This window comes from Mesorhizobium sp. C120A (assembly GCF_030323105.1).
Lineage (GTDB): Bacteria > Pseudomonadota > Alphaproteobacteria > Rhizobiales > Rhizobiaceae > Mesorhizobium.
Window position 1 is genome coordinate 3,579,218 of record NZ_CP100476.1, and the last position, 54,817, is coordinate 3,634,034.

The 54,817-nt window shown below is 61.9% G+C and carries 58 protein-coding genes and 2 pseudogenes (2 of these 60 cut by a window edge); 45 read left to right on the forward strand and 15 right to left on the reverse strand.

Annotated features, from left to right (window positions below; all coding sequences use genetic code 11):
- From rplE to rplQ, 14 genes are all read left to right on the forward strand, one after another.
- A protein-coding gene (rplE, locus tag NL532_RS17240) for a 50S ribosomal protein L5 (protein ID WP_023672755.1) crosses the window boundary here: on the forward strand, nt 1-22 show its final stretch. 578 nt of this gene lie to the left of the window's left edge; 22 of the gene's 600 nt are visible here — the last part of the coding sequence; its start codon lies beyond the left edge, outside the window; the stop codon is at nt 20-22.
- A 27-nt stretch (nt 23-49) separates the two neighbouring features.
- Nucleotides 50-355, forward strand: a complete 306-nt coding sequence (rpsN, locus tag NL532_RS17245) for a 30S ribosomal protein S14 (protein WP_010909282.1) — start codon at nt 50-52, stop codon at nt 353-355.
- A 12-nt stretch (nt 356-367) separates the two neighbouring features.
- Nucleotides 368-766, forward strand: a complete 399-nt coding sequence (rpsH, locus tag NL532_RS17250) for a 30S ribosomal protein S8 (RefSeq protein ID WP_006205453.1) — start codon at nt 368-370, stop codon at nt 764-766.
- Nucleotides 767-807: 41 nt separating this feature from the next.
- On the forward strand, nt 808-1,341 hold the full coding sequence (gene rplF / locus NL532_RS17255) for a 50S ribosomal protein L6 (RefSeq protein ID WP_023682603.1): 534 nt from the start codon (nt 808-810) through the stop codon (nt 1,339-1,341).
- 140 nt (nt 1,342-1,481) lie between these two features.
- Nucleotides 1,482-1,841: a 50S ribosomal protein L18 gene (rplR, locus tag NL532_RS17260; RefSeq protein WP_023829994.1), complete on the forward strand. Its 360-nt coding sequence runs from the start codon at nt 1,482-1,484 to the stop codon at nt 1,839-1,841.
- Nucleotides 1,842-1,995: 154 nt separating this feature from the next.
- On the forward strand, nt 1,996-2,559 hold the full coding sequence (rpsE, locus tag NL532_RS17265) for a 30S ribosomal protein S5 (RefSeq protein WP_006333394.1): 564 nt from the start codon (nt 1,996-1,998) through the stop codon (nt 2,557-2,559).
- 24 nt (nt 2,560-2,583) lie between these two features.
- On the forward strand, nt 2,584-2,781 hold the full coding sequence (gene rpmD, locus NL532_RS17270) for a 50S ribosomal protein L30 (RefSeq protein WP_006205449.1): 198 nt from the start codon (nt 2,584-2,586) through the stop codon (nt 2,779-2,781).
- Between the two features lie 22 nt (nt 2,782-2,803).
- Nucleotides 2,804-3,274 (forward strand): 50S ribosomal protein L15, encoded by a 471-nt coding sequence (rplO, locus tag NL532_RS17275; RefSeq protein ID WP_023672760.1) that lies wholly within the window; start codon nt 2,804-2,806, stop codon nt 3,272-3,274.
- A 257-nt stretch (nt 3,275-3,531) separates the two neighbouring features.
- Entirely contained in the window at nt 3,532-4,872 is a 1,341-nt protein-coding gene (secY, locus tag NL532_RS17280) for a preprotein translocase subunit SecY (RefSeq protein WP_023672761.1), read from the forward strand.
- Nucleotides 4,869-5,477 (forward strand): adenylate kinase, encoded by a 609-nt coding sequence (locus tag NL532_RS17285; protein WP_023701778.1) that lies wholly within the window; start codon nt 4,869-4,871, stop codon nt 5,475-5,477. The genes secY and NL532_RS17285 overlap by 4 nt, the downstream gene beginning before the upstream one ends.
- A 211-nt stretch (nt 5,478-5,688) precedes the next feature.
- The gene (gene rpsM / locus NL532_RS17290) at nt 5,689-6,057 is read left to right on the forward strand and encodes a 30S ribosomal protein S13 (protein WP_006205445.1); all 369 of its coding nucleotides are present in this window, start codon (nt 5,689-5,691) and stop codon (nt 6,055-6,057) included.
- A 119-nt stretch (nt 6,058-6,176) separates the two neighbouring features.
- Complete coding sequence (gene rpsK / locus NL532_RS17295; protein ID WP_006205444.1) at nt 6,177-6,566, forward strand: 30S ribosomal protein S11; 390 nt, start codon at nt 6,177-6,179, stop codon at nt 6,564-6,566.
- 102 nt (nt 6,567-6,668) lie between these two features.
- Entirely contained in the window at nt 6,669-7,679 is a 1,011-nt protein-coding gene (locus NL532_RS17300; protein WP_023682599.1) for a DNA-directed RNA polymerase subunit alpha, read from the forward strand.
- A 101-nt stretch (nt 7,680-7,780) separates the two neighbouring features.
- A complete protein-coding gene (rplQ, locus tag NL532_RS17305) occupies nt 7,781-8,212 on the forward strand; it encodes a 50S ribosomal protein L17 (RefSeq protein ID WP_023682598.1) in 432 nt (143 codons plus the stop codon).
- Nucleotides 8,213-8,294: 82 nt separating this feature from the next.
- Here the strand turns inward: rplQ and NL532_RS17310 are convergent, their stop codons facing one another.
- Entirely contained in the window at nt 8,295-8,921 is a 627-nt protein-coding gene (locus NL532_RS17310; RefSeq protein ID WP_023832214.1) for a hypothetical protein, read from the reverse strand.
- Nucleotides 8,922-9,055: 134 nt separating this feature from the next.
- Between NL532_RS17310 and NL532_RS17315 the strand changes: the two genes are divergently transcribed.
- The 8 genes and pseudogenes from NL532_RS17315 to NL532_RS17350 all read left to right on the forward strand — a co-directional run bounded on the left by NL532_RS17315 (nt 9,056) and on the right by NL532_RS17350 (nt 18,249).
- Nucleotides 9,056-10,549 carry a DegQ family serine endoprotease gene (locus NL532_RS17315; RefSeq protein WP_023736687.1) on the forward strand — a complete coding sequence of 498 codons (1,494 nt, stop codon included), beginning with the start codon at nt 9,056-9,058 and terminating at the stop codon, nt 10,547-10,549.
- Nucleotides 10,550-10,596: 47 nt separating this feature from the next.
- A complete protein-coding gene (locus NL532_RS17320; protein ID WP_023701776.1) occupies nt 10,597-11,907 on the forward strand; it encodes a replication-associated recombination protein A in 1,311 nt (436 codons plus the stop codon).
- Nucleotides 11,908-12,090: 183 nt separating this feature from the next.
- Nucleotides 12,091-12,921, forward strand: coding sequence for an aspartyl/asparaginyl beta-hydroxylase domain-containing protein (locus tag NL532_RS17325; RefSeq protein ID WP_023698807.1), 831 nt, complete (start codon nt 12,091-12,093; stop codon nt 12,919-12,921).
- A 53-nt stretch (nt 12,922-12,974) separates the two neighbouring features.
- Nucleotides 12,975-13,349 carry a fluoride efflux transporter CrcB gene (crcB, locus tag NL532_RS17330; protein WP_023745020.1) on the forward strand — a complete coding sequence of 125 codons (375 nt, stop codon included), beginning with the start codon at nt 12,975-12,977 and terminating at the stop codon, nt 13,347-13,349.
- Nucleotides 13,350-13,482: 133 nt separating this feature from the next.
- Nucleotides 13,483-14,462 (forward strand): annotated as a pseudogene (locus tag NL532_RS17335) (RluA family pseudouridine synthase).
- A gap of 62 nt (nt 14,463-14,524) precedes the next feature.
- Nucleotides 14,525-15,382 (forward strand): DMT family transporter, encoded by an 858-nt coding sequence (locus tag NL532_RS17340; protein WP_081727411.1) that lies wholly within the window; start codon nt 14,525-14,527, stop codon nt 15,380-15,382.
- A gap of 11 nt (nt 15,383-15,393) precedes the next feature.
- Nucleotides 15,394-16,185, forward strand: coding sequence for an ATP12 family chaperone protein (locus NL532_RS17345; protein WP_023829996.1), 792 nt, complete (start codon nt 15,394-15,396; stop codon nt 16,183-16,185).
- Between the two features lie 177 nt (nt 16,186-16,362).
- On the forward strand, nt 16,363-18,249 hold the full coding sequence (locus NL532_RS17350) for an MFS transporter (RefSeq protein ID WP_023682590.1): 1,887 nt from the start codon (nt 16,363-16,365) through the stop codon (nt 18,247-18,249).
- A 93-nt stretch (nt 18,250-18,342) separates the two neighbouring features.
- Here NL532_RS17350 and NL532_RS17355 read toward each other — a convergent pair whose 3' ends face one another.
- Nucleotides 18,343-18,540: a DUF2735 domain-containing protein gene (locus NL532_RS17355; RefSeq protein ID WP_023734053.1), complete on the reverse strand. Its 198-nt coding sequence runs from the start codon at nt 18,538-18,540 to the stop codon at nt 18,343-18,345.
- Nucleotides 18,541-18,857: 317 nt separating this feature from the next.
- Here NL532_RS17355 and NL532_RS17360 point away from each other — a divergent pair, with 317 nt between their 5' ends.
- The gene (locus tag NL532_RS17360; protein ID WP_023691256.1) at nt 18,858-19,898 is read left to right on the forward strand and encodes a glutamine synthetase beta-grasp domain-containing protein; all 1,041 of its coding nucleotides are present in this window, start codon (nt 18,858-18,860) and stop codon (nt 19,896-19,898) included.
- 136 nt (nt 19,899-20,034) lie between these two features.
- On the opposite strand, the gene glnA is transcribed toward NL532_RS17360, so the two are convergent.
- Both glnA and NL532_RS17370 read right to left on the reverse strand, forming a co-directional pair.
- Nucleotides 20,035-21,444 carry a type I glutamate--ammonia ligase gene (gene glnA, locus NL532_RS17365; RefSeq protein WP_023829997.1) on the reverse strand — a complete coding sequence of 470 codons (1,410 nt, stop codon included), beginning with the start codon at nt 21,442-21,444 and terminating at the stop codon, nt 20,035-20,037.
- A 58-nt stretch (nt 21,445-21,502) separates the two neighbouring features.
- Complete coding sequence (locus NL532_RS17370) at nt 21,503-21,841, reverse strand: P-II family nitrogen regulator (RefSeq protein ID WP_006205430.1); 339 nt, start codon at nt 21,839-21,841, stop codon at nt 21,503-21,505.
- A 385-nt stretch (nt 21,842-22,226) separates the two neighbouring features.
- On the opposite strand from NL532_RS17370, the gene NL532_RS17375 reads away from it, so the two are divergent.
- Nucleotides 22,227-23,780, forward strand: coding sequence for a bifunctional ADP-dependent NAD(P)H-hydrate dehydratase/NAD(P)H-hydrate epimerase (locus NL532_RS17375; protein WP_023829998.1), 1,554 nt, complete (start codon nt 22,227-22,229; stop codon nt 23,778-23,780).
- Nucleotides 23,777-25,777: a hypothetical protein gene (locus NL532_RS17380; protein WP_023829999.1), complete on the forward strand. Its 2,001-nt coding sequence runs from the start codon at nt 23,777-23,779 to the stop codon at nt 25,775-25,777. Before NL532_RS17375 ends, NL532_RS17380 begins: the two co-directional genes overlap by 4 nt.
- A gap of 25 nt (nt 25,778-25,802) precedes the next feature.
- On the opposite strand, the gene NL532_RS17385 is transcribed toward NL532_RS17380, so the two are convergent.
- Both NL532_RS17385 and NL532_RS17390 read right to left on the reverse strand, forming a co-directional pair.
- Nucleotides 25,803-26,780, reverse strand: a complete 978-nt coding sequence (locus NL532_RS17385) for a M48 family metallopeptidase (RefSeq protein ID WP_286487390.1) — start codon at nt 26,778-26,780, stop codon at nt 25,803-25,805.
- A 99-nt stretch (nt 26,781-26,879) separates the two neighbouring features.
- On the reverse strand, nt 26,880-28,412 hold the full coding sequence (locus NL532_RS17390) for an acyl-CoA carboxylase subunit beta (protein ID WP_013531455.1): 1,533 nt from the start codon (nt 28,410-28,412) through the stop codon (nt 26,880-26,882).
- 407 nt (nt 28,413-28,819) lie between these two features.
- On the opposite strand from NL532_RS17390, the gene NL532_RS17395 reads away from it, so the two are divergent.
- Nucleotides 28,820-30,256, forward strand: a complete 1,437-nt coding sequence (locus NL532_RS17395; RefSeq protein WP_023672782.1) for a DEAD/DEAH box helicase — start codon at nt 28,820-28,822, stop codon at nt 30,254-30,256.
- Nucleotides 30,257-30,349: 93 nt separating this feature from the next.
- On the opposite strand, the gene NL532_RS17400 is transcribed toward NL532_RS17395, so the two are convergent.
- Both NL532_RS17400 and NL532_RS17405 read right to left on the reverse strand, forming a co-directional pair.
- Entirely contained in the window at nt 30,350-31,330 is a 981-nt protein-coding gene (locus NL532_RS17400) for an alpha/beta hydrolase (protein ID WP_023830001.1), read from the reverse strand.
- Between the two features lie 70 nt (nt 31,331-31,400).
- The gene (locus NL532_RS17405; protein WP_023698793.1) at nt 31,401-32,222 is read right to left on the reverse strand and encodes an SDR family oxidoreductase; all 822 of its coding nucleotides are present in this window, start codon (nt 32,220-32,222) and stop codon (nt 31,401-31,403) included.
- 214 nt (nt 32,223-32,436) lie between these two features.
- Between NL532_RS17405 and NL532_RS17410 the strand changes: the two genes are divergently transcribed.
- From NL532_RS17410 to NL532_RS17435, 5 genes are all read left to right on the forward strand, one after another.
- The gene (locus NL532_RS17410; RefSeq protein WP_023830002.1) at nt 32,437-33,471 is read left to right on the forward strand and encodes a cysteine synthase A; all 1,035 of its coding nucleotides are present in this window, start codon (nt 32,437-32,439) and stop codon (nt 33,469-33,471) included.
- Nucleotides 33,471-34,214 (forward strand): alanyl-tRNA editing protein, encoded by a 744-nt coding sequence (locus tag NL532_RS17415; protein WP_023821351.1) that lies wholly within the window; start codon nt 33,471-33,473, stop codon nt 34,212-34,214. Before NL532_RS17410 ends, NL532_RS17415 begins: the two co-directional genes overlap by 1 nt.
- A 95-nt stretch (nt 34,215-34,309) precedes the next feature.
- Nucleotides 34,310-35,161, forward strand: coding sequence for a 3-mercaptopyruvate sulfurtransferase (sseA, locus tag NL532_RS17420; protein ID WP_023691267.1), 852 nt, complete (start codon nt 34,310-34,312; stop codon nt 35,159-35,161).
- Between the two features lie 5 nt (nt 35,162-35,166).
- Nucleotides 35,167-35,730, forward strand: a complete 564-nt coding sequence (locus tag NL532_RS17425; protein ID WP_023830003.1) for a GNAT family N-acetyltransferase — start codon at nt 35,167-35,169, stop codon at nt 35,728-35,730.
- Between the two features lie 258 nt (nt 35,731-35,988).
- Nucleotides 35,989-36,456 carry a DUF1203 domain-containing protein gene (locus NL532_RS17435; protein WP_023736671.1) on the forward strand — a complete coding sequence of 156 codons (468 nt, stop codon included), beginning with the start codon at nt 35,989-35,991 and terminating at the stop codon, nt 36,454-36,456.
- 390 nt (nt 36,457-36,846) lie between these two features.
- Here NL532_RS17435 and NL532_RS17440 read toward each other — a convergent pair whose 3' ends face one another.
- Nucleotides 36,847-38,127 (reverse strand): outer membrane protein, encoded by a 1,281-nt coding sequence (locus NL532_RS17440; RefSeq protein WP_031195686.1) that lies wholly within the window; start codon nt 38,125-38,127, stop codon nt 36,847-36,849.
- Nucleotides 38,128-38,332: 205 nt separating this feature from the next.
- The gene (gene ald, locus NL532_RS17445; protein ID WP_023688436.1) at nt 38,333-39,448 is read right to left on the reverse strand and encodes an alanine dehydrogenase; all 1,116 of its coding nucleotides are present in this window, start codon (nt 39,446-39,448) and stop codon (nt 38,333-38,335) included.
- Nucleotides 39,449-39,603: 155 nt separating this feature from the next.
- Between ald and NL532_RS17450 the strand changes: the two genes are divergently transcribed.
- On the forward strand, nt 39,604-40,077 hold the full coding sequence (locus NL532_RS17450) for an Lrp/AsnC family transcriptional regulator (RefSeq protein ID WP_023668897.1): 474 nt from the start codon (nt 39,604-39,606) through the stop codon (nt 40,075-40,077).
- Here the strand turns inward: NL532_RS17450 and NL532_RS17455 are convergent.
- A complete protein-coding gene (locus tag NL532_RS17455) occupies nt 40,074-40,487 on the reverse strand; it encodes a hypothetical protein (RefSeq protein WP_155922397.1) in 414 nt (137 codons plus the stop codon). The two genes, NL532_RS17450 and NL532_RS17455, sit on opposite strands and share 4 nt — an antisense overlap.
- 174 nt (nt 40,488-40,661) lie before the next feature.
- On the opposite strand from NL532_RS17455, the pseudogene NL532_RS17460 reads away from it, so the two are divergent.
- Nucleotides 40,662-40,844, forward strand: a pseudogene (locus NL532_RS17460) (Lrp/AsnC ligand binding domain-containing protein); the annotation flags it as partial.
- Nucleotides 40,845-40,894: 50 nt separating this feature from the next.
- Nucleotides 40,895-41,167 carry a hypothetical protein gene (locus NL532_RS17465; RefSeq protein WP_031203541.1) on the forward strand — a complete coding sequence of 91 codons (273 nt, stop codon included), beginning with the start codon at nt 40,895-40,897 and terminating at the stop codon, nt 41,165-41,167.
- 55 nt (nt 41,168-41,222) lie between these two features.
- Here the strand turns inward: NL532_RS17465 and NL532_RS17470 are convergent, their stop codons facing one another.
- A complete protein-coding gene (locus NL532_RS17470) occupies nt 41,223-41,888 on the reverse strand; it encodes a 5-formyltetrahydrofolate cyclo-ligase (protein WP_023816022.1) in 666 nt (221 codons plus the stop codon).
- 179 nt (nt 41,889-42,067) lie between these two features.
- Here NL532_RS17470 and NL532_RS17475 point away from each other — a divergent pair, with 179 nt between their 5' ends.
- Entirely contained in the window at nt 42,068-43,333 is a 1,266-nt protein-coding gene (locus NL532_RS17475; protein ID WP_023668902.1) for an NAD(P)/FAD-dependent oxidoreductase, read from the forward strand.
- 141 nt (nt 43,334-43,474) lie between these two features.
- Complete coding sequence (locus NL532_RS17480) at nt 43,475-45,454, forward strand: bifunctional 2',3'-cyclic-nucleotide 2'-phosphodiesterase/3'-nucleotidase (RefSeq protein WP_023830004.1); 1,980 nt, start codon at nt 43,475-43,477, stop codon at nt 45,452-45,454.
- A gap of 60 nt (nt 45,455-45,514) precedes the next feature.
- Here NL532_RS17480 and NL532_RS17485 read toward each other — a convergent pair whose 3' ends face one another.
- Nucleotides 45,515-46,765, reverse strand: coding sequence for an SAM-dependent methyltransferase (locus tag NL532_RS17485; RefSeq protein ID WP_023726784.1), 1,251 nt, complete (start codon nt 46,763-46,765; stop codon nt 45,515-45,517).
- A 253-nt stretch (nt 46,766-47,018) separates the two neighbouring features.
- Between NL532_RS17485 and NL532_RS17490 the strand changes: the two genes are divergently transcribed.
- From NL532_RS17490 to NL532_RS17515, 6 genes are all read left to right on the forward strand, one after another.
- The gene (locus tag NL532_RS17490) at nt 47,019-47,153 is read left to right on the forward strand and encodes a hypothetical protein (RefSeq protein ID WP_023668905.1); all 135 of its coding nucleotides are present in this window, start codon (nt 47,019-47,021) and stop codon (nt 47,151-47,153) included.
- A gap of 114 nt (nt 47,154-47,267) precedes the next feature.
- Entirely contained in the window at nt 47,268-47,558 is a 291-nt protein-coding gene (locus NL532_RS17495; RefSeq protein WP_023701748.1) for a Dabb family protein, read from the forward strand.
- Between the two features lie 55 nt (nt 47,559-47,613).
- Nucleotides 47,614-48,486, forward strand: coding sequence for a VOC family protein (locus tag NL532_RS17500; RefSeq protein ID WP_023734041.1), 873 nt, complete (start codon nt 47,614-47,616; stop codon nt 48,484-48,486).
- Nucleotides 48,483-49,361, forward strand: a complete 879-nt coding sequence (gene kdsA / locus NL532_RS17505) for a 3-deoxy-8-phosphooctulonate synthase (RefSeq protein WP_031203542.1) — start codon at nt 48,483-48,485, stop codon at nt 49,359-49,361. Before NL532_RS17500 ends, kdsA begins: the two co-directional genes overlap by 4 nt.
- 97 nt (nt 49,362-49,458) lie before the next feature.
- A complete protein-coding gene (locus tag NL532_RS17510) occupies nt 49,459-49,662 on the forward strand; it encodes a dodecin family protein (RefSeq protein WP_023668908.1) in 204 nt (67 codons plus the stop codon).
- Nucleotides 49,663-49,746: 84 nt separating this feature from the next.
- Complete coding sequence (locus tag NL532_RS17515; RefSeq protein WP_023668909.1) at nt 49,747-50,112, forward strand: PRC-barrel domain-containing protein; 366 nt, start codon at nt 49,747-49,749, stop codon at nt 50,110-50,112.
- Nucleotides 50,113-50,194: 82 nt separating this feature from the next.
- Here NL532_RS17515 and NL532_RS17520 read toward each other — a convergent pair whose 3' ends face one another.
- Together NL532_RS17520 and NL532_RS17525 are read right to left on the reverse strand one after the other, a co-directional pair.
- The gene (locus NL532_RS17520; protein ID WP_023734039.1) at nt 50,195-50,317 is read right to left on the reverse strand and encodes a hypothetical protein; all 123 of its coding nucleotides are present in this window, start codon (nt 50,315-50,317) and stop codon (nt 50,195-50,197) included.
- Nucleotides 50,318-50,426: 109 nt separating this feature from the next.
- The gene (locus NL532_RS17525; RefSeq protein WP_196813895.1) at nt 50,427-52,007 is read right to left on the reverse strand and encodes a glycoside hydrolase family 19 protein; all 1,581 of its coding nucleotides are present in this window, start codon (nt 52,005-52,007) and stop codon (nt 50,427-50,429) included.
- Between the two features lie 103 nt (nt 52,008-52,110).
- On the opposite strand from NL532_RS17525, the gene eno reads away from it, so the two are divergent.
- The 3 genes from eno to pdhA all read left to right on the forward strand — a co-directional run.
- Entirely contained in the window at nt 52,111-53,385 is a 1,275-nt protein-coding gene (eno, locus tag NL532_RS17530; protein WP_023682561.1) for a phosphopyruvate hydratase, read from the forward strand.
- A gap of 138 nt (nt 53,386-53,523) precedes the next feature.
- Nucleotides 53,524-53,847 (forward strand): FtsB family cell division protein, encoded by a 324-nt coding sequence (locus NL532_RS17535; RefSeq protein WP_023830006.1) that lies wholly within the window; start codon nt 53,524-53,526, stop codon nt 53,845-53,847.
- A gap of 195 nt (nt 53,848-54,042) precedes the next feature.
- Nucleotides 54,043-54,817, forward strand: partial view of a pyruvate dehydrogenase (acetyl-transferring) E1 component subunit alpha gene (gene pdhA / locus NL532_RS17540; RefSeq protein ID WP_023682559.1) — the 5' portion only. Its footprint extends 272 nt past the window's final position; 775 of the gene's 1,047 nt are visible here — the first part of the coding sequence; its start codon is at nt 54,043-54,045; its stop codon lies off the right edge, out of view.

Consider the following 54,817-nt stretch of genomic DNA (forward strand, 5'->3'; position numbering starts at 1 on the left):
CAACTTCCCCTTCCGCCAGTAACGGCAGCGAGAAAAGGAAAAATCTGAAATGGCAAAGACCAGCTCAGTCGAGAAGAACAACAGGCGCCGCAAGCTTGCCGACCAGTACGGTCCCAAGCGCGCAGCGCTCAAGGCGATCATCATGGACCAGTCCAAGCCGATGGAAGAGCGTTTCCGCGCTCAGCTGAAGCTTGCTGCCCTGCCGCGCAACTCGGCCAAGATCCGCATCCGCAACCGCTGCGAAGTTACCGGCCGTCCGCGCGCCTATTATCGCAAGCTCAAAGTATCGCGCATCGCGCTTCGTGATCTCGGCAATAATGGCCAGATCCCGGGCCTGGTCAAGTCGAGCTGGTAAGGAGGACATAACATGTCATTGAGCGATCCTCTCGGCGATATGCTGACCCGCATCCGCAACGCGTATGGCCGTAAGAAGTCGAGCGTTTCGACGCCGGCGTCGCGCCTGCGTACCCGCGTCCTCGACGTGCTGAAGGCTGAAGGCTATATCCGCGACTACAGCCAGACCGACTTCGACAACGGCAAGTCCGAAATCGAAATCGAGCTGAAGTATTTCGACGGTGCTCCGGTCGTGCGCGAAATCGCCCGCGTCTCGAAGCCTGGCCGCCGCGTTTACGTTTCGGCCAAGTCGATCCCGCACGTCGCCAACGGCCTCGGCATCGCCATCCTTTCGACGCCGAAGGGCGTGATGGCCGATCACGAAGCACGCGAACAGAATGTCGGCGGCGAAATCCTCTGCCAGATTTTCTAATTCGGCAGACCTGAAACAAGAGAAGTGACGAGGACAACCAAATGTCTCGTATTGGAAAGAAACCCGTTTCGCTGCCGCAGGGCGTGACCGCGACCGTCAACGGCCAGACCGTGACGGCGAAGGGCCCCAAGGGCGAGCTGAAGTTCGTGGTGAACGACGAAGTGCTGGTCAAGATGGAAGGCAGCGAAATCGCTGTCCAGCCGCGCGACCAGACCAAGACCGCCCGCTCCAAGTGGGGCATGTCGCGCACGCAGATCGTCAACATCCTGCAGGGCGTCAAGGACGGTTTCGAGAAGAAGCTCGAGATCACCGGCGTCGGCTATCGCGCGGCACTTCAGGGCAAGAACCTGCAGCTGGCGCTTGGCTTCAGCCACGACGTCGTTTACGAGACGCCGGCCGGCATCACGATCACTGTGCCGAAGCCGACGGAAATCACCGTGACCGGCATCGACAAGCAGCAGGTCGGCCAGGTTGCCGCCGAGATTCGCGAGTATCGCGGTCCCGAGCCCTACAAGGGCAAGGGTGTCCGCTATGCCGGCGAGAAGATCGTCCGCAAGGAAGGCAAGAAGAAGTAGTAGGCCTGGCCCCGAAAAGTTGCAGACTTTTCGGAAAAGGCCAAGCCAAAGAAGTGCAACGCCGCGGGGAGCGGTCGCGGGAGGCGCTTTCGCCTACCGCACATGGCGGCCCCCGTTTTTTGAAGGCAAGGAAGACTATCATGGCTACCAAGGAATCCATCCAGCGCCGCGCGCACCGCGTTCGCCGTCAGATCAAGAAGGTCGCCGGCGAGCGCCCGCGTCTTTCGGTCCACCGCACGTCGAAGAACATTTACGTGCAGGTCATCGACGACGCCAAGGGCCACACCATCGCGGCTGCATCGACGCTCGAGAAGGACATCAAGGGTTCGCTCAAGACCGGTGCCGACACCGAGGCTGCGGCTGCGATCGGCAAGCTGATCGCCGAGCGTGCTTCGAAGGCCGGCGTCAAGGAAGTCGTCTTCGACCGCGGCGCCTACATCTATCACGGCCGCGTCAAGGCGCTGGCCGAGGCTGCCCGTGAAGGCGGTCTGAGCTTCTAATTGCCTGTTCCCGAACCGAAGGTCAGCGCAGCAAAAAGTTGCAGACTTTTCGGACAAGATCATGCAAGGAAAAATAATTCGCCCCCGGTGACCCAAAGAGGCGCACCGGATCTTATCAGCAACCGTGCTTCCGGAAAAAAACAAGGAACAGGATATGGCACAGGAACGTAGGGATGGCGGCCGCGGCCGCGATCGTGAAGAACGCGATGACGGCATGGTGGACAAGCTCGTCCACATCAACCGTGTCGCCAAGGTCGTCAAGGGCGGCCGTCGCTTCGGTTTTGCAGCACTCGTCGTCGTCGGCGACCAGAAGGGCCGTGTCGGCTTCGGTCACGGCAAGGCGCGCGAAGTGCCGGAAGCGATCCGCAAGGCAACCGAGTCGGCCAAGCGCGACATGATTTTCGTGCCGCTGCGCTCGGGCCGCACGCTGCACCACGACGTCGAAGGACGCTGGGGCGCCGGACGCGTGCTGCTGCGCGCTGCCAAGCAGGGTACCGGCATCATCGCCGGCGGCCCGATGCGCGCTGTCTTCGAGACGCTCGGCATGCATGACGTGGTCGCCAAGTCGATGGGTTCGTCGAACCCCTACAACATGGTTCGTGCCACATTCGACGCGCTGAAGAGCCAGATGCATCCCAAGGATGTGGCTGCTGCGCGCGGCATCAAGTATTCGACCCTTCAGGCCCGCCGCGGCACCGCCGTTGCGGCTGAAGAATAGTCGATCTGACCAGGGATTTTGACCATGGCCAAGAAAGCAACCAAGACCATCACCGTTGAGCAGATCGGTTCGCCGATCCGCCGCCCGAAGGAACAGCGCGCAACGCTGGTCGGCCTCGGCCTCAACAAGATGCACAAGCAGCGCACGCTGGAGGACACTCCCTCGGTGCGCGGCATGATCGCTGCCGTCCAGCATCTCGTCCGCGTCGTGGACGAGGGCTGAGCAAAAGCGCAGGAGAACCCAGATGAAACTCAACGATCTGCGTGACAAGGACGGCGCGACGCACTCCAAGAAGCGTCTCGGCCGTGGCATCGGCTCCGGCTCGGGCAAGACCGGCGGTCGCGGCGTCAAGGGCCAGAAGGCGCGCTCCGGCGTTGCCATCAACGGCTTCGAGGGCGGCCAGATGCCGCTCTATCGGCGCCTGCCGAAGCGTGGCTTCAATAACATCTTCGCCAAGAGCTTTGTCGTCGTGTCGCTGGCTCGTATCCAGACGGCGCTCGATGCCAAGAAGCTCGACGCCAAGGCGACCGTGACGGCCGAGGCACTCGTTGCCGCCGGCGTCATCCGCCGCGTCAAGGACGGCGTGCGCATCCTCTCGGACGGCGAGCTCAAGGCAAAGCTTGCCTTCGACGTCGCCGGCGCCTCCAAGGCCGCGATCGAGAAGATCGAAAAGGCCGGCGGTTCGGTCAAGCTGCCGGAAGCGGCAGCGGAGTAACGGCAATTTGAAGCGCGGTCGGCAGGAACGGTATCCGTTTTTGTTCACGATTGCGCTTTGATCCGATCAATTAGGCGGCCGCGTCAACGCGGCCGCTTGCATGTTTAGAGCCCGGAGCTTATCTCGTGAGCTTCGGTGCCACGCGCCGCCTGAGCTGCGGGCATCGAGCGTGACATACAAATCAAAGAAGTAGCGCATGACGTTGTCCGAAAACCGCTTCACACTTTTCGGCATCATGCTCTAGCGGAGAATCAGGCATGGCTTCGGCTGCTGAACAACTAGCCTCGAATCTGAATTTTGCGGCTTTCGCCAAGGCGGAGGACCTGAAGAAGCGAATCTGGTTCACCGTCGGCGCGCTGCTCGTCTATCGCCTCGGCACCTATATCCCGCTGCCCGGCATCAATCCGGATGCATTCGCGCAGGCCTTCTCTTCGCAGGCCAAGGGCGTGCTCGGCATGTTCAACATGTTCGCCGGCGGCGCCGTGCAGCGCATGGCGATCTTCGCGCTCGGCATCATGCCTTATATCTCAGCCTCCATCATCATGCAGCTGATGACCTCGGTCATTCCGTCGCTGGAAGCGCTGAAAAAGGAAGGCGAGCAGGGCCGCAAGGTCATCAACCAGTACACGCGCTACGGCACGGTACTCCTGGCGCTGGTGCAGGCCTACGGCATTTCAGTGGGCCTGGAAGGCGGCAACGGCATCGTCAACGATCCCGGCATGTTCTTCCGCATCTCGACCGTCGTCACGCTGGTTGGCGGCACCATGTTCCTGATGTGGCTGGGCGAGCAGATCACCGCCCGCGGCATCGGCAACGGCATTTCGCTGATCATTTTCTCCGGCATCGTCGCTGGCCTGCCGCGCGCCATCTCCGGCACGCTGGAGCTCGGCCGCACCGGCGCCCTATCGACCGGGCTGATACTCGCGATCATCGTGCTGGCCATCATCGTCATCGCGCTGATCGTGTTCTTCGAGCGCGCGCAGCGCCGCCTGCTGATCCAGTATCCGAAGCGCCAGGTCGGCAACCGCATGTTCCAGGGCGATACCTCGCATCTGCCGCTGAAGCTCAACACGTCGGGCGTCATTCCGCCGATCTTCGCGTCGTCGCTGCTTTTGCTGCCGGCAACGGTCGCTGGCTTCTCGCAGACGACAAACCTGCCGGCATGGGCAAGCACCGTGCTCGCCTCGCTCGGCCACGGCCAGCCGCTCTACATGCTGTTCTATGCGGCAATGATCGTGTTCTTCGCCTTCTTCTACACGGCCATCGTGTTCAATCCGAAGGACACCGCGGACCAGCTCAAGAAGCATTCCGGGTTCATTCCGGGCTACCGTCCGGGTGAGCGCACCGCCGATTACATCGACTATGTCCTGACGCGCATCACCGTCGTCGGCGCCATCTATCTGGTGCTGGTGTGCCTGCTGCCCGAGTTCCTGATTTCGGCGACTGGCGTACCATTCTACCTCGGTGGCACATCGCTTCTGATCGTGGTCAGTGTAACCCTCGATACGGTGGCGCAGATCCAGGGTCACCTGATCGCGCACCAGTATGAGGGCCTGATCAAGAAGTCGAAGCTGCGCGGGGGGAAGAAGGCCAGATGAGATTGATATTGCTTGGGCCGCCAGGAGCGGGCAAGGGGACGCAAGCACAAAGACTGGTAGAAAAATACGGCATACCGCAGCTGTCGACGGGCGACATGCTGCGGGCCGCCGTACAGGCCGGCACTGAAGTCGGCAAGCGCGCCAAGGCGGTGATGGATGCCGGCGAGCTGGTTTCCGACGCCATCGTCAACGCGATCGTGGCCGAGCGCATCGACCAGCCCGATTGCACCAACGGTTTCATCCTCGACGGATATCCGCGCACGCTGGTGCAGGCTGATGCGGTTGAATCGATGCTCGCCGAGCGCGGCATTGGCCTCGATGCCGTGATCGAGTTCGTCGTCGACGACAAAGCGTTGGTCGGCCGCATCGTCAAGCGCGCCGACGACGCCAAGGCCGCCGGACAGCCGGTGCGCAAGGACGACAATCCGGTGGTGTTCGAAGAGCGCCTGCGGGAATATTACAAGAAGACGGCGCCGCTGATCGGCTATTATTACGCCAAACGCTCGCTTAGGAGTGTCGACGGCATGGCTCCTGTCGACACCGTGACGGCGGAGATTGAAGCGCTGCTCGCGGCGGTGACGCGGGAGACCGTTACGGTAAAGTAAAGATTGCGCTTGACTGGAACGGTTCGCTGGGTTATGGCGGCCCGTCTTCCTATCAGGCATGAGGCTTGCTTGTCCGCAAGGGCAAGGCAGCCGCATTGAAACTAGGGAACTCCCGCAAGGGCCGGCCTCCACCGGACGCGGGGTAATTTGAACAGCGCCGCGCATGCCTTGTTTTGAAGGCCGGCCGGTCCCACATGGAGAAGAGAAGAATATGGCTCGTATAGCCGGCGTCAACATTCCGACCAACAAGCGCGTCGTCATTGCGCTTCAGTACATTCACGGCATTGGCAAGAAGTTCGCCCAGGAGATCGTCGACAAGGTCGGCATCCCGGCCGAGCGCCGCGTCAACCAGTTGACCGACGCGGAAGTGCTGCAGATCCGCGAGACCATCGACCGCGACTACCAGGTCGAAGGCGACCTGCGCCGCGAAGTGTCGATGAACATCAAGCGTCTCATGGACCTCGGCTGCTACCGCGGTCTGCGTCACCGCCGTTCGCTGCCGGTTCGCGGCCAGCGCACGCACACCAATGCACGCACCCGCAAGGGCCCGGCCAAGTCGATCGCCGGCAAGAAGAAGTAAGTGAGCGAGTAGCCATTAGCGAGTAGGGGTCCCTATTCGCTAGTCCCTATTCACTACTCGCTTTCAAAGGTGGAGCCGCTGGCATTACGGCGGTGTAGAGATCAACTGAAAGGACTATCATGGCCAAGGAAGCCGCTCGTGTTCGCCGTCGCGAACGCAAGAACATCTCGTCGGGCGTTGCCCACGTCAATTCGACCTTCAACAACACGATGATCACCATCACCGACGCGCAGGGCAATTCCATTGCCTGGTCGTCGGCCGGTGCCCAGGGCTTCAAGGGTTCGCGCAAGTCGACCCCGTTCGCCGCCCAGATGGCTGCCGAAGACGTCGCCAAGAAGGCCCAGGAACACGGCATGCGCATGCTCGAAGTCGAGGTCTGCGGACCCGGCTCCGGTCGTGAATCGGCGCTTCGCGCCCTGCAGGCGGCCGGCTTCACCATCACTTCGATCCGTGATGTGACGCCGATCCCGCACAATGGCTGCCGCCCGCGTAAGAAGCGCCGCGTCTAAGACATTACCGAACGCCGCGTGAGCGCCTCAAGGCGCTCCTCCACGGCACTCCAGGTCGCCCGCCACGATTGGATGGTGGCGGGTCAACGGAAGGAAAGCATCATGATCCAGAAAAATTGGCAGGAACTGATCAAGCCGAACAAGATCGAGTTCTCGTCGAAGAAGAAGACGCTGACCACGCTGGTCGCCGAGCCGCTCGAGCGTGGCTTCGGCCTGACGCTCGGCAACGCGCTGCGCCGCGTGCTTTTGTCTTCGCTGCGCGGTGCGGCTGTCACCGCCGTGCAGATCGACGGCGTTCTGCATGAATTCTCGTCGATTGCCGGCGTGCGTGAGGACGTGACCGACATCGTCCTCAACATCAAGGAAATCGCCATCCGCATGGAAGGCGATGGTCCCAAGCGCATGGTCGTTCGCAAGCAGGGCCCGGGTGCGGTTCTGGCTGGCGACATCCAGACGGTTGGCGACGTCGAGATCCTCAACCCCGACCACGTCATCTGCACGCTGGACGAGGGCGCTGAAATCCGTATGGAATTCACAGTCGACACCGGCAAGGGTTACGTGCCGGCAGACCGCAACCGCGCCGAAGACGCGCCGATCGGCCTGATCCCGGTCGACAGCCTGTATTCGCCGGTCAAGAAGGTCTCCTACAAGGTCGAGAACACCCGCGAGGGCCAGGTTCTCGACTATGACAAGCTGACCATGACCATCGAGACCGACGGTTCGATCTCGGGCGAGGACGCGGTGGCATTCGCTGCCCGCATCCTGCAGGACCAGCTTGGCCTGTTCGTCAATTTCGACGAGCCGCAGAAGGAAGTCGCCACCGAGGCCGTCACCGAGCTCGCCTTCAACCCGGCGCTGCTCAAGAAGGTGGACGAGCTCGAGCTTTCGGTGCGTTCGGCCAACTGCCTGAAGAACGACAACATCGTCTACATCGGCGATCTCATCCAGAAGACCGAAGCCGAGATGCTGCGCACCCCGAACTTCGGCCGCAAGTCGCTGAACGAGATCAAGGAAGTGCTCGCGGCGATGGGCCTGCACCTCGGCATGGAAGTGCCGGACTGGCCGCCGGAAAACATCGAAGACCTCGCCAAGCGTTACGAAGACCAATATTGAGCATGAAGTCCAAGGATCGGCGGCGTGGGCCGCTCGATCCGACGGTCATGCGGAAAACCATCAGAGGCCGTGGCCTCTTGAGCAACTGAAGGAAAAGAGCCATGCGCCACGGTTTTAAAGGCCGCCGCTTCGCCCGAAGCATTAGCCATCGCAAGTCGATGTTCGCCAACCTCGCCGTGTCGCTGCTGGAGCATGAGCAGATCGTCACCACCCTGCCGAAGGCGAAGGATTTGCGTCCGATCGTCGAGAAGCTGGTGACGCTCGGCAAGCGCGGCGACCTGCATGCGCGCCGCCAGGTCATTGCCCAGATCGGCAATGAAGGCGTCGTCAAGCGTCTGTTCGACACCATCGCGCCGCGCTACGCCACCCGCAATGGCGGCTATCTGCGCATCATGAAGGCCGGCTTCCGCCACGGCGACAATGCCGCCATGGCAGTCATCGAGTTCGTCGATCGCGACACCTCGGCCAAGGGCGCCGGCGACCGCGCCCGCATCGAGGCCGAAGGCACCGACGAGGAAGCCGCTGCCGCATAAGGCTCGGTTTTTCAGGAATGACTTCAAGGGGCCTTCGGGCCTCTTTTTGTTACCGGCGTCCTACGTTTAGCGTGTCTTACGTTTAGCGAGTAAGCATCAGGTAGTCGCGACCGCTAAGCAGATTCCAATTGAAGGCGCCGGGAATCTCTTCGAACGCCGGTTGGGGATAGGAATAGATACTGTCGAGGGTGGCGCGGGAATCTATATCGCTGACCACTCGCGACACGGTGGAATTGGTCAGGTATTTTTGGGCGTCCCCATCTTCGATGAAGTCTGTATCGACTCGGAAATGAATCTGAACGGGACCCGCGCAGATGTTCAGCAATATTTCGTCGCTCAAGGCGGCGTAGAACACCGCTGCCTCTTCTGGAGCCCAAAGGCCGGCAGTCAAGAATTCCGAAGGTGTCGTCTCTCCACTGAACCCATCCAATGAGAGCACAAGGCGATCGGTGAGAACCTCAAAATCACCTTCGAGATAGCCCGCTTCTTCGATCTGAAACCAGTTCATCCAATGAGGTGCTTCTTCATCAAAGGAAATTTCGAGCTTTCCGAAAGTCCAATAGACCGGAATCGTCTCTGCATGTTCCGTGATCCAGCCGTCAGGCGGACCTAGCATACTGGCGATGTCGATCATTTTCAGAGAAGGGAAAACAGGCCCAAAAGTGCCGGTCTTCAAAAAGTCACGGAATGACAGGAGTTGTTTTTTCATGAAGGTCGACGCAGGTTTTCAGTTTCAAGCCGACCTATAGCTGCTTTGCGGGCCAGAATAATCAGATTTCAGGGGCTTAGCCTTTCATTTTGCACAATCGTCGGGACAATGGCGCCCGACCTGGAGGATTCGGAATGCACTTCAAACGGCTGTTTCTTGTTGCCCTTTGCGCGCTGGCCGCCTTTGCCGCGGCACCGGCCGTGAAAGACGCCCTGGCCGAGGACGCCGCCAAGCCAGCCGATCCGGGGCTCTCCGATGTGCTGACCGACCTCTTGCATGGCGTCGAGGGCGAGAACGGCACCTCCGGTCCCGACAAGCGCGTGCCGTTCGGCCGCGAAGAGGTGCAGCTGTCGTTTGCGCCCCTGGTCAAGCAGACGGCGCCGGCCGTGGTCAATGTCTATGCGTCGCAGACGGCCAAGGTCACGTCGCCCTTTGACGGCGATCCGTTCTTCGAGGAATTTTTCGGCCGCGCGCAGCCGCGCGCGCAATCCTCGCTCGGCTCGGGCGTGCTGGTCGACCCGAGCGGCGTCGTCGTCACCAATTTCCACGTGATCAAGGATGCCGACGAGGTCAAGGTCGCGACCGCCGACGGGCGCGAATTCACCTCGAAGGTCATGCTCAAGGACGAGACGCTCGACCTCGCCGTGCTCAAGATCACCTCCGACAAGCCGTTTCCGGTGATCGCCATCGGCGATTCCGACGCGCTCGAGGTCGGCGACCTGGTGCTGGCCATCGGCAATCCGTTCGGCGTCGGCCAGACCACCACCAGCGGCATCGTTTCGGCGCTTGCCCGCAGCCATATCGGCGTTTCGGATTCGGGCTACTTCATCCAGACCGACGCCGCCATCAATCCCGGCAATTCCGGCGGCGCGCTGATCAACATGGGCGGCCAGCTGGTCGGCATCAACACCGCCATCTACAGCCGCAGCGGCGGCTCGATCGGCATCGGCTTTGCCATCCCCGCCAACATGGTGCGCGCCTTCGCCGACGCGGCCAAGGCCGGGCTCGATTTCTTCGAGCGGCCCTATATAGGCGCCGAATTCGAAGCGGTCACACCGCAGATCGCCGAATCGCTCGGCATGGAGAAGCCGACCGGCGCGCTGGTGTCGTCGGTTGAGGAAGCCGGACCGGCGGCCAAGGCAGGGCTGAAGCCCGGCGATGTCGTGCTGCAGCTCAATGGCACGACGGTCGAAGGCATCGAGGCGCTGGATTACCGCATGGCGACCCTGTCGATCGGCACCAAGGCGACCTTCGCCATCCTGAGCAAGGGCCAGCAGGCGACGATGGAGATTGCACTGGAGCGCGCGCCGGAAGGCGCCAAGGCGTCGGAAGTGACCCTGCATGGCCGCAGCCCGTTCTCCGGCGCCAAGGTCGCGGAACTGTCGCCCAGGCTCGCCCAGCGGCTCGGCCTGCGCACCGACCTCAAGGGGGTCACCGTGGTCGACATCAACCGCGATTCGCCGGCCGCCGATTTCGGCTTCCAGCCGGGCGACATCGTGCGCGAGGTGAACGGCACGACGGTCGATACGGCGGCGACACTGGCGCAGCTTGCCCAGCAGGATACACGCTGGTGGCGCTTTACCGTCGAGCGCGGCGGGCAGATACTGCGCCAGGTGTTGCGTTACTGAGGCGATCTTCCCATTTCTGAGGATCGTGCTCCAACCAGAAGACCTAGATGGCCGATCTGTTCAGCGTCGATGAACCGGAAAGAGCGCCGCCCGGCCGGCCTTTGGCCGATCGGCTGCGCCCGAAAAACCTTGGCGAGGTCGTCGGCCAGGAGCATCTGACCGGCCCCGACGGCGCACTGACGCGGCTCATCAACTCCGGTTCGCTCGGCTCGATGATTTTCTGGGGGCCACCCGGCACCGGCAAGACCACGGTGGCGCGGCTGCTGGCCGGCGAGACCAGCCTTGCCTTCGAGCAGATCTCAGCGGTGTTTTCCGGCGTTGCCGATTTGAAGAAAGTGTTCGAGGCGGCAAAGCTGCGTCGCACCAATGGCCGCCAGACGCTGCTGTTCGTCGACGAGATCCATCGCTTCAACCGCGCCCAGCAGGATTCGTTTCTCCCGGTCATGGAGGACGGCACCGTCGTGCTGGTTGGCGCCACGACCGAAAATCCGTCCTTCGAGCTGAACGCCGCGCTTTTGTCGCGCGCGCGGGTACTGGTGTTTCACTCGCTGGGCGAGGAGAGCATCGCCAAGCTGATGACGCGCGCGGAGGAGACGGAGGGCAGGGCGCTGCCGCTCGACGAAGAGGCGCGGGCGATGCTCATCCGCATGAGCGATGGTGACGGCCGGGCCTCGCTGACGCTGGCCGAGGAAGTCTGGCGCGCCGCCAAACCCGGCGAGGTTTTCGATCCCGAAGGGCTGCAGCGCATCGTCCAGCGCCGCGCGCCGATCTATGACAAGGGCCAGGACGGTCACTACAATCTGATCTCCGCGCTGCACAAATCGGTGCGTGGGTCCGACCCGGACGCGGCGCTTTACTATCTTGCCCGCATGTTCGACGCCGGCGAGGATCCACTCTATCTCGGCCGCCGGCTGGTGCGCATGGCGATGGAGGATATCGGGCTGGCCGACCCGCAGGCGCTGGTTATCGCCAACGCCGCCAAGGACGCCTACGACTATCTCGGCTCGCCCGAAGGCGAACTGGCCTTCGCCGAGGCCACCGTCTATCTCGCCACCGCGCCCAAATCCAACGCCGTCTATACCGCCTTCAAGGCAGCCACGCGGGCGGCGAAGGAGTTCGGTTCGCTGCTGCCGCCCAAGCACATCCTCAACGCGCCGACCAAGCTGATGAAAGAGGAGGATTACGGCGCCGGCTACCGCTACGATCACGACCAGCCCGATGCCTTTTCCGGCCAGGACTATTTCCCCGAAAAGATGGGCCGGCAGACCTTTTACGATCCGCCCGAACGCGGCTTCGAGCGCGATATCAAGAAACGGCTGGACTATTGGGCAAAGCTGCGCAGCGAGCGGGAAAAATAGGTGCGCGGGACAAACGTGACGAACTCGGCCTGCCCGCGATGAACTGAAATTCTGTCCCCGCCAGTCACAGCAGTGTGATTGTACCGCATGACAAAAAGCCCTATCACGTCGCATGACTCGGCCGGGAGGCTGCCAGGACGGGCGATAATTCGGAACGGGGACAGCGCGCCGCGCGAACAGAAAATGACAAAATCCCTTCGCAAAACGCTTCGCCAGGCTGTGATTGCTGTCCCGCTGCTCGCGCTCGGCTTCTATTTCATTCCGATCCTGACCACGATCTGGATCGTCTGCGGCCTGATCGATGTGCTGCGCAACGCCAACAAGGATCTGTCGCTGTTGCGCGGCTATTTCCTCGGCAATGGCATCTTCACCTGGCTGCTGTCGCCCTTCAATCTGCTGGTGGACCTCGTTTGCTACAGGAACCCGGGCGTGTGGAAGCTGGAGCAGTTTCCCGCCGATTATCAGCGCGAGGTCAACGAGGTTCTTGACGTCTTCAAGGCGCGCAAGGACGAGATCATCGCCGATATCGACGCCAATTTCGGCACCGGTCGTCGCGGCATGTATGTCTATCAGTGGTACGGCAAGCACCGGATCGACAATGTCGCGGAATTCAACAAGGATTTCAAATACATCAAGACCATTGCCGTATCTGTCTTCAGAGGCAAGGAATCGACTTCCTGGCATTTCGGACCGCTGCGGCTCAGCCTGCGCATCCTCTACAATCTCTTGCCGGTGAAGGCAGAGGTTTTCGTCGAATGCAACGGCGCGAGGAATTACTGGCACGACAACCCGCTCTATATTTTCGACGACACGCTGCTGCACCGCTCGGTCAACGAGTATGACGGACGCCGCTACTGCGTGTTCATGGACATCATCCGCCCGTCGCCGTTCCCCGGTTTCATCGCCGGACTTCTGGCCATCGTTTCGGTCACCGTCGAGCGCATCAATTCCATGTTCTACAAGAACTGGAAGATGATCGGCTCGAGCAAGGCAAAGAAGGTCGAGACGACCTGAGGCGTTGGCCTGAAGGGATTGACCGCACTGCCTTGGCCGGGCAGTAAACGGGCATGTTCAATCTGCTTCTTGTTGTGGTCGGCGGCGGCATCGGCGCCGGCATCCGCCACCTGACCAACATCGGCGCCTTGCGCCTCGTCGGCCCCAACTACCCCTGGGGGACGATGGTGATCAACATCGTCGGCTCCTTTGCCATGGGGCTGTTCGTCGCCGCGCTGATGCGGCGCGGCGGTTCCAATGAGCTCCGGCTGTTCGTCGCCACCGGCGTCCTTGGCGGCTTCACCACCTTCTCCGCCTTTTCGCTCGATTTCGCGACCCTATGGGAGCGCGGAGCGACGCTGCCGGCGTTGGGATATGCGCTGGCCAGCGTCGTTGGCGCCATTATTGCCCTGTTTCTGGGACTTTGGCTCGCAAGAACCGTTTCATAGTGTTATTGCCCCGACCTGGAGCACGCCGCATCCTTTGGACGCGCTGCAGAAACTTTGATCTTGCGCATGATCCTTTCCGAAGGCCGGAGTAGATTTTCGGGGTCACGCGTTAGAAACGGATAAAGCGAAAATCATGGCAGGCGTAGAACAGATCACGGTGGAGGCCGGCGAGGCGGGCATGCGGCTCGATCGCTGGTTCAAGACCCATTTCCCCGGCCTCGGCTTTGGCCATCTGCAGAAGTTGCTGCGCTCGGGCCAGATCCGCGTCGATGGCAGCCGGGTCAAGGCCGACAGCCGTGTCGAGCCCGGCCAGGTGGTGCGTGTGCCGCCGCTCGAGGTCGACAAGAAGGGCGAGAGTGCGCTTACGGGTTACTCGATCCGCAACCAGGGCGACGCCGATGTGCTGGCCAAGATGCTGATCCACGAAGATCCAAAGTCTTCGTCTTCAACAAGCCGGCGGGCCTGGCGGTGCAAGGCGGCTCGGGCGTCACCCGCAATGTCGACGACATGCTGGAGGCCTGGCGCAGCCAGAAGGGCGAGAAGCCGCGCCTGGTGCACCGGCTCGACCGCGACACATCGGGCGTGCTGGTGGTTGCCCGCACCAGGCTTGCGGCGATGAAGCTTTCCGAGTCATTCCGGGCGCGTGAGACCAAGAAGACCTATTGGGCGCTGGTCAAAGGTGTCCCGCCCAAGCGCGAGGACAAGATCTCGACCTGGCTGATCAAGGAGCCGACCGAGGACGGCGACCGCGTGCGCGTGGCAGCCCATGGCGAAAAGGGCGCCGACCACGCCGTGTCCTACTATCGCATCATCGAGCAGGCGGCTCAGACGATGACCTGGCTGGAAATGGAGCCGTACACTGGCCGCACCCACCAGCTGCGCGTTCATGCCGCCTATATCGGCTGCCCGATCCTTGGCGACCCCAAATATTTCGAGGCCGACACCAACTGGGACTTTCCGGGCGGCATTCAAAACCGCCTGCATCTGCATGCGCGCCGCATCGTCATTCCGCACCCGGACAAGGGCATCATCGACGTCACCGCGCCGATGCCGCCGCATATGCGCCAGAGCTGGAACCTCATCGGCTTCGACGACGCCAGCGCGGAGGACTGACATTGGTCGTTGCCTCGGCATTGGATCGCCGCGATGCGGTCGATCTGGCGGCTGCTTCCATCATGGTCGGGTTGACCTTTTCCTGGGGGCTGAACTACGTCGCCGCCAAGATCTCCTATGCCGGCTTCGATCCGGTTTTCGTCTCGATCGCACGTTCGATCATCGGCGGGCTCTGTGTGCTCGGCTGGTGCTGGCTGCGCGGCATCAGGCTGTTTAAGGCCGACGGGTCGCTTGTCGCCGGCATCATCGTCGGCGTGCTGTTCGGCGTCGAGTTCCTGTGCCTCTATATCGGGCTGGAATACACGACCGTTGCCCGCAACACACTGCTGGTCAACACCATGCCGTTCTGGGTCCTGATCGGCGGCCATTTCCTGCTCGGTGAGCGTATCAACGCGCGCAAGCTTGGCGGGCTCGTTCTCGCCTTCTGCGGCCTGGTGGCGGTGTTTTCAGACGGGATTGCCGGCGGCACCGACGTGACCTTGATGGGCGATCTGCTCAGCCTCGGCTCCGGTATCCTGTGGGCGGCGACCAGTATCGTCATCAAGCGTTCGAAACTGGTCGAGACCAGTGCCGAGAAATTGCTGCTTTATCAGCTGGCCGGTGCGGCCATTGTTGGTGTCCTGGTTCTGCCTTTCGCCGGCCCGCCGATCCGCGCGGTCAGTGCCTTGCCGACATTGGCGCTGCTGTTCCAGTCGCTCTATATAGTTGCCTTCACCTATGTGCTGTGGTTCTGGCTGCTCAGGCGCTATCCGGCATCGGGCCTGTCGAGCTTCGCCTTCCTGTCGCCGGTGTTCGGCGTCCTCTGCGGCGCTATCATTCTTGGCGAGGCGCCAACGACCAGGATCTTTGTGGCGCTTGGGCTGATCGCAGTCGGCCTGATCATCGTCAACCGGCCGGCGCGCAAGCAGGTACCTGGATAGAAAGTTCGACCATGCGTGACATCCTCAACGACCTCGAAGCGGGAAAGCATCTGTCCGATCCGGATCCGGTCCGCCGCGCGCAGATCCAGATGAAGACGCACCTGCCGAAGCGCTTCTACAAGGACGTGTCGGTCGCAGCTGTGGAGGACGGTTTTGCCGTCCATCTCGACGGCAAGCCGGTGCGCACGCCGGGCAAGGCGCTGCTGGCGCTGCCGACCGAAAACGCCGCCGCCCTGGTCGCCAATGAGTTCGCTGCACAGGGCGAGACCATCGACCCGGTCACGATGCCGGTGCTGCGTCTGGTCAACACCGCCATCGACGGCGTCGCCAGCGACCCGCAGGCGGTGCTGGAGGACGTCTTGCGCTTCGCCTCGTCCGATCTGACCTGCTACCGCGCCGACGCGCCACAGGGGCTGGTCGAGCGGCAGAACCAGCATTGGGATCCGGTGATCGACTGGGCGAGAGCGACATTAGGGGCTCGGTTCAATCTCGCCGAGGGCATCATCCATGTCGAGCAGCCGCGCGAGAGCATCGCAGTGCTCGGCGCTCATCTTGCCCAGCGTGCCGAGCCGCTGCGGCTGGCCGCAATCCATGTCATGACTTCGCTGACCGGGTCGGCGCTGCTGGCGCTGGCGGTCGATTACGGCGCGCTCGATGGCGACGCGGCTTGGGCCGCCGGCCATGTCGACGAGGACTGGCAGATCGAGCATTGGGGCCAGGATGCCGAGGCTGTCGCACGCCGCTCGGCCCGCAAACGCGACATGATGGCGGCCGTCGGCCTGCTCGATGCGCTGAAGACCTGATCCTCGGCCTTTGCCGCACTGCACCTAATACCAAAGTCATAAATCCAAGGTCTGTCTGCCTCCGGCGGTCGCTTTCTGTCATTTTTTACGCTGATGGCTGGTTCGAGTCGCGTTCAGAGGGAACGCCGACGATGACGCCCAGCGTCGAAGGCAGACGATTCACGGGAGGACAGTTCAATGGCATTGGCATCGACCGCCGGCGGAGCCAGCCGCGGCATGACACGAGAGGAGAAGAAGGTCATCTTCGCCTCCTCGCTGGGCGCGGTTTTTGAATGGTATGATTTCTATCTCTACGGAGCGTTGGCCGGCGCGATCGGCTTGACCTTCTTCAACTCGTTTCCCGAAAGCACCCGCTACATCTTCACGCTGCTGGTCTTCGCCGCCGGCTTCATCGTGCGCCCGTTCGGCGCGCTGGTGTTCGGCCGCATCGGCGATCTCGTCGGCCGCAAATACACATTCCTTGTCACCATCATGATCATGGGTCTGTCGACTTTCCTTGTCGGCCTGCTTCCGGGTTCAGAGACACTGGGCATTCTGGCGCCGATCCTGTTGATCGCGCTGCGCATGCTGCAGGGCTTGGCGCTTGGCGGCGAGTACGGCGGCGCCGCGACCTATGTCGCGGAACATGCGCCGGATGACCGTCGCGGCTTCTACACGTCATGGATCCAGACCACGGCGACGCTCGGCCTGTTCCTGTCGCTGATTGTCATCCTGCTGGTGCAGAATTCCGTAAGCAAGGACGCCTTCAACGCCTGGGGATGGCGCATTCCTTTCCTGGTCTCGGCCATCCTGCTGGGCATTTCGGTCTGGATCCGGCTGTCGCTTTCGGAATCGCCGACCTTCCTGCGCATGAAGGAGGAGGGCAAGAGTTCCAAGGCGCCGCTGTCGGAAGCCTTCGGCCAGTGGAAAAACGCCAAGATCGCCATCCTGGCGCTGTTCGGCCTCACCGCCGGTCAGGCCGTGGTCTGGTACAATGGGCAGTTCTATGCACTGTTCTTCCTGGCCAATGTGCTCAAGGTCGACGCGCAGTCGGTCAACATCATGATCGCCATTGCGCTGGCACTCGGCACGGGCTTCTTCGTCTTCTTCGGCTGGCTGTCCGACAAGATCGGCCGCAAGCCGATCATCATGGCCGGTCTTGCGCTGGCGGTCGTCACCACCTTCCCGCTGTTCAAGGCGTTGACCTGGGCCGCCAATCCGGCGCTCGCCACCGCACAGCAGAACACGCGCGCCACGGTGACGGCGGCTCCGGGAGACTGCAACTTCCAGTTCAACCCGACCGGCACGCGCGTACCGGTCAGTTCGTGCGATATCGCGACCGACTTCCTAGCCAAGAACTCGGTGCCTTACGACATCGTCTCTACCGCGGCGGCGGGGACCCCGGCGAGTGTCATGATCGGCAGCGAAACCGTGGCGTCTTATGATGCCAAGGCCGCGGGCGACAAGAAGGCTGCAAGCGACGCTGCCTTCAAGAAGGGTATCAACCTCGCGCTTCAGGGTGGCGGTTACCCGTTGAAGCGCGCTGCCGCCAAGGTTGCCGACCAGAAGCTCGACGCCTTTGTTGCGGCCAATCCTGAACTGAAGCTCGATGCGGCAGCCATCCGCGCCGGCGAAAAGACCGCGGTCCCGACCGAACAGGCGATCAAGGACAAGGTGCTGACCAAGGATGAGGCCGCGGGCGCCACCGAGGTGACCGTCTACAGCGTTCCGGCAGCGGGCGCGTTCGCGATGTTTGCCGACCCCGCACAGGTCAACTGGGCCAAGGTCATCGGCATCCTGTTCATCCTGGTCCTCTATGTGACCATGGTCTACGGGCCGATCGCCGCGATCCTGGTCGAGATGTTCCCGACCCGCATCCGCTACAGCGGCATGTCGCTGCCCTATCACATCGGCAATGGCTGGTTCGGCGGCCTGCTGCCCGCGATCGTTTTCGCGTTCAGCGCCTACAAGGGCGATATCTATTACGGCCTTTGGTATCCGGTGGTGATCGCGGCGGTGACGCTGATCATCGGCATGATCTTCGTCAGGGATACGCTCGGCACCGACCTGCATACCAAGCAGTAGCCGACGGCTCTGTATCAAACAAAAAACCCGGCGCGAGCGATCGCGCCGGGTTTTTCATTTGTGGCCTGTTCGATCTATCAGCGCGAAAGACGCCTAGCTCTTGCGAGGCTGTTCGGCGTCCGCAATGGCGGCCTCATGATACCAGGCCTCGCCATGGGCAAGCGGGTGATCGCGCAGCGAAGCAAGCTCTGCCGCAAACTTGGCCTTTACGCCTAAATTTGAGGCAGATGCACGCGATGCCGCCGGGAACATCAGGATTTTGGCCGACGGACGGGCTGAGGTGATTTCCATGGTCGGTCTCCTTTCTTCTGGAGAGGCTCTTCGATTCATCTTTCCATCAAGGTAGGTCCTGCAATCCTTTTAGGCAAGATGCCTAAAGAAAGATCTGCATTTGCCTGTTATTTAAGCAAATTCTGCCTTTGATTGATCCGGGCGCATTGCTTAGGCGGCTTGCCATCACCGGCGGGATGAAAGGGCATTTTTGCCGCACCCTGACCAACTGATCTGGCACACGATTTGCGTTGTATCGACTTGGCAGCTGGGCTGCTGGATGGCTCGGCGCGCCAACGTCATCCAGGTTCGGTGATCAAGCAACGAGAGGCTCTAGAATGACGAAATACAAGCTCGAGTATATCTGGCTCGATGGTTACACGCCGGTCCCCAATCTTCGCGGCAAGACCCAGATCAAGGAGTTCGCCGAGTTCCCGACGCTCGAGCAGCTGCCGTTGTGGGGCTTCGACGGTTCTTCGACGCAGCAGGCCGAAGGCCACAGCTCCGACTGCGTGCTGAAGCCGGTCGCCGTATTCCCGGACCCGGCCCGCAGCAATGGCGTGCTGGTGATGTGCGAAGTGATGATGCCCGATGGCGTGACGCCGCATGTGTCCAACAAGCGCGCCACCATCCTCGACGACGAGGGCGCCTGGTTCGGCTTCGAGCAGGAGTATTTCTTCTACAAGGACGGCCGTCCGCTCGGCTTCCCCGAGAGCGGCTATCCGGCGCCGCAGGGCCCGTACTACACCGGCGTCGGCTATTCGAATGTCGGCCCGATCGCGCGCCAGATCGTCGAGGAGCATCTCGATCTCTGCCTCGCCGCCGGGATCAACCATGAAGGCATCAACGCCGAAGTGGCCAAGGGCCAGTGGGAATTCCAGATTTTCGGCAAGGGCTCCAAGAAGGCCGCCGACCAGATGTGGATGGCCCGTTATCTCTTGCAGCGCCTGACCGAAAAATACGAGATCGACATCGAGTATCACTGCAAGCCGCTTGGCGACACCGACTGGAACGGTTCGGGCATGCACGCCAACTTCTCGACCGCCTATATGCGCGAAGTCGGCGGCAAGGCCTATTTTGAAGCGCTGATGGCTCAATTCGACAAGAACCTGATGGACCACATCGCCGTCTACGGCCCGGACAACGACAAGCGCCTGACCGGCAAGCATGAGACCGCTCCGTGGAACCGCTTCAGCTACGGCATCGCCGACCGAGGCGCCTCGATCCGCGTGCCGCATTCCTTCGTCAACAATGACTACAAGGGCTACCTGGAAGACCGCCGCCCGAATTCGCAAGGTGACCCCTACCAGATCGCTTCGCAGATCCTGAAGACCATCGCGGAGGTTTCGACCAGCGCGCAGGTCTCGGCGGCCGCCTAAGCATCTATAGCGGCGCAGGCTTCGTAAGCCGCGCCGTAGCCTGCTGCTACCACGTCTACGGTCTGCTATTGGTCAAACAAAAACCCCGGCGTCTGAACTGACGCCGGGGTTTTTCCTTGTCGCTGAGGCTTATCGCTCAGACCGAATAGTACATGTCGTATTCGACCGGATGCGGTGTCATTTCGAAGCGCATCACTTCGGCCATCTTGATCTCGATGTAGCTGTCGATCTGGTCGTCGTCGAAGACGCCGCCGGCTTTCAGGAAGCCGCGGTCCTTGTCCAAGCTTTGCAGCGCTTCGCGCAGCGAACCGCAGACGGTCGGAATCTTCTTCAGTTCCTTCGGCGGCAGATCGTAAAGATCCTTGTCCATCGGCTGTCCCGGGTGGATCTTGTTCTTGATGCCGTCGAGGCCGGCCATCAGCATGGCGGCGAAAGCGAGGTAGGGGTTCGCGCCTGGATCGGGGAAGCGGACCTCGACGCGCTTGGCTTTCGGGGACGAGCCGAACGGAATGCGGCAGGAGGCCGAACGGTTGCGCGCGGAGTAGGCGAGCAGCACCGGGGCTTCATAGCCAGGCACAAGGCGCTTGTAGGAGTTGGTCAGCGGGTTGGTGAAGGCGTTGATCGCCTTGGCGTGCTTGATGATGCCGCCGATGTAGAACAGGCACGACTCCGACAGGCCGGCATATTCATTGCCGGCGAAGGTCGGCTTGCCGTTCTTCCAGATCGACTGGTGGACGTGCATGCCCGAGCCGTTGTCGCCGAAAATCGGCTTCGGCATGAAGGTGGCCGTCTTGCCATAGGCGTTGGCGACCTGGTGCACGACATATTTGTAGATCAGCATCTTGTCGGCGTTGCGGACCAGCGTGTCGAACTTGATGCCGAGCTCGTGCTGGGCAGCGGCAACCTCGTGATGGTGCTTTTCGACGCGCACGCCCATTTCGGCGAGCACGGTCAGCATTTCGGAGCGCATGTCCTGCGCGCTGTCGATCGGCGGCACAGGGAAGTAGCCGCCCTTGACGCGCGGGCGGTGGCCGAGATTGCCGGTCTCGTAGTCGGTGTCGTCGTTGGACGGCAGTTCGGTCGAGTCCAGCTTGAACCCGGTGTTGTAGGGATCGGCCTTGTACTTGACGTCGTCGAAGACGAAGAACTCGGCTTCGGGGCCGACATAGATGGTGTCGCCGATGCCTTCGGCCTTCATGTAGGCCTCGGCCTTCTTGGCGGTGCCGCGCGGGTCGCGGTTGTAGGATTCGCCGGAGACCGGATCGAGAATGTCGCACAGGATGACCATGGTCGACTGGGCGAAGAACGGATCCATATGGACGGTGTCCGCATCGGGCATCAGCACCATGTCGGACTCGTTGATCGCCTTCCAGCCGGCGATCGAGGAGCCGTCGAACATGACGCCGTCCGCGAACATGTCTTCCTCGACCTCGATGACATCCATCGTGACGTGCTGCAGCTTGCCCTTCGGATCGGTGAAGCGCAGGTCGACGAATTTCACGTCGTTGTCCTTGATCTGCTTCATGATGTCTTTGGCTGTCGTCATGTCGTTTCTTCCCTGTGTGATGACGTTTCGAGGAGACGTTAATCTGAAATCAGAAAGCTCAGACGGCGTCCATCCCCGTTTCGCCGGTACGGATGCGAACGACCTCCTCGATATTGGAGACGAAGATCTTGCCGTCGCCGATGCGGCCGGTCTGCGCCGCCTTGCGGATGGCTTCGATGGCGCCTTCGACGGCGTCGTCGCCCAGCACGACTTCGATCTTCACCTTGGGCAGGAAGTCGACGACATATTCGGCGCCGCGATAGAGTTCGGTATGGCCTTTCTGGCGGCCAAAGCCCTTGGCCTCGGTGACGGTAATGCCTTGCAGACCGGCCTCCTGAAGCGCTTCCTTCACTTCGTCTAGCTTGAACGGCTTGATGATCGCTTCGATCTTTTTCATGTAAAAAGTGGCCTCCACTGCCAAAAAAACGGGTTGTGCGCCCCGCTTGCGCCTCCATCAAGCACGAACCGTGCCAATTTCAGCCCACGCGAAGCGGTTTCGCGCAATTCCAATGCCGCGCCGCGCCGGGATGCACATTCGCGTCATCCTCTGCTTCGGCTGCGGCAAAGCTGCCCGAAGCCTACACATTGCCGCTTCGGGCGTCTGCACGATAATTAGGCAGATTGCGCATTTTGCAGGCCCGCGCGGATCCGTGGCACCAGTCTGCGAAAGGATTGGCCGCACGCCAACGCAGCACCTGGCCGTTTGCTTCGAATCCGAAACTGGACAATGCTCGATAGGGACAAAGGGGTCGGCCTTGAACGAAATGCGGGATCGGCAATCCATGAGCAATGAAGTCCTGTCGCCGGCCGAGATGGGCGAGGCCGACCGGCTGGCGATCGCGGCCGGTCCGCTCGACGGCTATGGCCTGATGCAGCGCGCCGGCGAAGCGGTCGCTGCTGTGGTCCTGGCACGCTATCCCGCAGCAAGCCGCGTGCACGTGCTGTGCGGCCCCGGCAACAATGGTGGCGACGGCTATGTTGTAGCGCGGTTGCTGGCCGAGGCTGGTGTGAATGTGGCGCTCTGGGCCGAAGGCAAGCAGAAGCCCGGGAGTGATGCGGCGCGAGCTTCCGAGGCCTGCAATCTGCCGGTCGAGCACATCGGACACTGCTACCCGGAACCGGGTGAAGTCGTCGTGGACGCGCTCTATGGTGCGGGATTGTCGAAGAAGATATCCCTGCATGCCTCTGCCGTCTCAGGATTGGCCGCGGCGGAGCGCGTGCCTGTGGTGTCAATCGACCTGCCTTCTGGCGTGTCGGGCGAGACCGGCTTGAGCAACGCTTATTTCAAGGCCGACGTGACGGTGACGTTCGTGCGGAAAAAGCCCGGCCATCTGCTGATGCCGGGGCGCAGCCTCTGCGGCGAGATCATCGTCGCCGATATCGGCATTCCGGATGCGATCGTCGATGAGTTCAAGATCAAGACGTTCGAGAACACGCCTGACTTCTGGCTATACAGTTTTCCGAAAACGGCGGTCGATACACATAAGTATAAGCGCGGCCACGTCAGCGTCTTTTCCGGCGGGCCGAGCGCGACAGGTGCGGCGCGGCTGTCGGCGATGGCTGCAGCCAGAGCCGGGGCAGGGGCGGTGACCGTGCTCTCGCCTGAAAATGCCATGCAGGTAAACGCCGCGCATCTGACATCGATCATGCTGCGCGAGGCCGGTTCGATGGAGGAAGTGCAGGAATTTTTGTCGGCGAGGCACCCCGAAGTACTTGTGTTCGGACCAGGGCTCGGGCCGAAACCCAAGGTGGGGGATTTCGCGTTGCAATTGATCGCGACGGTCGCTGACCTAAACCGCATGTCGACGAGTTCATTCGGAATTCAGCGCCCTGCCATTGTCTTGGATGCTGACGCCATCACGTCATTGGCGCATCAGCCTCAGGCCCTGTTCGACGCCGCGCTGCTCCCGTTGGCGCCGGTATTGGTGCTGACGCCGCATGAGGGCGAATTCGCCAGACTTTTTCCCGACATCGCGAAGGACAAGAAGCAGTCGAAACTCGCCAAGGCGCGCGCAGCCGCTGAACGAGCCAACGCCATCATGGTCTACAAGGGCGCCGACACCGTCATCGCGGCGCCGGACGGCCGCGCGGTGATCAACGCCAATGGTGCACCATGGCTCGCCACCGCCGGTTCCGGCGACGTGCTGGCGGGCATTGTCGCCGCGCTGCTGGCGCAGGGCATGCAGGCATTCGAGGCCGCCTGCGCAGCGGTCTGGATCCATGCCGAGGCCGGCAGCCGCTTCGGACCGGGTCTGATCGCCGAGGATCTGCCGCTGGCGCTGGTGCCGGTGCTGCGTGAACTTGTCGAGGCACGGCAGAAGGTGCCGATCGGATGAAGCGTTTCGCGCTCGCCATTGCAGCCATCATCGCGCTGTTCGCCTCGCATGGCGTGCGCGCTGAGCAGCCGGTGACCATCGTCGACGATCCGGCGGTGCTCGCCGCCCTCGATGCCAAGGGGTTTGGCTTCGCCGGCATTTTCGCCGTCGACGGCGCGGACGATCTGAAGACGCTCTACAGTGAGGTGCCGGCCTATCGTGCTGTTGTCGACATGGTGGCGACCGATATTGCCACGCTGCGGGCCGAGATAAAGGCCGGCGGGCGCACGCTCTACGAGGTGACCGACGGCAATGTCGGCCGCATCATGGATATGCGCTGGCTGAAGACCGAGGCCGCGCGCTTCCGCCTGGTCGGCGTCGTCAACCGGCTGGACCGGCGTGACTTCACCGCGCTGCAAGGTGACAAGAGCTGTGGCGAGGTGCGCTTTGTCTATCGCCTGGCCTACAGTTTCCGCAAGAACGGCAAGGTTCTGGCATCGCGGCTGCCATTCAATTTCAACGCCGTCTACAGCGTGGCGCCGGATGCCGATGGCGGCTGCGTCGGCGTTGCCGGGCGCTGGACACCGCAGATCGACGAAAACGTCGATGCCGGCTGGCTGGTCGGCGGGCCGCTGGCACCGGAGGAACTGACTTTCAAACAGCTCGAACTCAACGCGCAAGTGGTGCGCTTTCCCTCGGGCCAGGAGACCGAGTTCGGCGGGCAGGCGGCCTATCTGATGCGGATCTTCGGCATCGATGGCGCTACCGTCAGCGAGAATCCGCTGGAGAATACGCCAGACGTCGCGCGGCTCTCCGACGATGCTGCACTCAAGAAAGGGCTCGCCGACTACGTCAGCGCCAATGTCGCGGCGGTCGATCTCGGCGTCTACGAAATCCCCGACGAATTCCTGGCGAAGAAAATCATCTCGTGGTCGACCTTCGGCAGCGCGAGACGGGCCAACCATCCGTTCACGCCGCTGTTCCAGCCAGCGGATTTCGCCGGCTTGGACTATGCGGCGCTAAAGCTGGTGCGGACACCGGAGGCGCTGGTCGAGCGGCTGGACAATGGCGCCTGCCAGGGCTGCCACCAGGCGGGCTCGACGGCCGGCTTTCACTTCATCGGCCTCGACGACAAAACGACGTCGCCGCTCAACCGCATCGAAGTCGGCATCTCGCCGCATCTCCATGCCGAGATTCCGCGACGTGAGGCCTGGCTGCGCGCGACGGAAGAAGGCAAGGAGCCGAACCGCTACCGGCCGCTGTCCTTCGCGCCGCCAGCGACATGGACCGATGCCGGCGATGTCGACTACGCCCCGGCCGAGATGGCGATGCCGTGCCTGATGCCGGATGATGCAAAACGCTTCGGCGCGACCTGGCAATGCGGTGGCGGCACCGTCTGCACGCCGCTCGCGACGGCTTCAGGCGTGCATACCGCGTTGGCGCAATGTCTGTTGCCCACGGACAGTCCAAAGATGTTTTCGGGCCATCCCTGCCTGACCGGGTCGATCGCCAGCAACCCGTCTCAGCCGTTCAACGACCGCTACAAGATCACCGGCCAGTTCGCGGCTTTTGCGCCGACCTTTTCGCGGACCGCCTACACCTGCCGGCCACCGAAAATCGGCGTACCGGCAGGCATCGCTTATCGCGCCTGCGACGACAAGGACCGCAGCTTCGCCGCATTCAAGACGGGCAAGCCGATGCCATCGGAAATTTGCGGCATGGTCGGCGGCAAGAAATTCGACACCTGCGTCGCCACCAACAATTTCGACCAGTGCCTCGGCGGCGCGGTCAACCGCGGCAACCGTCCCGCCTGTTCGGCCGATCATTTCTGCCGCGAGGATTATATGTGCCAGTCGCTGCCGCCCGACACGCCGGGCGCCGCCAAGGTGAAAGGCATCGGCTACTGCTCGCCGACCTATTTCATCTTCCAGATGCGCATCGACAACCACGCGACGCCTTGGGCGAGCGCGACCAGCGCCCCCAGGGATGCGGGGTTCGGGGCGGCGGAAGAGGAGTGAGCCTGCGAGTTGGGCGACCACCAGTTCAGCGCTGGAGATAGTCTTCCATCCGCGCAGTCCATTTGGTGTCGAATTCCGAAATGTGGCGCTGTGCTACGCTCGAGTTCAGCAGCGTCGAGAGCGCGGTCACGGCGATCGGGTCCAGGTCGGGCGGCTCCGTATAGCCAAGCGCCGCCAGCCGTTGAGCCCATGATGGATGGGTGGACTTTGCGTCATCCGGGCTTGCCCACGCCTTGCGGGCGCAAACATCGAGGCAAATGGGTTCTCGCAGCTGGCCGGCAGCTTCCAGCATGCGCTCGAGCGGCGGTCGCGGCGGACGCAAAGCACCTCGCAATTCATGCTGCAAAGGGTCATAGACCGTCTCCGTGAAATGCACGTCTGCCGTGGCAAGAAGCAACAGCGCGCGTGCGGCGTGCTCGGCGTCGCCGGAGGATGCCGCGTGTCGATCTGCCTTGATCTCCGCTTCGCGCGAAAGCCGGATTTCTTCCCGCTCGAACGATTGCGACAGCCAGCCGATAGCGGCGTGGAGTAGGCTGCCTGTGATCGTGGTTCCGGGCGGGGCATACTCGAAGACAAATCCGAAACCGTTTTCGAACTCAGCGAGATTGAGGCTGCCATTGGTATCCTTGTTGCGCACATGCGCGTCCTCATGGGCAAGGATCGCGGCAAGCGCTCTTTCATCGGTCACTGCGAGGAGAGGGATGCCTATGGTTAGAAACAGCCGATTGCCGAGAAGGCCGAGAAGCGTGCGCTCTTCGCGCACGCTGGCGTTCAGGTTGCCCTCTAGTATGACAACCGTGCGCGCAGCACGGCGCGGTCCGGCGATGCTCCGCCACAGCGCCCACAGGCCGGGCGCTTCTGCTTCACTGACGCCTTTGATCTTACTGCGTCGGAAGCCCGCAAACAATGTGCCGAACAGAAATGCCATGGCCGTGGTGGCGATCGGCATGACGACAAAGCCGCTGGCGATAAACCAGATCGGATGGTTGTCGAGCAGGGACATCCAGACGCAGAAGATGACGAGGGCGGGAACAACGAAAAACAGGACCGTGAACCTGCCAAACCGCCGACCGGCGCTGATGATCAGTCGCGACATTGGATGTTACAACGGGATGTTGTCGTGCTTCTTCCAAGGGTTCTGCATGTCCTTGTTGCGCAGCATGCGCAGTGCCCGGGCAATGCGGCGGCGGGTCGAATGCGGCATGATCACCTCGTCGACATAGCCGCGTTCGGCGGCGACGAAGGGCGACAGGAAACGGTCCTCGTAAGCCTTTGTGTGAGCTGCGATCTTTTCGGCGTCGCCGATATCCTTGCGGTAGATGATCTCGACCGCGCCTCTCGCCCCCATCACCGCGATCTGCGCCGTCGGCCAGGCATAGTTCATATCGCCGCGCAGATGTTTTGAGGCCATCACGTCATAGGCGCCGCCATAGGCTTTGCGGGTGATGACCGTGATTTTCGGCACGGTCGCCTCGGCGTAGGCAAACAGGAGTTTCGCGCCATGCTTGATCAGGCCGCCATATTCCTGCGCGGTGCCGGGCAGGAAGCCGGGGACGTCGACGAAGGTGACGATGGGAATGGAAAAACAGTCGCAGAAGCGCACGAAGCGCGCCGCCTTGCGGCTTGCGTCGGAATCGAGCACGCCGGCCAGCACCATCGGCTGGTTGGCGACGAAGCCGACGGTACGGCCCTCGACGCGGCCAAAACCGGTGACGATGTTCTTGGCGAAGTTCTGCTGGATTTCGAAGAAGTCGCCTTCGTCGGCAACTTTGAGGATCAACTCCTTGATATCATAAGGCTTGTTGGCGTTGTCCGGGATCAGCCGGTCGAGCGACAGATCATGGTCGGTGACCGACTGGTAGCACTCGATCTCAGGAAGCTCCGACGTGTTGGACGCCGGCAGCAGATCGACCAGCCGGCGCATCTGCAACAGCGCCTCGACGTCATTGTCGTAGGCGCCATCGGCGATCGAGGATTTCGTCGTGTGGACGGACGCGCCGCCAAGGCTCTCGGCGGTCACCGTCTCGTTGGTGACGGTCTTCACCACATCCGGCCCGGTGACGAACATGTAAGAGGTGTCGCGGACCATGAAGATGAAGTCGGTCATCGCCGGCGAATAGACGTCGCCGCCGGCGCAAGGGCCCATGATCACGGAAATCTGCGGAATGACGCCGGAGGCCAGCACATTGCGCTGAAAGATCTCGGCATAGCCGCCAAGCGCCGCCACGCCTTCCTGGATGCGGGCGCCGCCGGCGTCGTAGAGGCCGATGATCGGCGCGCGATTACGCAGCGCCATCTCCTGCACCTTGATGACCTTTTCGGCGTGCGCCTCCGACAGCGAGCCGCCGAAGACGGTAAAGTCCTTGGCGAAGAGATAGACCGGACGGCCATTGACGGTGCCCCAGCCGGTGACGACACCATCGCCGGCGATCTTGGTTTTCTCCATGCCGAAGTCGGTCGAGCGATGCTCGACATACATGTCGAACTCCTCGAACGAGCCTTCGTCGAGAAAGACCTCGATACGTTCGCGCGCCGTCAGCTTGCCCTTCTTGTGCTGGGCGTCGATGCGGGCCTGGCCGCCACCCATGCGGGCGATCTCGCGGCGGCGCTCGAGTTCCTTCAGCACGTCCTTCATCGCTCGGTCTCCAGAAATGGCAGCTGCCTTTGTGGTAATGATGCCTGCAGGCGTGTGCAAGCGCCGCTTTCGGCCTCGATTATTGCGCTGCAACATGTGGCCCCTTGCATTCCGGAGCGAACTCAGCCATATGCAGCCCATAGGCGCTTGGGCCGGAGATTCCGGCCTTCTCGACAAATGAGACTGGTTGCGTCTGTTTTCCCTCTTTCCGGTATATCGGCCTCTCTTTCCGATACATCACGAAGTGGCGAAAGAGCCCCGTGGCATGACGCCTGCGGGCACGACAGCGCAGCCGAGTGGACGTTACCGTCCGCCCGCCTTGTCGTTTCATATCAAATTTTTCGACGGCAGGTTGCGCCCTGCCGCCATCGATGTTTGCGGCCAAGACCGCGTGAAAGAAGACTATTTTGACCAACGAAAACACCTCAGCCGGTAACGCAATCTCGACCGGCACCACTGCGGACCTTACCGGTTTCGCAGCTCTTGGGATCACCGGCGCGCTGCTCAAGGCGACGCATGGCGCCGGCTTCACCGAGCCGAAGCCGATCCAGACGCAGGCGATCCCGCCGCAGATGGAAGGCCGTGATATCTTCGGCATCGCCCAGACCGGCTCCGGCAAGACCGCGGCCTTCGCGCTGCCGATCCTGTCGAAGATCATCGCGCTCGGCACCAAGCGCCGGGCCAAGACCACCCGTGCGCTGATCCTGGCGCCGACGCGCGAACTCGCCGTCCAGATCGAGGACACCATCAAGATCCTCGCCAAGGGCGCGCATGTCTCGACCGCTCTCGTGCTTGGCGGCGTCTCGCGCTTCAGCCAGGTGAAGAAGGTCGCTCCCGGCGTCGACATCCTGATCGCCACGCCCGGCCGCCTGACCGACCTGGTGCGCGAGGGCGACTTGATTCTCTCCGACACCAAATGGCTGGTGCTGGACGAGGGTGACCGCATGCTCGACATGGGCTTCATCAACGACGTCAAGCGGATCGCCAAGGCGACCGCGCCCGACCGTCAGACGGTGCTGTTCTCGGCCACCATGCCCAACGAAATCGCCGAGCTGGCGAAGGGCCTGTTGAAGAACCCGATCCGCGTCGAAGTCGCGCCGCAGAGCACCGCGGCCGCCGAGATCGTGCAGGGCGTCGTCTTTGCCCGCACCAAGCAGAAGCGCCAGGTGCTGTCGACGATGCTCGCCGACGAGGCAATGAAGTCCGTCATCATCTTCTCGCGCACCAAGCATGGCGCCGACCGGGTGACCAAGGACCTCGAGCGCGACGGCTTCAAGGCCGCCGTCATCCACGGCAACAAGTCGCAGAACGCCCGCCAGAAGGCGCTCAACGATTTCCGCGAGGGTTCGGTGCGCATTCTCGTCGCGACCGACATCGCGGCGCGCGGCATCGACGTTCCCGGCATCAGCCATGTGGTGAATTTCGACCTGCCGGATGAGGCCGAAAGCTATGTCCACCGCATCGGACGTACCGGCCGTAACGGCATGGACGGCATCGCCATCACGCTTTGCGATCCTTCCGAAAACAGCAAGCTGCGTCAGGTCGAGCGCATCATCCGCAGCAAGCTGCCGATCGTTGCCGACCATCTCGGCAGCCCGGATCCGGTGCGCAATCCGGCCGAAAAGAACGAGCGCTTCGAGCCCGCCAATGATCGCAACGACCGCAATGGCCGTCGCGACGGCAGGCGGCCCGGTGGCCAGAACAACGGCTTCGCCAAGAAGCGTTTTGGTGACAAGCCGGCCTTTGCGGGTGCAAGCGAGCGCAAGCCGGAAGGCGCCAAGGCCTTCAAGGGCAACAACAAGCGCCGCTTCGGCGGCAAGCGGCCCGCTGCGCGGGCTGCCTGATCAGACGAACCGGTCAGGCTCGTCGAGCCTGGCTTGATTGCTGACGATTGAATATGAGGACGGCCGGGGCAATGCTTCGGCCGTCCTTTTCGTTTAGGGCTGCCCGGTAATTGCCTTCACCCACACGACGATCCGCTGCGCCAGGAAAGCCGTGGTCGGGGGCGACAGCGCGTCGCCGGCAATGACGTGGTCGTCGGGATCGCCATTGTCGTCGACGGGCACCAGTTCATGCGGTGCGCCCCAGCGGCCGGCGATTTCGCGGGTGCGATCCTGGCGCACCACCTTGTCGGAATCCGAGAAGATGAACAGCGCCGGTATGGTTGCCTTCTCCACAGGCGCTGCGTAGGCAAGGTTGGTCAGCGCCGCCATCGGTAGCACAGCTGCCATTGGATATGTGTGCGTCCAGAGTTTCTCGTGCAGCGCGTTGCGGGTCGGAAAGCTGCGCTCCTTGCCGCCGACGAAATCGGCGATCTGCCTGCCCCAGGGCATGGTCAGCAGCTCGGCGCCTGAAGCCCTGATGCCAAAATTCGGCGAGATGAATGCGATTGCAGCGACGCCGTCCGATGCGCCAGGCTCAGTCGCCGCCCATGCCGCCAGCGATCCACCGGTCGAGGTGCCGATGACGATCACCTTGTCGCCGATGGCTCGGCCGATGGCGAGCGCCTCCTCATAGTCGTTGATCCAGGCATTGACGCTGCCTTGCGCCATAGCAGCGCCGTCCTGCCCATGACCGGTGAGGCGGGTGTAGAAAAGGTTGGCGTCGAGTTGGTCGGCGACCTCGTCGGCCAGCGGGCGAACCTCGCCCTTCGATGCCGAAAAGCCATGGATATAGACGATCGCCAATGGCGTCCTGGCGTGAACCATCGGATCGGCCCAGATGATTTCTTTCTCGAGCCCGTCGCGAACGTTGGGCACGGCAGCCTCTTCGCGCGCAATATACGCTTGCGGATCGTCGCCGATCACTTTGGGGTCGAAGCTGATTGTTGTGTCGACGGGAACGCGCGGACCAAGCAGGAGGGCCAAGACAAGGATGATGACGACGCCCAGCACCGCAAGCACGATCCGTCGCCCCATCTCAGACTCCACAACAATTCTAAAGCCTATGGCGGCCGGTGCAGTCAGGCAACAGCCGGACTGTGGACAGCTATTGGTTCGGCGGCTTGCGGTCGAAATTCAGCGGCCGCCCTGTCCAGCGGGTCGCCGTGCTGATGAACCACCGGCAGACTGGCCTTGGCAGCAGTGCCAGCACCTTCAGCCCCCAGCTCAGCCGGTGAGGGAAGGTAACCTCGAAGCCGCCATGCTCGATGCCGCGCAGCATGCGGCGCGAGGCGCGGTTGACCGGCATCAGTCCCGGCATCGGCAGCATGTTCTTTTCGGTCAGCGGCGTGTCGATGAAGCCCGGATTCATCACCTGGATCCGGACATTCATCTTGTCGAAATCGTATTTCAGCGACTCGGCCAAGATGTTGATCGCCGCCTTCGAGCCGCCATAGGCCGCCGTGGTCGGCCAGCCGAAATAGGCGGTAACCGATCCGACAAGCACAATATGGCCGCGCGCACGGATGCGCATGCGCTCCATGAGCGGGACGAGGCCATTGATGATACCGAAATAGTTGACCTCGAAGGTCTGGCGAAAGTCGCGGACCCTGAGGTCTTCGCCGGGCGTGGCGATGTAGTTGCCGGCGTTGAAGACGGCGAGCACGATCGGCCCGAGCTCCTTTTCAATCGCCGCCACCGTGCTTGCCATGCGCGGCTCATCGGTGACGTCGCAAGGGTAGGCGACGACACGTCCCGGCATCTGCGCCGTCTCGACGATGAGCGCGTCGAGTGGGTCGCCGTCGAGTGCGGTGACCGCGACGACAAAGCCCTTTGCCGCGAGGTCCTTGGCCAGCGCACGGCCGATGCCGCTGCTGCCGCCGGTTATCCAGGCGACGCCGTGCTTCGGGTTGGCCCGGTAAAGTGTCATTCTGCGCCCTGCCGATCTGTCATTAGTGCTCTAGCGGTGAAAAAATCGAATGAAAAGAGCGCTTTTCCGTACTGGTTGAAATGATCGTCATCGCGCGTTGTCCGGCCGCGGGAGATTGCAGTGCCCGAAATGCGACTGGACCAGGCGAATTCTTGCCTTGAAACGCAAGCTTCGGGTTTCTAGGGTCTCGCCGCAGCTACATAAGGAATCCCGGATGCCCCGTTCTGTGATCGAAGCGATCGGCAACACGCCCCTGATCCGCCTCAACAAGGCCTCGGAGCAGACCGGCTGCGAGATCCTGGGCAAGGCCGAGTTCATGAACCCCGGCCAGTCGGTCAAGGATCGCGCCGGCCTGTTCATCATCCGCGACGCCGAACAGCGCGGGCTGTTGAAGCCGGGCGGGGTCATCGTCGAAGGCACGGCAGGCAATACCGGCATTGGCCTGACGCTGGTTGCCAAGGCGCTGGGCTATCGCACAGTGATCGTTATTCCCGACACCCAGAGCCAGGAAAAGAAGGACACGATCAAGCTGCTTGGTGCCGAGCTGATCGAAGTGCCGGCGGTGCCTTACAAGAACCCCAACAATTACGTGAAACTGTCGGGGCGGTTGGCCGAGCAGATGGCGAGGTCGGAGCCGAACGGCGCGATCTGGGCCAACCAGTTCGACAACGTTGCCAATCGCGACGGCCATATCCGCACCACGGCGGAAGAAATCTGGATGCAGACCGGCGGCAAGGTCGACGGTTTCGTCTCGGCGGTGGGTTCGGGCGGAACGCTGGCCGGCGTCGCCTTCGGGCTGAAGGCCAAGAGCAGCAACGTCAAGATCGCGCTCGCCGATCCGCTGGGTGCGGCGCTCTATTCCTTCTACACCAGTGGCGAATTGAAGTCCGACGGCAGCTCGATCACCGAAGGGATAGGGCAGGGGCGCATCACGGCAAATCTCGATGGGTTCACGCCGGACTTCTCGTTCCAGGTGCCGGACGAAGAGGCGCTGCCGATCGTCTTCGACCTGATCCAGGAAGAAGGCCTGTGCGTCGGCGGTTCGACCGGCATCAACATTGCCGGCGCTATACGGATGGCGCGCGAGCTTGGCCCCGGCCACACCATCGTGACCATACTTGCCGACTATGGCACGCGCTACCAGTCGAAGCTGTTCAACCCGGAATTCCTGCGCGAGAAGAACCTGCCGGTGCCGGGCTGGATGGATGAGCGCAGCACAATTCCGGTGCCGTATGAGAAGGTCGCCTGATGGCGCACAGAACAGAAGCGCTGTTTCGCGACGACGCCTATCTCAGAGCGGCCGACGCCACCGTTGTCGCCATCAACGAGCGCGGCGGCATCATTCTCGACCGGACCATCTTCTATGCCACATCGGGCGGCCAGCCTGGCGATACCGGCACATTAGAGCGCGCCGACGGCACCCGCATCGCCATTGCCGCCACCATCACCGGCGAGACCAAGGACGAGATCATCCATGTGCCGGCGCCGGAGCAGCCGGCACCCGAGGTCGGCGAGCAGGTGAAACTCGCCATCGACTGGGAGCGGCGGCATCTCCTGATGCGCATGCACGCAGCTTGCCATTTGCTCACCGTCGTCTGTCCGTTTCCGATTACCGGTGCTGCGGTTTCCGAAGATGACAGCCGCGTCGACTTCGACGCTCCCGATGCCGGCTTCACCAGGGAAGACGTCACCGCCGGGCTGATGGAGCTGGTGCGGGCCGATCATCCGATCTTCGTCAGGCTGATCACCGACGAGGAACTGGCAGCCAATCCTGGCCTGGTGAAATCCAAGACTGTCCGGCCGCCCGCCGGCACCGGCAAGATCCGCCTGGTCTGCATCGGCGACAACGCTTCGATCGACAGCCAGCCCTGCGGCGGCACCCATGTCAAAAGCACCGGCGAAGTCGGTGAAATCCACATCGGCAAGATCGAGAAGAAGGGCCGCGAAAACCGGCGTTTTCGCATTCGCTTCGGACCGCCGCCGGTAGCTTGAACGAACCATGATCCCGAAAAGTGGAAGCCGGTTTTCGGGGAAGATCATGGTCAACAGGAAGCAATGCCTCGCCAAGGCGGAGCAGGAGAAGAACAATGGCCGATGACAGCCCTTTCACCGTCGATGCGGACTGGTTGCAGAGCCGTCTTGGCGAGCCCGGCCTGACGATCGTCGATGCATCCTGGTATCTGCCGGCGCAGAAGCGCGATGCGCGCGCCGAGTATGAGGCTGCGCATATTCCGGGCGCGCGATTCTTCGATCATGATGCGGCCTCCGATCCTGATGCCAAGCTGCCGCACACGCTGCCCTCGCCACAGCATTTCGCGCAATATGTAGGCGCCATGGGAATTTCGGCCGACGACACCATTGTCGTCTATGACGGTCCGGGTTTCTTCTCGGCGCCGCGCGCCTGGTGGATGTTCCGCGTCATGGGCGTGTTCCAGGTCTATGTGCTCGACGGCGGCTTCGACCGCTGGAAGGCGGCGGGCCGGCCGGTGACGGCGGAGCCGACCAAGATCGCGCCGAATGTGTTTCATGCCGATTTCGATGCCGCTCGCGTCGCCAGCCTTGCCGACATGCGCCGCATCGTCGAGACTGGCGAGAGCCAGATTGCGGACGCCCGAGGCGCGGGCCGCTTCACCGGCGCCGAGCCAGAGCCCCGCGCGGGTGTTCGCTCCGGCCACATGCCCGGCGCGCACAATTTGCCTTATTCGGCGCTGTCACAGGACGGCGCGCTGTTGTCGAAGGACCAGTTGCGCAAGGCCGTTGAGGATGCCGGTATCGATCTGTCGAAACCGGTCGTCACCTCTTGCGGTTCCGGCATCACGGCGGCTGTCGTCACTCTGGCGCTGGAGACGCTCGGCCACACCGACAACCGGCTCTACGACGGCTCATGGACGGAATGGGGCGGGCTGGCAGACACGCCCGTGGTGACGGGCAAGGAATGATGGCGATGGAAAATGGCGCGCTGGACGACATCGAGGTTACGGTCACGTTTCTGGAAATGCATGTGCCGCCGGCCTATTCGCTGCCGTTGCCCTACAACAGGCAGATCGCGCTGCTCAGGACCAAGGACATTCCGCTGCATTTCTACCGCTATCTGATGGATCGGGTCGGACGCAAATGGCACTGGGTCAATGTGCTGAGGCTGGACGATGACGAGCTTGCCGCCGGCATCCACCGCGAGGACCGCGACATCAGGGTGCTTTATCTCGACGGCGCGCCGGCCGGTTTCTTCGACCTCAAGCCGCATTTGCCAGAGGAAGTCGAGCTCGCCTATTTCGGCATGATGGAACATGCGACCGGGCAAGGCATCGGCCGTTGGTTCCTCGGTGCGGCGATTGCCGCAGCATGGTCGTATGGGCCGAAACGGGTAACGGTGCAGACCTGCACGCTCGACCATCCGGCTGCCTTGCCGCTCTACCAGAAGCTCGGTTTTGCGCCGGTGGCGCAAAAGAAGGAGACCGTGCATCCGCTGTCGTTCGCCGAGCGCTCGGCCAGCGTCATGCGGCCGTGACTTTCTCCGACTGAAGGCCGAACCGACCGTTCATGGCGAGGAATTCCTGCTCGTGCGGACCCAGGACGAGAACTGGCGCAGGCGCCGGGTGATGCTGCGCCGCTTCGACGATTTCATCCGCTGAGCCGGCGCGGGACCTGCCCAATGCCGAAGCAGTCCGGCCTGAGACTGGCCGGGCTGCTGACAGTTGACAGGAATCGGGTGGGAAGCACCTCGGCGGGGGCATAATTTCCGGTCAACCACACCGGAGATTTAGCCATGACCGTCCAGTTCAAAGCCTTGCCGACAGAAGATGTGAGAGCGCTGCAGCGCGGCGGGCCGGACGCCTACGGGCAAACGCCGGAGCGGAAGGTTTCAGATGGCGACGGGGTGCCGTGCCGGCATTGCCTGAGAAACGTCGCCGAAGGCGATGGCTATCTGATCATGGCCTATCGGCCGTTTCCGGCGTTGCAGCCTTACGCCGAGACAGGACCGATCTTCCTGCATGCGCAGGAATGCGAACGCGCAGCCGAGACAGAAGCGCTTCCAGAGATGCTTGAGAGCAGCGACTATATCGTGCGCGGCTATGGTGCGGATGACCGCATCGTCTATGGCAGCGGCGGCGTCATTCCGACTGGCGGCATTGCGGCGCGGGCAGAGACGCTGTTTGAGCGCGCTGACATCGCCTATGTCCACGTCCGCTCGGCGCGCAACAATTGTTATCAGTGCCGCATCGAGCGTTTCTGACAAAAAGATGCCCGCCGGTGGTCTGGCGGGCAGTTGGGAACCGTGTGACGGCTCGATCCGTCAAGTTGGCATCCCTGTCTGCGCATGCTTTTCGAATTGCGGATGTGAAGCACTTCACACAGCATCGCGATCCTCGCCGGCATGGCGACGCACGCCGATGGCGGTTGGGACTTGTCGTACTCCCGTCGCATTCTCTCGGTAAAAGACCAGCGTCGATGGATTGCCGACCGCGGATGAACCGGCGGGGATCTCGATGACCGAGGAAGCGGGGCTTTGGCTCCGCTTTTTTGATGTCCGCCAGCCTGTTCAATTCCGGCGCCAGGAATTTTGCGCAAAGAAAAAGCCCGCCGGAATTGACCGACGGGCCTTCGCCGTGTGTGTGTGCGGCGTTTAGTTGAATTTATACTTCGCGCCGACGCGAACGGTCTGGAAGGAAGGCTCGTCGGTGAGGAAGCCGCCCGAGCCGAAATCTTCTTTCTCATACTGCGAATAGCGGTATTCGAGACCAAGCGTCATGTTGCTGGAAACGGCCGTTTCCAGGCCGCCACCGACCGAGAAGCCGCTCGATCCCCAGTCGACGATGTCGCCAACGGGCGAGGAGGCATGCAGGTCGAAATGCTGCCAGCTGTAACCGCCGAGGACATAGGCCAGCGTCGATTCGTTGACCTTGGCGCCGATGCGGGCCAGGGCATCGAAGCCATAGTCGGCATCGCCCTTGATCGACCCACCCGGAATGTCCAGCTTCGAGCGTATGCCGGAATAGCGGGCGTCGACCAGAACGCCGGCGACCCAGCCGCCGAAATCATGGTCGTAACCGATGCTCGCCTCGCCGAACACGCCTTCGCCGCCGATGCCATCCAATTCGAGGGCGCTGGCGAGCGTCAGGTCATGCACCACGGTGCCGGCGCCAAGCGCGCCGCCGACATAGAAGCCGGTCCAGTTGTAGGTCGGAGCAGCAAACGAGGCCCCGCCGCCATTCTGGGCGCCGAAGCGGTAATTGGCCGCGATGTGGAAGGTGTGGCTGGACGGCTCGACATCCAGAGAGGTTCCCGGGCCGCCGATAATGCCGAGGTCAGCCACCGAGTCGTCGCCATAGTTGGCGTAGCGGTACTCGGTCTTAATCGTCCAGTTGCCGCGCAGCACGGTTTCCATGCCAACGCCGACGACATAGCCGCCACGGTTCTCCGTGAAATCAAGACCGTCGGCAAAGCCCGAACCCTCGAGCTTGAAATGGTTCCAAGTGTAGCCGCCGAGCACATAGCCGAGCGTACTGGGGTTCAAGAGATAGCCGGCGCGCAAGCCGACGTCGAAGCCATAAGCGTTCGTCAGGTCGATATCAGCGCCCGGAAGGCTGATCGACGGACCGATATTCCCGATGTTGGCGTCGATGAAGCCGCCGAGCAGGAAGCGTTCAGAGACCATGTAGTCGTAGCCGGCGGTCACTTCGCCAAACACGCCGTTGCCGCCGATGCCATTGAAGTCGAGAAACGGGTCGACGCTGATGCGGTGCACGGTGGCGCCGAAGCCGCCGCCGATGCCGACATAGGCGCCGCTCCAGTTGAAACCGGCAGGTTCTTCCACCGGCTGCACAACGTCGGCGGCATGCGCTACCGATATCAAAGCCATTGCCGAAACGGCGCCGAGAAGAACGGATTTAGCAGAAATAAACATTTTAGCCCCTTAGCATAGAACAAACCCGTCCGTGTTCTAACAGGATGCTCGTTAATATTGGAATGACAAAAATGTCACATCGACAGGCAAAAGCGCTGTCGAGAGGGGCTGCACCTTGCCCTGGAGCGGGCGTTTTGCGGTCTTGTAGCCAAGAAAAACCCGCCGGTACAACCGGCGGGTAAGGGAGGCAAAATGCCAGGTCAGGTCAGGCAGCCAGAACCACTTTCGGTTCGACCAGCTCATAGCCGAGTGCTTCGGCCACGGCGCGATTGGTGATCTTGCCCCTGTGGACATTGAGGCCGTTGCGCAAATGGTGGTCGTCGACCAGCGCCTTCAGGCCCTTGTCGGCCAGCTGCAGGCCATAATGCAGCGTCGCGTTGTTGAGCGCGTGCGCCGAGGTCACCGGCACGGCGCCCGGCATGTTGGCGACGCAGTAATGGATCACGCCGTCGACCTCATAGGTCGGCTCGGCATGGGTGGTGGCGTGCGAAGTCTCGAAGCAGCCGCCCTGGTCGATAGCGACGTCGACCAGCACCGAGCCCTTCTTCATGCCCGACAGCATTTCGCGGGTCACCAGCTTGGGTGCAGCAGCACCCGGGATGAGCACGGCGCCGACGACGATGTCGGCCGAGAAGCATTCTTCCTCAAGCGCCTCGACTGTGGAGTAGCGGGTGTGGACGCGGCCGGTAAAGAGGTCGTCCAGCTGGCGCAGGCGCGGGATCGAGCGGTCGATGATGGTGACGTCGGCGCCGAGGCCGACCGCCATGCGGGCGGCATGCAGGCCGACGACGCCGCCGCCGAGCACGGTGACCTTGCCGGGCAGCACGCCGGGCACGCCGCCGAGCAGCACGCCGCGGCCACCATTGGCCTTCTGCAGCGCGGTCGCGCCGGCCTGGATCGACAGGCGGCCGGCAACTTCCGACATCGGCGCCAAGAGCGGCAGGCCGCCGCGGTCGTCGGTTACGGTCTCATAGGCGATTGCGGTGACGCCGGACGCGAGCAGGCCCTTGGTCTGCTCCGGATCCGGGGCCAGGTGCAGATAGGTGTAGAGGATCTGGCCGTCGCGCAGCTGCGCCCATTCGTTGGGCTGCGGCTCCTTGACCTTGACGATCATGTCGGACTTGGCGAACACGTCGGCGGCGGTCCTGGCGATGGTGGCGCCGGCGGCGCGGTAGGCATTGTCATCGGCGCCGATGCCGGCGCCGGCGCCGCTTTCGACCAGCACTTCATGACCATGCGCGACATATTCGCGGACGGAGCCCGGCGTCAGGCCGACGCGGTATTCGTGGTTCTTGATTTCCTTGGGGCAACCGACGCGCATAGTCTTCTCCTGATCCGGCCCTTCGGGCTCGTTCCCTGTATCAACCGAGTGAACCACAAATCGTTGCGCAGGTGTTTGCGAATGCGCTTGCGCGGGGTCACGCGTTTCGATAATCGTTGCGCGAAATCAAGGAAATTTCGCAGGAATCACGAGAAATGCCGCTCGACAGGATCGATATCGCCATTCTCGAGGCACTGCAGAAGGATGGCCGCATACCCAATGCGGCGCTCGCCGAAAGGGTCGGCCTGTCGCAGTCGGCCTGTTCGCGCCGGCTCGACAATCTGGAGAAATCCGGCACCATCCGCGGCTATCACGCCCGGCTTTCGAATGCAGCGCTCGGTCACCAGATGACGGCGATCGTGCACATATCGCTGTCGGGACAGTTCGAAAAGACGCTGTCGGATTTCGAGGCGGCGATCAAGCGCTGCCCGAATGTGCTGTCGTGCCACCTGATGTCGGGCGAATACGACTATATCCTGCGCATCGCCGCCAAGGATCTGGTCGACTATGAGCGCATCCACAAGGAGTGGCTGTCGGCGATGCCGCATGTGACCAAGATCAACTCATCCTTTGCCCTGCGCGAGATCGTCGATCGGACCGCCATGGGAATGAAGCCGGAACTGGCTTAACGCCACAAACATACTCGGACGTCCTTCCCGATATAGCATGCGCCTTCGCGGCGAAGTTCTTCCCAGCGTTCATCACCGTGGGTGGCGCGAATGTCGGAGTTTGCATAGCCCGCCCAGACATCACCGTCCTTGTAGACATCCGCCCAGTAATCTTTAGACATTTCACCAGCGCCACTATGCGGATCAGGATAGTCGATCCCTGCAAAAACTTGCTTCGGTCCCTGGATATTGAAATCGCCGCCCTGCTCGATTTGATAAGAGCACCTTCCGGATATGCGGGTCTGACCGCCAACAACAAGCAGGCAGCGGCCCCATTTGTAGCCGCTCGGCAAACGATGCCGTGGTTGCGCATGCAAAGGCGAAAGGGAAAACGCAATTGCGAGGGTAATTGCTATGGTTCGTCCGATCATCTCGCCACCCGTTGCGAAGCAGCCAATTCAAGAGCGGCTCGACACTGTTGGATCCGCCCGAAGCGCATGTCGAAGCGGTTCGCTGCAGCATGGTTCCCTTAAAGAGTATTTATCGACCACGTCGGATTTTTGTCACGTAACATTTGTGTTGCTACACGGCGGTCAACCGGCCTCGATGCGGCGATAAAGTGCTGCCCAAATGTGCTGTCCTGCCACCTGATGTCGGGTGAATACGACTACATCCTGCGCATCGCGGCGAAGCACCTCGTGGGCTATCAACGCATCCACAAGAAGTGGCTGTCTGTTATGCCGCACGTGATGAAGATCAGTTCGTCCTTTGCCTTGCGCGATTGTTGATCGCGCGGCGATGGAGAAGAAGCGGAGAGGCTTAGGAGCTGAGTAGCGGAGTGCACGGAATTGTGCTTAAAACAAATAAAGTGGATACTAGAAAAGCCGCTGAAGAGGTGAAGATAATCGCCGACAGTGCCAATGACATGGCCCGATTGATTGAGCTTCCGTCTGCAGGTGCGCTACACGCGCGCACCGGAGATCCGCTTGTCTTTCTGAAAATTCTGTTCAGTGTGTATCGCCGCATTCGTTTGTTGGCCGAGTATAAAGATGCCGGTAAGGCGGATATTCCTCAGTTGCCTGGGAATGACACCAACGGCGATCTTTTCTAAGCGTGATATTTATGAATATGTGCGATCACACGGAGGGTCTCTGAATCTCATCACGCTAGGCTTTTAATACCTCGGTCACCAGTTGGTCCATCGGGATGTCGTGCGGCTGCGGGTAGATGGTGGGGATGCGCTGCAGTTCGTAGCCGACGCCGATGACCAATGGCTTGAACGGCATGGCAGCCAGCGTGCGGTCGAAGAAGCCACCGCCATAGCCCAGGCGGTAGTTTCGCGGGTCGATGCCGACGATCGGCGAGATGACGATGTCGGGCAGCACCGGCTCGCCTTCGGCCGGGATCGGGATGTTCCAGATGCCTTTTTCCAGCCGGTCGCCGGGCACATAAGCGCGGAAGATCAGCGGCTGGCCTTTCTCGATCACGATGGGCAGCGCCGTGCGGCCGCCGCGTTCGTTGATCGACGCCATCCACGGCCGCAGGTCCGGCTCGCCGCGAAACGGCCAATAGAGGCTGACCATGCGGCCGGCAATGTCGCCGATTGCCGCGTCGAGCCCTTCGGCGATAGCCCGCGACATCGCCACCCGCGCATCGGCGGAAACCGCCAACCGTGCCGCGATCAGACGCTCGCGCTCGGCCTTGCGCCAACGGCGCACATCGGTCCAGTCGGTCAATGGCGCGCGAAATTCCGGATCGAGTTCGTGCATGAAGCAAGGTGGCGAAGAATATTGCGCCCGCCCTTTGCCATCTTTGTCATCGTCGTTGGCCATGCTTCACTCCCGTGGTTCCAGCCCCTGCAAGGCTATACCCGTCCATGCTTGCCGACATAGGCATTCGCGACATCCGGCGACGAGTCCTGGGCAGCCTTAAGCGGCAATCTAGCTCGCCCCGACATTGTTGCGGTGCACAAAAATCACTAGATAAAGGGAGACAAACAGGGGTGAATGCGATGAGTGAAACCAGCCATCATGTCGTTGTCGTCGGCGCAGGGTTCGGCGGTCTCGAACTCACCCGGGCGCTGGCCGGCGCACCCGTGCGCATCACCATGATCGACAAGCGCAACCATCACCTTTTCCAGCCGCTGCTCTACCAGGTGGCGACCACCTCGCTGGCGACCTCGGAAGTCGCCTGGCCGATCCGTCATCTGCTGCGCAAGCGCGAGGACGTGACGACCCTGCTCGGCAACGTCACCGGCGTCGACCGTCCAGGCAAACGCGTGCTGCTTGAGGACGGCAGTTCTGTTCCCTACGACACGCTGGTGCTCGCCACCGGCGCGCGTCATGCTTATTTCGGCCACGACGAATGGGAGCCTTTCGCGCCCGGGCTGAAGACGCTTGAAGACGCAACCACCATTCGCCGGCGCATCCTGCTCGCCTTCGAGCAGGCCGAGCGCGAGACCGATCCGGCCAAGCGCCAGGCACTGCTGACACTGGTCATCGTCGGCGGCGGCCCGACCGGCGTGGAGCTTGCCGGCACCATTGTGGAACTCGCGCATGAAACGCTGCGCGGCGAATTCCGCAACATCGACACGCGTGAGGCGCGTGTGGTGCTGGTCGAGGCCGGAGACAGGATCCTAGCCAATTTCGCGCCAAAGCTGTCCGACTATGCGCGCAAGGCGCTGGAGCGGCGGGGCGTCACGGTCGAGCTTGGCCGCGCCGTCACGCGCCTCGATGCCGAAGGCGTCGTCTTTGGCGATACGCATCTGCCGGCGCGAACCATCCTGTGGGCCGCCGGCGTGGCGGCTTCCCCCGCGGGAGAGTGGCTGGGCGCGCCGGTGGACCGGGCGGGCAGGGTAATGGTCGAGCCCGATCTGACCGTGCCGAACAGTCCTGAAATCTTCGTCATCGGCGACACCGCGCATGTCTTGCGGCCGGACGGCAAACCGGTGCCCGGCGTGGCGCCCTCGGCCAAGCAGGAGGGCAAGCATGTCGCCGCGACGATCAGGGCGCGGCTGGCCGGCGATGGCGCGCCGCGGCCTTTCCGCTACAAACATGCCGGCGACCTGGCGACGATCGGCAAGTGGGCAGCCGCGATCGATTTCGGCTCGATCAAGCTCACGGGATGGCTTGCCTGGTGGCTGTGGGGCGTGGCGCATATCTACTTCCTGATCGGTTTCCGCAACCGGCTCTCGGTGTCGCTTAGCTGGCTATGGATCTATTTCACCGGCCAGCGCAGCGCGCGGCTGATCACCCAGGGCGACGATGACAAGGGCTGAGGTTCTCAACCGCGGCCAAGGATATTCATCCAGCCGTCACCTTTTGCTGATCGACTGACTTCCCGATGGACATGGCCGGTTTTCGGCGCGAAGCTTCCGCCCGGGGCTGGGATCTTGTCACGTCGCTGGGAAGGAAAACCAATGCCGCATCTCAATTACCCCGTCTCCCGCCGTAGTTTGCTTGCCGGTGCGGCCGCCAGCGGGGCGCTGATCATGCTGCATCCGTTTTCCGCCCGCGCGCAGGCCAATCAGGCGCATCTGAGGATCATGGAGACCACCGACATCCATGTGAATGTGCTGCCTTACGACTACTACGCAGACAAAGCCAACGACACGATGGGCCTGTCGCGGACGGCCTCACTGATCGCGGCGGTGCGCAAGGAAGCCACCAATGCGATGCTGATCGACAATGGCGATCTTTTGCAGGGCAATCCGATGGGCGATTACATCGCCTATGAGAAGGGCCTCAAGGAAGGCGATCTGCATCCGATCATGAAGGGCATGAACCTGCTGGGCTATGAATGCTCGACGCTCGGCAATCACGAGTTCAATTACGGCCTGTCGTTCCTCGACAAGGTGCTGGCCGGGGCCAATTTCCCGTTCGTCTGCGCCAATCTGATCCGCGGCACCGAGCTTGCCGCCAACCCGCGCGACGACAAGCTCTACCTCAAGCCCTATGTCATCCTCGACAAGAAGATCAAGGACGGGTCGGGCGCCGAGCAGCCGATCAAGATCGGCATCATCGGCTTCGTGCCGCCGCAGATCATGGTCTGGGACCTGAAGAACCTGGAAGGCAATGTCAGGACGCGCGACATCGTCGAGGCGGCCAGGGCATGGGTGCCGCAGATCAAGGAGGAGGGCGCCGACATCGTCATCGCGCTCTCGCATTCCGGCATCGATATCAAGCAGGGCGACGGCATGGAGAACGCCTCCTTCTTCGTCGCCGGCGTCGAAGGCATCGATGCGGTGTTCACCGGCCATCAGCATTTGGTCTTCCCCGGCAAGAAGGATTTTCAGGCGCTCGATGGCGTCGACACCGAGAAAGGCACGCTGCAGGGCAAGCCCGCCGTGATGGGCGGTTTCTGGGGCTCGCATATGGGACTGATCGATCTGCTTCTGGAACGGGACGGATCGAAATGGCGCGTAGCCTCGGCCACATCTGAGGCAAGGCCGATCTACGAGCGCGTCGACAAGGCAAACAAGCCGACGGTGGCGGACGACCAGCGCGTCGTCGATGCGCTGAAGGCGGACCATGAGGCGACACTTGCCTATGTCCGCCGACCGGTCGGCAAGACCTCGGCGCCGCTCTATTCCTATTTCGCGCTGGTCGCCGACGATCCGTCGGTGCAGATCGTCAACCAGGCGCAGAGCTGGTACCTCAAGGACATATTAAAAAGCACGCAGTGGAAGGACGTGCCGCTGCTGTCGGCGGCGGCGCCCTTCAAGGCCGGCGGGCGCAACGGCGCCGACTACTATACCGACGTGCCGGTGGGCGACATCGCCATCAAGAACGTCGCCGACCTCTATCTCTATCCGAACACGGTTCGTGCCGTCGAAATCACCGGCGCGCAAGTGAAGGAATGGCTGGAAATGTCGGCCGGCATTTTCAGGAAGATCGAGCCGGGCAAAGCCGACCAGGCGCTCATCGACACCGAATTCCCGTCCTACAATTTCGATGTGATCGATGGCGTCAGCTACGGAATAGACCTGTCGCAGCTGCCGAAATACGATGCCAAGGGTGGCGTCGCCAATGCCGGCTCGAACCGCATCGTCGGCCTCAGCTTCGACGGCAAGCCGATTGATCCGGCAGCGAAATTCGTCGTCGCCACCAACAATTACCGCGCCGGCGGTGGCGGCAATTTCCCCGACATCAATGCCTCGAAGATCATCTACGAGGCGCCGGACACCAACCGCGACGTGATCGTGCGCTACGTCGTCAGCGAAGGCACGATCAACCCCTCGGCCGACGACAATTGGTCGTTCACGCCGCTGCCCGGCACCAGCGTCGTGTTCGAGACCGGCCCCAAAGCGAAGGATTTCATATCTGGGGTGAAATCGCTCAAGATCGAGCCGGCCGGCGAGGGCGAATCCGGGTTTGCGAAGTATCGCATCCTGCTTTGAGGCAACGTGCAGCTAACAGGGAAAACGAGCGGGCATACGCCCGCTCAATCACGCTTCGGATCAGGCTTTGTAGACCACTTGGCGCACGTCGATGTAGCTGGCTCTAAAGCCGGCTTCGCAATAGTGGAGATAAAATTCCCAAAGCTTCTTGAAGCGGTCGTCGAAGCCGAGCGGGACGATCTTTTCCCACGACGCCCAGAAGCGGTTGCGCCATTCGGCAAGCGTGCGGGCATAGTCGTCCGGAAAGACGCGCTCGCGCAGATGGGAAAGGCCATGGTCGCTGCCCAGCGTCTTCAGGATCGACGGCGTCGGCAGCATGCCGCCCGGGAAGACATAGCGCTGGATGAAATCCGGCCGCGCCCGATAGGTGTCGTAAGCGGCCTCGTTGATGGTGATGATCTGCAGGCCGGCGGTGCCGCCGGGCCTCAGGCACGCCTTCATCTTGCCGAAAAAAACCGGCCAATATTTTTCGCCGACCGCCTCGAACATCTCGATCGAGGCGATGCGGTCGTAAGTGCCCGTTTCATCTCGGTAATCCTGCAGCTTGATGTCGACCTTGTCGGCAAGCCCGGCCTTCTGGATGCGCGCCTTGGCAAAATCGTGCTGTTCGCGGCTGATGGTCAGGCCGGTGACGCGGCAGCCGATCTCGCGCGCGGCAAATTCGGCAAAACCGCCCCAGCCGCAGCCGATCTCGAGCACATGGTCCTTCTTGCCGATGCCGGTATCCTTGGCCAGCGCGCGGTATTTGGCGGCCTGAGCGCTTTCCAGGTCGTTGGCGCCGGTCGCATAGAGCGCCGACGAATAGGTCATGCTGGGATCGAGCCATTGCTTGTAGAAGGCGTTGCCGAGATCGTAATGCGCCGAGATGTTGCGCTTCGAGCCGGTGCGGGTGTTTTCGTTGAACCAGTGGCGGATGCGCTGGACCGTGTTGATGAGCCAGCTGGCGCCGCCGGCAATGCGCTCGCCAACAGCCGAGTTGACGACGAACAGTTCGAGGAAGCTGGTTACATCAGGGCTTTCCCAGTCGCCGTCCATGTAGGATTCGGCAACGCCGATGGTGCCACCGGAAAAGGCACGGCCGGGCAGGCGCCAGTTCTTCAACACCAGTTCGGCATCCGGGCCGGGTCCGTTGCCGCCGACAAGAACCGCCCGGCCATCCGGCATCCTCACCTTCAGCGAACCGCGCGGCAATTTCATCGCCGCCGACAGCACCATGCGCGCCTTGGCCGGCAGGCCCTTGACCATCTCGGCGAAATTGAGTTCGTCCAGCCTGATGGCGTCGCCGATGCCTTTGTATTCCCTGACAGCCATCTCACACCCCCCTGGACTTCCGCGGGGCGGCGCAAGATCTGCCGGCCCCCACATCCTCCACTTTTCATTCGCCAGGCGCGAATGCCGCTGCCTGCTTTCGCCACAATCTTCCACCGCATCGACCGGAACTTCAAGAGGCAAGCCGTGCCCGGCACTGGCCCAGGTGGCGTGCCTGGGGCCAGAATCGGTGAGGGCGAGCGACCGCCGGTGAAATCGCTATGGTTAGGAACAGCCACATACGTTAGTTTCAGCCATGCGTTACGTCATCGTCATCACCGCCATCGCCTTTTTCCTGATCTGGGATGGCCTCTACAATCAGGGCCGCTATCTCGACACGACGGTCAGGGAGATGTCGCGCGTCGTGCGCTACGTCACCGGCAAAGCCTAGCTTTTTGCGCCTCTGCAAAGTCGCCTGCCGGCATTGCCGGGCGCGACATCGTGGCGGTTGACGCGACGGTCCCGCTCACACAAAACATGCCGCAAATCGAACGTGGAGGCAGGCGTGATCCGGCATATCGTTTTCTTCAGCGCGCGGCGCAAGGACGATGTCGAGGCCGTGCGCACGGGCTTGCTCACACTGGGCAAGATCCCGCATTCAAGCCTCTTCGAGGTGACGCTCAACACCAAGGTCGATCCGCTGTCGGATGCGATCGACGTGGTCGTCTATGCCGAGTTCGAGGATGAGGCCGCGCTTGCCGCATACAAGGCGCACCCGCTCTATGCCGAGACGACCAGCCGGGTCAAACCCTTGCGCGAATTGCGCTATTCGGCCGATATCGTGGCGACGGCCTGATCGGGCCGGCAAGAGGCCTTGAACCAATTTCGGGAATGATGCACACCGCGCCGGCATGACCAGCACGACCCATCCGCTTGACCATCTGGTGCTGCCGACGGCGAGCCTCGCCGTGGCGCGGGCGCGGCTGACATCGCTTGGCTTCGTCGTCGCGCCAACCGGCATTCATCCCTTCGGCACTGAAAATTGCTGCGTCTTCCTTGCCGACGGCACCTATCTCGAACCGCTGGCGGTTGGGAATGAACAGGTGGCAGCGAGTGCGATCGCCGGCGGCAATGTCTTTGTCGCGCGCGACCGCCTCTATCGCGCCAGCCTGGGCGATGAGGGCTTTTCCGCCGTAGTGCTGGCCACCGACGACGCCGATGCGGATCATGCGCGCTATGTCTCGGCCGGTATGTCGGCGGGAGACGTGCTGAGCTTTTCCCGCGCCTTCACCGATACGGCCGGAAAGAGCGACATGGCCTCGTTCAAACTGGCTTTCGCCGCGGGCGCCGAGACGACGGACGCCTTTCTGTTCGCTTGCGAGCGGATCAACGCCCCTCAAATCGACCGTACGGCACTGCAGGCCCATGCCAACGGCGTGACCGGCATTGCCGAAATCGTCTCGGTCAGCGACGCGCCTTCCACGCAGATCAGCCTGATCTCGACAGTGGTTGGCTCGGAGCAGCAGAGCAGCGCGGTCTTCGACCTGCCGAATGCGCGTCTGACCGTTCTGGATCCTGCGGCTTTCACCGCGCGCTTCGACATTCCGGCCGGTGCGCCGACAAGAGTTCGCTTCGCCGCGATTGTCTTTTCAGTCCGCAGTGTCGGCGCTGTCGCGAGGCTGCTTGCAGACAACGCCGTCGGGCACGATATAGCGGGCAACGAAATCGTCGTGCAGCCGGCATCCGGACAGGGCGCGGCTTTCATCTTCCGGGAGACCCCATGAGCAAGCCGCAAGGGCCCAATTCGCTGGCGCCGAATTCGTCGGTAACCATCGGCAACGTCGTCTTCGACAACAGCGGGCCCCTGGCGTTGATCGCCGGCCCGTGCCAGTTCGAATCGCGCCAGCACGCTTTCGACATGGCCGGCGCGCTGAAGGAACTGACCGGCAAGCTCGGCATCGGCCTCGTCTACAAGACCAGCTACGACAAGGCCAACCGCACCTCGCTGTCGGCAACGCGCGGCGCCGGCATGGACGCGGCGCTTCCGGTGTTCGACGAGTTGCGCAAGGAATTTTCGGTTCCCATTCTGACCGATGTCCACACCGAGGAGCAGTGCGCGATCGTCGCACACCATGTCGATGTGCTGCAGATTCCGGCGTTCCTGTCGCGCCAGACCGACATGCTGGTCGCCGCCGCCAAGACCGGCAAGGTGATCAACGTCAAGAAGGGGCAATTCCTGGCGCCCTGGGACATGAAGAACGTGGTGGCCAAGATCACCGGTTCGGGCAACCTCAATGTGCTGACCACCGAGCGCGGCGCGTCTTTCGGCTACAACACGCTGGTGTCGGACATGCGGGCTTTGCCTGTGATGGCCGAGATCGGCGCGCCGGTGATTTTCGACGCCACCCATTCGGTGCAGCAGCCAGGCGGGCAGGGCGGTTCCTCCGGTGGCGAGCGCCGCTTTGTCGAGACGCTGGCGCGGGCTGCCGTTGCCGTCGGCGTCGCCGGCGTGTTCATAGAGACCCACCAGGATCCCGACAATTCGACCTCCTCCGACGGGCCCAACATGCTGCCGCTGAAGGACATGCCGGCGCTGCTCGAAAGACTGATGGCATTCGACCGCATCGCCAAGAATGCTGCTGACCTGAACCGAGGCTGATGGTTTCGGCTATGGCGCGCGCGCTGCCCTGCTTGTGGAAGGCATAAGCCGGCTGTAGGCTCGCTGCTGCAAATGAGCGTCTTGGCAGGAGGAAGCCATGTCCGTCGCCCGCGTCACCGAAATCACGTCGTCGTCGAAAAAGAGCTTTCAGGACGCCATCGAGAAGGGGATTGAGCGCGCCTCAAAGACCCTGAAGAACGTCGAAGGCGCCTGGATCCAGGACCAGAAGATCGTCGTCGAGGACGGCAGGATCGCGGCCTATCGCGTCAACATGAAGGTGACGTTCATCCTCGCGGAGTAACCGCCCGCCGCTCGAAAAAACGGGAACTTTCGCCCGCGCCCCTCATTGTCAAAGTATCGATCAACGACATGAGGAGCAGCAGCCATGACCACCCAGACAGGCCACACCGAAGCCATCGCCGCTTCGCGCGTCATCGGCACGTCGGTCTACAACACCGAAGGCACGAGCATCGGCAGCATCGAGGACATCATGCTCGACAAGACGTCGAACGGCATCATGTTCGCGGTGATCGGGTTCGGTGGATTTCTCGGCATTGGCGAGAAGTATCACGCCATTCCGTGGGCGAGCCTCGACTATGACGAGGACAAGGGCGGCTATGTCGTGCCGTTCTCGAAGGAGCAGCTGAAGGCAGCACCCGCCTATTCGATCAATGAACTGGCCGGCGCCGATGGCGAGGCCGCGCGTGATGCTTCCTATGATTACTACAAGGTCACGCCGTATTGGCATTGATCAGCTGCGCTGACGCCTGACGTGAAAAGGCCCCCGAATTCCGAAACGGGGGCCTTTTCAGTGCAACCCGACAGTTTCTAAATTATTCTGCCGCATAAAACGTGGACAGCTGCGTCGCCGCCCTTGGCGGCTGCTGCGTATCGCAGGACGTCAGGAACGCCGCCGCGATCAGGAACAAACTCACGATACCGCTCAACTCGGACATGGCGAAACTCCTCCTGTTTCGCCCCGCGCATCACCATCCTAGTCGACACAGAGATTGTTATCTCTGAATTATGATGACGTGGTGTTGTCGAACGTGATCCGAGGCATGCTCAGCCGAGGAGTCCGGCATTCTTCACCGCCTTGAAAACCTTTTCGTGCCAGGCGATCCGATCCGCTTCGCCATTGGCCTGCGTGGCGGAATTGGCGTTGCCGACGTTGATCGCGCGCGAGATCTTTTTGATCAGGCCGGCATCGGCAAAGGCATTGCAGCCTGACCCTTTCCATTCGGCGCAAGCTGCGAGCAGCGAAGTCTGCGGATCCTCGATCAGTTCAGGATGATTGGCGAGGTCAACCTTGGCGAGCTTGCCCTTGGCCGTGTACGCGTCGCGCCCGGTGGTCTGGAACGTGCCGCCGCCGCGGAAATTGAAGCCGTCCAACGTTCCTTTCACATTGCCCATGCGGCCGCCATAGGCCCAGTCGCCCAGGGCTTGCGGCTTGCGCAGCAGGTTGTCCCCGATCCACTGATCGGTCTTGCCCGCGGCTCGCGACCTCCATGCGTTCCGGATTGCCGCCACGGTCGTGTAGGTCAGGGATTCGCGAATGAGGGTGAAGCCACCGGTTTCCATCGCCGCTTGAGCGAAGAAATGCATCAGCCGATCATAATTGTTGCACACGCCATGATCGCCAAGTGTCTTGAGGCCCTTGTCGGAGGTAAAGGCGCCGATGTAACCGTCATAGATTGTTCGCTTGGAACCGCTTGCCGGTCTCGGCGCGAATTTCTGGAAGACCGCTGCCGGCAAACCCTTGTTCGGATCGCCCGCAACCGCTTCGAGCACGATCTCGACACTCTCGGTCGACAGCACCGGTTCGCCTTCGACGACCACCGAAGCATTGGGAATTCGCTTGCCGTTGCTTTTCGGGAAGCCACCGCCGGCAAAGGTTTTCAGATCGTCAATGAGGGCGATTACGCATGTCCGGCTCTCCGTGAAATCCATGTCGGAAAGAGGACCGCTCACCTTCTTCGTCGGGTTGATGCATCCGACGCTGGACAGGAAATTGACGCCCGGATGGATCAGGATTTCGGTGCGCTTGTTGGTCTTCAGCAGTTCGAGTCCAGGTTTGGGTGGCGTCTTGGCGCCAGTGTAGCCTATGGTCACATATTTGCCTCCGGCCTGTGTCGCCAGTGGATAGGTGCCGGGCTCGATGCGCCTGCCATTGTCTTCTTTGGAATTGTCGCCAGGGCCGCGAGATTCACACACGAACCCCGATAGACCCGTTACTGCCGTGCCGTTGTGGAAGACTTTATAGGTACCAACTGTCCTGCGTCGGGTGCCCCTCATATGCTCGACTTTGCGGCTAATAAGAAGTTCCCAGCCAGTGCCTGAAATCGCTGCCATTGCCGCCTCCCCAAAGAGTTCAAGTTTGTTGATTTCACTGTGGTCGCCAAATAGTTCGCGTTGTAGATGTGACGCTAACATCTTCGAATTCTCTGCATTGTGAAGTTTGTCACGTTGGCGGTAGCCTCTTTTGAAGCATCTGCTGGAGTTTGCGTGCCGCCTGGTATTTTGTGATAAGGGATTGCCGCAATCAAAGGGGAGGGGCACCCGCCCCATGCGGCGCCAGACATATGACGTCAGGGCGGGCTGTTTGCGTTCAGATGGCGTCGCCCATGCCCCACGGCCTGAGCGCATGGGGCGATCGTCACTATTATTTCATGCCATTCCTGATTGCCTTTTGCGGCACTTTGGCTAAGAGGGGCGCGACGCTTTCAATCGATCAATCGGGGACATCGCAATGACCGCCATCATCGACATTGTCGGGCGTGAAATCCTGGACAGCCGTGGAAATCCGACCGTCGAGGTCGACGTCGTTCTCGAAGACGGCTCAATGGGCCGCGCCGCGGTGCCGTCGGGCGCGTCGACCGGCGCGCATGAGGCCGTCGAACTGCGCGACGGTGGCGCCCGCTATCTCGGCAAGGGCGTGCTCAAGGCGGTCGAGGCCGTCAATGGCGAGCTGTTCGAGGCGATCGGCGGCATGGAAGCCGAAAACCAGATCCACATCGATCAGACCATGATCGAGCTCGACGGCACGCCCAACAAGAGCCGGCTCGGCGCCAACGCCATCCTCGGCGTCTCGCTGGCGGTCGCCAAGGCCGCGGCGGAAGCCGCCGGACTGCCGCTTTACCGCTATGTCGGCGGCACCAAGGCGCATTTGCTGCCGGTGCCCATGATGAACATCATCAATGGCGGCGCGCATGCCGACAATCCGATCGATTTCCAGGAATTCATGATCCTGCCGGTCGGCGCGCCGACTTTGCGCGAAGGCGTGCGCTGGGGCTCGGAAATCTTCCACACGCTGCGCAAGAAGCTCAAGGATGCCGGCCACAACACCAATGTCGGCGACGAAGGCGGCTTCGCGCCCAATCTGAAGAGTGCGCCGGTGGCGCTCGATTTCATCATGGAATCAATCGAGAAGGCCGGCTTCAAGCCGGGCGAAGAGATCGCGCTCGGTCTCGACTGTGCGGCGACCGAATTCTTCAAGGACGGCAATTACGTCTATGAGGGCGAGAAGAAGACCCGCGATCCGAAGGCGCAGGCCAAGTACCTGGCCAAGCTCGCCGCCGACTATCCGATCATCTCGATCGAGGACGGCCTGGCCGAGGACGACTGGGAGGGCTGGAAGTACCTGACCGATTTGATCGGCAACAAGACGCAGCTGGTTGGCGACGACCTCTTCGTCACCAACACGGCGCGGCTGCGCGACGGCATCCGCATGGGTGTCGCCAATTCGATCCTGGTCAAGGTCAACCAGATCGGCTCGCTTACCGAAACGCTCGACGCTGTCGAGACCGCGCACAAGGCAGGCTACACAGCCGTCATGTCGCACCGTTCGGGCGAAACCGAGGATTCGACCATCGCCGACCTCGCCGTCGCCACCAATTGCGGGCAGATCAAGACCGGTTCGCTGTCGCGCTCGGATCGCATGGCCAAGTACAACCAGCTGATCCGCATCGAGGAAGAGCTCGGCAAGCAGGCGCGCTACGCTGGCAAGTCGGTGGTCAAAGCCTAAATTCTGCCGAACTGGCGAAAACGATGGAAGGGCGGGATTTTCCCGCCCTTTTTCGTTGCGGCCGCTGGCTAATGCACCTGTCCGTAACCGTCCATTAAGCACAATCGAGCGACAAATGGCGGTCAAAGGATTGCGACCATGTGGACACGCCAGCACAAGCAGAGAAACACCGGCCGGCTGATCATCCCGTCGCTTTGCGTGGCGTTCCTGGTCTATTTCGGCTTCCATGCCTATCATGGCGAGTTCGGCATCAATTCCAAATATCAGCTCGAAGCGCAGACCATCGAATTGCAGGCCAAGTACGATGCCATCAAGGCGCGCCGGGTCGATCTGGAGCGGCGTGTCCAGCTGATGCATGAGGGTACGCTTGAAAAGGATATGCTCGACGAGCAGGCACGCCGGGCGCTCAATCTGTCCCAGCCCGATGAAATCACCATCATGCTGCCGGCCAATTCGAAATAACCAAATTTCGGTTAATCGCTTTTATTTCCAATGATTCTAGGCATTTAGATGCATGCCAGCCATGCGTTTTTCTGCATGGCGAAACGCGGTCTCGCATGTTAGCTTCCTTCCAATCGGTGGGGAGGAGCTGATCCTCCCCGGAGCAGACATGGTCTGCTTTAGTGTCCGCGAAGAGACGCCAACAGGGAGTGATGCATGGCCACCGCCGCCAAAAAAGCGCCTGCCAAATCCGTTAAATCGACATCCGCCAAATCAACGGGGCTTTCCGCCCCCAAGCCGGCCGACTTCACCAAGGACGAGGAGCTTGCCGCCTACCGGCACATGCTGCTTATCCGTCGCTTCGAGGAAAAGGCCGGCCAGCTCTACGGCATGGGCTTTATCGGCGGCTTCTGCCACCTCTATATCGGCCAGGAAGCGGTCGTCACCGGCATGAAGATGTCGCTGATCAACGGCGACCAGATGATCACCGCCTATCGCGACCATGGCCACATGCTGGCGATGGAACTGTCACCGCGGGGCGTCATGGCAGAGCTGACCGGACGCCGTGGTGGCCTGTCGAGGGGCAAGGGCGGCTCCATGCACATGTTCTCCAAGGAGAAGCATTTTTACGGCGGCCACGGCATTGTCGGCGCGCAGGTCTCGCTCGGCACCGGTCTCGCCTTCGCCAACCGCTACCGCGACAACAACAATGTGTCGCTGACCTATTTCGGCGATGGCGCTGCCAATCAGGGTCAGGTCTATGAAAGCTTCAACATGGCCTCGCTGTGGAAGCTGCCGGTGATCTACATCATCGAGAACAACCGCTACGCCATGGGCACTTCGGTGTCGCGCTCGTCGGCCGAAACCAATTTTTCGCATCGCGGCGCCTCGTTCAAGATTCCCGGCATTCAGGTCGACGGCATGGATGTGCGTGCGGTCAAATCCGCCGGCGATCAGGCGACCGAATGGTGCCGTGCCGGCAACGGTCCGA

What these genes read in the sequence shown, in the direction of transcription:
- rpsN (WP_010909282.1), top strand. Translation starts at nt 50, where the DNA reads ATGGCAAAGACCAGCTCAGTCGAGAAGAACAACAGGCGCCGCAAGCTT.
- rpsH (WP_006205453.1), top strand. Translation starts at nt 368, where the DNA reads ATGTCATTGAGCGATCCTCTCGGCGATATGCTGACCCGCATCCGCAAC.
- rplF (WP_023682603.1), top strand. Translation starts at nt 808, where the DNA reads ATGTCTCGTATTGGAAAGAAACCCGTTTCGCTGCCGCAGGGCGTGACC.
- rplR (WP_023829994.1), top strand. Translation starts at nt 1,482, where the DNA reads ATGGCTACCAAGGAATCCATCCAGCGCCGCGCGCACCGCGTTCGCCGT.
- rpsE (WP_006333394.1), top strand. Translation starts at nt 1,996, where the DNA reads ATGGCACAGGAACGTAGGGATGGCGGCCGCGGCCGCGATCGTGAAGAA.
- rpmD (WP_006205449.1), top strand. Translation starts at nt 2,584, where the DNA reads ATGGCCAAGAAAGCAACCAAGACCATCACCGTTGAGCAGATCGGTTCG.
- rplO (WP_023672760.1), top strand. Translation starts at nt 2,804, where the DNA reads ATGAAACTCAACGATCTGCGTGACAAGGACGGCGCGACGCACTCCAAG.
- secY (WP_023672761.1), top strand. Translation starts at nt 3,532, where the DNA reads ATGGCTTCGGCTGCTGAACAACTAGCCTCGAATCTGAATTTTGCGGCT.
- NL532_RS17285 (WP_023701778.1), top strand. Translation starts at nt 4,869, where the DNA reads ATGAGATTGATATTGCTTGGGCCGCCAGGAGCGGGCAAGGGGACGCAA.
- rpsM (WP_006205445.1), top strand. Translation starts at nt 5,689, where the DNA reads ATGGCTCGTATAGCCGGCGTCAACATTCCGACCAACAAGCGCGTCGTC.
- rpsK (WP_006205444.1), top strand. Translation starts at nt 6,177, where the DNA reads ATGGCCAAGGAAGCCGCTCGTGTTCGCCGTCGCGAACGCAAGAACATC.
- NL532_RS17300 (WP_023682599.1), top strand. Translation starts at nt 6,669, where the DNA reads ATGATCCAGAAAAATTGGCAGGAACTGATCAAGCCGAACAAGATCGAG.
- rplQ (WP_023682598.1), top strand. Translation starts at nt 7,781, where the DNA reads ATGCGCCACGGTTTTAAAGGCCGCCGCTTCGCCCGAAGCATTAGCCAT.
- NL532_RS17310 (WP_023832214.1), bottom strand. Translation starts at nt 8,921, where the DNA reads ATGAAAAAACAACTCCTGTCATTCCGTGACTTTTTGAAGACCGGCACT.
- NL532_RS17315 (WP_023736687.1), top strand. Translation starts at nt 9,056, where the DNA reads ATGCACTTCAAACGGCTGTTTCTTGTTGCCCTTTGCGCGCTGGCCGCC.
- NL532_RS17320 (WP_023701776.1), top strand. Translation starts at nt 10,597, where the DNA reads ATGGCCGATCTGTTCAGCGTCGATGAACCGGAAAGAGCGCCGCCCGGC.
- NL532_RS17325 (WP_023698807.1), top strand. Translation starts at nt 12,091, where the DNA reads ATGACAAAATCCCTTCGCAAAACGCTTCGCCAGGCTGTGATTGCTGTC.
- crcB (WP_023745020.1), top strand. Translation starts at nt 12,975, where the DNA reads ATGTTCAATCTGCTTCTTGTTGTGGTCGGCGGCGGCATCGGCGCCGGC.
- NL532_RS17340 (WP_081727411.1), top strand. Translation starts at nt 14,525, where the DNA reads ATGGTCGGGTTGACCTTTTCCTGGGGGCTGAACTACGTCGCCGCCAAG.
- NL532_RS17345 (WP_023829996.1), top strand. Translation starts at nt 15,394, where the DNA reads ATGCGTGACATCCTCAACGACCTCGAAGCGGGAAAGCATCTGTCCGAT.
- NL532_RS17350 (WP_023682590.1), top strand. Translation starts at nt 16,363, where the DNA reads ATGGCATTGGCATCGACCGCCGGCGGAGCCAGCCGCGGCATGACACGA.
- NL532_RS17355 (WP_023734053.1), bottom strand. Translation starts at nt 18,540, where the DNA reads ATGGAAATCACCTCAGCCCGTCCGTCGGCCAAAATCCTGATGTTCCCG.
- NL532_RS17360 (WP_023691256.1), top strand. Translation starts at nt 18,858, where the DNA reads ATGACGAAATACAAGCTCGAGTATATCTGGCTCGATGGTTACACGCCG.
- glnA (WP_023829997.1), bottom strand. Translation starts at nt 21,444, where the DNA reads ATGACGACAGCCAAAGACATCATGAAGCAGATCAAGGACAACGACGTG.
- NL532_RS17370 (WP_006205430.1), bottom strand. Translation starts at nt 21,841, where the DNA reads ATGAAAAAGATCGAAGCGATCATCAAGCCGTTCAAGCTAGACGAAGTG.
- NL532_RS17375 (WP_023829998.1), top strand. Translation starts at nt 22,227, where the DNA reads ATGAGCAATGAAGTCCTGTCGCCGGCCGAGATGGGCGAGGCCGACCGG.
- NL532_RS17380 (WP_023829999.1), top strand. Translation starts at nt 23,777, where the DNA reads ATGAAGCGTTTCGCGCTCGCCATTGCAGCCATCATCGCGCTGTTCGCC.
- NL532_RS17385 (WP_286487390.1), bottom strand. Translation starts at nt 26,780, where the DNA reads ATGTCCCTGCTCGACAACCATCCGATCTGGTTTATCGCCAGCGGCTTT.
- NL532_RS17390 (WP_013531455.1), bottom strand. Translation starts at nt 28,412, where the DNA reads ATGAAGGACGTGCTGAAGGAACTCGAGCGCCGCCGCGAGATCGCCCGC.
- NL532_RS17400 (WP_023830001.1), bottom strand. Translation starts at nt 31,330, where the DNA reads ATGGGGCGACGGATCGTGCTTGCGGTGCTGGGCGTCGTCATCATCCTT.
- NL532_RS17405 (WP_023698793.1), bottom strand. Translation starts at nt 32,222, where the DNA reads ATGACACTTTACCGGGCCAACCCGAAGCACGGCGTCGCCTGGATAACC.
- NL532_RS17410 (WP_023830002.1), top strand. Translation starts at nt 32,437, where the DNA reads ATGCCCCGTTCTGTGATCGAAGCGATCGGCAACACGCCCCTGATCCGC.
- NL532_RS17415 (WP_023821351.1), top strand. Translation starts at nt 33,471, where the DNA reads ATGGCGCACAGAACAGAAGCGCTGTTTCGCGACGACGCCTATCTCAGA.
- sseA (WP_023691267.1), top strand. Translation starts at nt 34,310, where the DNA reads ATGGCCGATGACAGCCCTTTCACCGTCGATGCGGACTGGTTGCAGAGC.
- NL532_RS17425 (WP_023830003.1), top strand. Translation starts at nt 35,167, where the DNA reads ATGGAAAATGGCGCGCTGGACGACATCGAGGTTACGGTCACGTTTCTG.
- NL532_RS17435 (WP_023736671.1), top strand. Translation starts at nt 35,989, where the DNA reads ATGACCGTCCAGTTCAAAGCCTTGCCGACAGAAGATGTGAGAGCGCTG.
- NL532_RS17440 (WP_031195686.1), bottom strand. Translation starts at nt 38,127, where the DNA reads ATGTTTATTTCTGCTAAATCCGTTCTTCTCGGCGCCGTTTCGGCAATG.
- ald (WP_023688436.1), bottom strand. Translation starts at nt 39,448, where the DNA reads ATGCGCGTCGGTTGCCCCAAGGAAATCAAGAACCACGAATACCGCGTC.
- NL532_RS17450 (WP_023668897.1), top strand. Translation starts at nt 39,604, where the DNA reads ATGCCGCTCGACAGGATCGATATCGCCATTCTCGAGGCACTGCAGAAG.
- NL532_RS17455 (WP_155922397.1), bottom strand. Translation starts at nt 40,487, where the DNA reads ATGATCGGACGAACCATAGCAATTACCCTCGCAATTGCGTTTTCCCTT.
- NL532_RS17470 (WP_023816022.1), bottom strand. Translation starts at nt 41,888, where the DNA reads ATGGCCAACGACGATGACAAAGATGGCAAAGGGCGGGCGCAATATTCT.
- NL532_RS17475 (WP_023668902.1), top strand. Translation starts at nt 42,068, where the DNA reads ATGAGTGAAACCAGCCATCATGTCGTTGTCGTCGGCGCAGGGTTCGGC.
- NL532_RS17480 (WP_023830004.1), top strand. Translation starts at nt 43,475, where the DNA reads ATGCCGCATCTCAATTACCCCGTCTCCCGCCGTAGTTTGCTTGCCGGT.
- NL532_RS17485 (WP_023726784.1), bottom strand. Translation starts at nt 46,765, where the DNA reads ATGGCTGTCAGGGAATACAAAGGCATCGGCGACGCCATCAGGCTGGAC.
- NL532_RS17490 (WP_023668905.1), top strand. Translation starts at nt 47,019, where the DNA reads ATGCGTTACGTCATCGTCATCACCGCCATCGCCTTTTTCCTGATCTGG.
- NL532_RS17500 (WP_023734041.1), top strand. Translation starts at nt 47,614, where the DNA reads ATGACCAGCACGACCCATCCGCTTGACCATCTGGTGCTGCCGACGGCG.
- kdsA (WP_031203542.1), top strand. Translation starts at nt 48,483, where the DNA reads ATGAGCAAGCCGCAAGGGCCCAATTCGCTGGCGCCGAATTCGTCGGTA.
- NL532_RS17510 (WP_023668908.1), top strand. Translation starts at nt 49,459, where the DNA reads ATGTCCGTCGCCCGCGTCACCGAAATCACGTCGTCGTCGAAAAAGAGC.
- NL532_RS17515 (WP_023668909.1), top strand. Translation starts at nt 49,747, where the DNA reads ATGACCACCCAGACAGGCCACACCGAAGCCATCGCCGCTTCGCGCGTC.
- NL532_RS17520 (WP_023734039.1), bottom strand. Translation starts at nt 50,317, where the DNA reads ATGTCCGAGTTGAGCGGTATCGTGAGTTTGTTCCTGATCGCGGCGGCG.
- NL532_RS17525 (WP_196813895.1), bottom strand. Translation starts at nt 52,007, where the DNA reads ATGCGCTCAGGCCGTGGGGCATGGGCGACGCCATCTGAACGCAAACAG.
- eno (WP_023682561.1), top strand. Translation starts at nt 52,111, where the DNA reads ATGACCGCCATCATCGACATTGTCGGGCGTGAAATCCTGGACAGCCGT.
- NL532_RS17535 (WP_023830006.1), top strand. Translation starts at nt 53,524, where the DNA reads ATGTGGACACGCCAGCACAAGCAGAGAAACACCGGCCGGCTGATCATC.